The sequence below is a fragment of the Streptomyces sp. MUSC 14 genome, from assembly GCF_001866675.1.
Classification (GTDB): domain Bacteria; phylum Actinomycetota; class Actinomycetes; order Streptomycetales; family Streptomycetaceae; genus Streptomyces.
In genome coordinates this window covers 108,899-160,477 of sequence record NZ_MLYN01000027.1, presented here as the reverse complement: position 1 = coordinate 160,477, position 51,579 = coordinate 108,899, and the positions used below count along the sequence as shown (strand labels likewise).

General features: G+C 70.8%; 47 protein-coding genes, 1 pseudogene and 1 riboswitch (1 of these 49 running past the window's edge). Of the genes and pseudogenes, 29 read left to right on the top strand and 19 right to left on the bottom strand.

The genetic code is table 11. The features are described 5' to 3' along the window. The 4 genes and pseudogenes from BIV25_RS18635 to BIV25_RS18625 form a co-directional block, all read left to right on the top strand. Window positions 1-280, top strand: a pseudogene (locus BIV25_RS18635) (dehypoxanthine futalosine cyclase); the annotation flags it as partial. Between the two features lie 7 nt (window positions 281-287). Then, window positions 288-950, top strand: coding sequence for a hypothetical protein (locus BIV25_RS18630; protein ID WP_071373457.1), 663 nt, complete (start codon window positions 288-290; stop codon window positions 948-950). Window positions 951-1,012: 62 nt separating this feature from the next. After that, window positions 1,013-1,138, top strand: coding sequence for a hypothetical protein (locus tag BIV25_RS52835; RefSeq protein ID WP_256255910.1), 126 nt, complete (start codon window positions 1,013-1,015; stop codon window positions 1,136-1,138). Next, window positions 1,135-1,830: a demethylmenaquinone methyltransferase gene (locus BIV25_RS18625; protein WP_071373456.1), complete on the top strand. Its 696-nt coding sequence runs from the start codon at window positions 1,135-1,137 to the stop codon at window positions 1,828-1,830. The genes BIV25_RS52835 and BIV25_RS18625 overlap by 4 nt, the downstream gene beginning before the upstream one ends. Window positions 1,831-1,845: 15 nt before the next feature. Here BIV25_RS18625 and BIV25_RS18620 read toward each other — a convergent pair whose 3' ends face one another. After that, a complete protein-coding gene (locus BIV25_RS18620) occupies window positions 1,846-2,154 on the bottom strand; it encodes a PASTA domain-containing protein (RefSeq protein ID WP_079176711.1) in 309 nt (102 codons plus the stop codon). 109 nt (window positions 2,155-2,263) lie between these two features. After that, window positions 2,264-2,821 carry a GNAT family N-acetyltransferase gene (locus BIV25_RS18615; protein WP_071373455.1) on the bottom strand — a complete coding sequence of 186 codons (558 nt, stop codon included), beginning with the start codon at window positions 2,819-2,821 and terminating at the stop codon, window positions 2,264-2,266. Window positions 2,822-2,918: 97 nt separating this feature from the next. Here BIV25_RS18615 and BIV25_RS18610 point away from each other — a divergent pair, with 97 nt between their 5' ends. Further along, complete coding sequence (locus BIV25_RS18610) at window positions 2,919-4,211, top strand: geranylgeranyl reductase family protein (RefSeq protein WP_071373454.1); 1,293 nt, start codon at window positions 2,919-2,921, stop codon at window positions 4,209-4,211. Here BIV25_RS18610 and def read toward each other — a convergent pair. Continuing rightward, window positions 4,177-4,845: a peptide deformylase gene (def, locus tag BIV25_RS18605; protein WP_071373453.1), complete on the bottom strand. Its 669-nt coding sequence runs from the start codon at window positions 4,843-4,845 to the stop codon at window positions 4,177-4,179. The genes BIV25_RS18610 and def overlap by 35 nt on opposite strands. A gap of 149 nt (window positions 4,846-4,994) precedes the next feature. Further along, entirely contained in the window at window positions 4,995-5,807 is an 813-nt protein-coding gene (locus BIV25_RS18600) for a C40 family peptidase (protein WP_107486177.1), read from the bottom strand. A gap of 743 nt (window positions 5,808-6,550) precedes the next feature. On the opposite strand from BIV25_RS18600, the gene BIV25_RS18595 reads away from it, so the two are divergent. From BIV25_RS18595 to recQ, 15 genes are all read left to right on the top strand, one after another. Next, window positions 6,551-6,910 (top strand): NADH-quinone oxidoreductase subunit A, encoded by a 360-nt coding sequence (locus BIV25_RS18595; RefSeq protein ID WP_003992243.1) that lies wholly within the window; start codon window positions 6,551-6,553, stop codon window positions 6,908-6,910. 15 nt (window positions 6,911-6,925) lie between these two features. After that, window positions 6,926-7,480, top strand: a complete 555-nt coding sequence (locus tag BIV25_RS18590; protein WP_053654534.1) for an NADH-quinone oxidoreductase subunit B family protein — start codon at window positions 6,926-6,928, stop codon at window positions 7,478-7,480. Beyond that, entirely contained in the window at window positions 7,477-8,241 is a 765-nt protein-coding gene (locus tag BIV25_RS18585) for an NADH-quinone oxidoreductase subunit C (protein WP_071373452.1), read from the top strand. The genes BIV25_RS18590 and BIV25_RS18585 overlap by 4 nt, the downstream gene beginning before the upstream one ends. After that, complete coding sequence (locus tag BIV25_RS18580; protein ID WP_071373451.1) at window positions 8,238-9,578, top strand: NADH-quinone oxidoreductase subunit D; 1,341 nt, start codon at window positions 8,238-8,240, stop codon at window positions 9,576-9,578. The genes BIV25_RS18585 and BIV25_RS18580 overlap by 4 nt, the downstream gene beginning before the upstream one ends. Continuing rightward, window positions 9,575-10,366 (top strand): NADH-quinone oxidoreductase subunit NuoE, encoded by a 792-nt coding sequence (nuoE, locus tag BIV25_RS18575; protein WP_071373450.1) that lies wholly within the window; start codon window positions 9,575-9,577, stop codon window positions 10,364-10,366. The genes BIV25_RS18580 and nuoE overlap by 4 nt, the downstream gene beginning before the upstream one ends. Beyond that, window positions 10,363-11,712, top strand: a complete 1,350-nt coding sequence (gene nuoF / locus BIV25_RS18570) for an NADH-quinone oxidoreductase subunit NuoF (protein WP_177235325.1) — start codon at window positions 10,363-10,365, stop codon at window positions 11,710-11,712. Before nuoE ends, nuoF begins: the two co-directional genes overlap by 4 nt. Next, entirely contained in the window at window positions 11,709-14,213 is a 2,505-nt protein-coding gene (locus BIV25_RS18565) for an NADH-quinone oxidoreductase subunit G (RefSeq protein WP_071373448.1), read from the top strand. The genes nuoF and BIV25_RS18565 overlap by 4 nt, the downstream gene beginning before the upstream one ends. Beyond that, window positions 14,210-15,574, top strand: coding sequence for an NADH-quinone oxidoreductase subunit NuoH (gene nuoH / locus BIV25_RS18560; protein WP_071373447.1), 1,365 nt, complete (start codon window positions 14,210-14,212; stop codon window positions 15,572-15,574). The genes BIV25_RS18565 and nuoH overlap by 4 nt, the downstream gene beginning before the upstream one ends. Then, complete coding sequence (gene nuoI, locus BIV25_RS18555) at window positions 15,567-16,193, top strand: NADH-quinone oxidoreductase subunit NuoI (protein ID WP_071373446.1); 627 nt, start codon at window positions 15,567-15,569, stop codon at window positions 16,191-16,193. The genes nuoH and nuoI overlap by 8 nt, the downstream gene beginning before the upstream one ends. Continuing rightward, window positions 16,190-17,032: an NADH-quinone oxidoreductase subunit J gene (locus BIV25_RS18550; protein WP_071373445.1), complete on the top strand. Its 843-nt coding sequence runs from the start codon at window positions 16,190-16,192 to the stop codon at window positions 17,030-17,032. The genes nuoI and BIV25_RS18550 overlap by 4 nt, the downstream gene beginning before the upstream one ends. Beyond that, window positions 17,029-17,328 carry an NADH-quinone oxidoreductase subunit NuoK gene (gene nuoK / locus BIV25_RS18545; RefSeq protein ID WP_071373444.1) on the top strand — a complete coding sequence of 100 codons (300 nt, stop codon included), beginning with the start codon at window positions 17,029-17,031 and terminating at the stop codon, window positions 17,326-17,328. The genes BIV25_RS18550 and nuoK overlap by 4 nt, the downstream gene beginning before the upstream one ends. Window positions 17,329-17,343: 15 nt before the next feature. Further along, window positions 17,344-19,239 (top strand): NADH-quinone oxidoreductase subunit L, encoded by a 1,896-nt coding sequence (gene nuoL / locus BIV25_RS18540; protein ID WP_071373443.1) that lies wholly within the window; start codon window positions 17,344-17,346, stop codon window positions 19,237-19,239. A gap of 5 nt (window positions 19,240-19,244) precedes the next feature. Further along, entirely contained in the window at window positions 19,245-20,816 is a 1,572-nt protein-coding gene (locus BIV25_RS18535) for an NADH-quinone oxidoreductase subunit M (RefSeq protein WP_071373442.1), read from the top strand. Further along, window positions 20,813-22,462: an NADH-quinone oxidoreductase subunit NuoN gene (nuoN, locus tag BIV25_RS18530; RefSeq protein ID WP_071373441.1), complete on the top strand. Its 1,650-nt coding sequence runs from the start codon at window positions 20,813-20,815 to the stop codon at window positions 22,460-22,462. Before BIV25_RS18535 ends, nuoN begins: the two co-directional genes overlap by 4 nt. Before the next feature lie 179 nt (window positions 22,463-22,641). Then, on the top strand, window positions 22,642-24,660 hold the full coding sequence (recQ, locus tag BIV25_RS18525) for a DNA helicase RecQ (RefSeq protein WP_071373440.1): 2,019 nt from the start codon (window positions 22,642-22,644) through the stop codon (window positions 24,658-24,660). A 48-nt stretch (window positions 24,661-24,708) separates the two neighbouring features. Here recQ and BIV25_RS18520 read toward each other — a convergent pair whose 3' ends face one another. The 8 genes from BIV25_RS18520 to fahA form a co-directional block, all read right to left on the bottom strand. Continuing rightward, a complete protein-coding gene (locus BIV25_RS18520; RefSeq protein ID WP_071373439.1) occupies window positions 24,709-27,480 on the bottom strand; it encodes a fumarate reductase/succinate dehydrogenase flavoprotein subunit in 2,772 nt (923 codons plus the stop codon). Between the two features lie 11 nt (window positions 27,481-27,491). After that, window positions 27,492-28,283, bottom strand: a complete 792-nt coding sequence (locus tag BIV25_RS18515) for an ABC transporter ATP-binding protein (RefSeq protein ID WP_071373438.1) — start codon at window positions 28,281-28,283, stop codon at window positions 27,492-27,494. After that, window positions 28,267-29,181: an ABC transporter permease gene (locus tag BIV25_RS18510; RefSeq protein ID WP_071373437.1), complete on the bottom strand. Its 915-nt coding sequence runs from the start codon at window positions 29,179-29,181 to the stop codon at window positions 28,267-28,269. The genes BIV25_RS18515 and BIV25_RS18510 overlap by 17 nt, the downstream gene beginning before the upstream one ends. After that, window positions 29,178-30,521: an ABC transporter substrate-binding protein gene (locus BIV25_RS18505; RefSeq protein WP_071373436.1), complete on the bottom strand. Its 1,344-nt coding sequence runs from the start codon at window positions 30,519-30,521 to the stop codon at window positions 29,178-29,180. Before BIV25_RS18505 ends, BIV25_RS18510 begins: the two co-directional genes overlap by 4 nt. 14 nt (window positions 30,522-30,535) lie before the next feature. Continuing rightward, entirely contained in the window at window positions 30,536-30,763 is a 228-nt protein-coding gene (locus BIV25_RS18500) for a ferredoxin family protein (RefSeq protein ID WP_066995505.1), read from the bottom strand. Window positions 30,764-30,812: 49 nt separating this feature from the next. After that, window positions 30,813-31,601, bottom strand: a complete 789-nt coding sequence (locus tag BIV25_RS18495; protein WP_071373435.1) for a GntR family transcriptional regulator — start codon at window positions 31,599-31,601, stop codon at window positions 30,813-30,815. A 132-nt stretch (window positions 31,602-31,733) separates the two neighbouring features. Continuing rightward, the gene (locus BIV25_RS18490) at window positions 31,734-32,672 is read right to left on the bottom strand and encodes a M56 family metallopeptidase (RefSeq protein WP_071373434.1); all 939 of its coding nucleotides are present in this window, start codon (window positions 32,670-32,672) and stop codon (window positions 31,734-31,736) included. Between the two features lie 402 nt (window positions 32,673-33,074). Then, a complete protein-coding gene (gene fahA / locus BIV25_RS18485) occupies window positions 33,075-34,292 on the bottom strand; it encodes a fumarylacetoacetase (protein ID WP_071373433.1) in 1,218 nt (405 codons plus the stop codon). 293 nt (window positions 34,293-34,585) lie between these two features. Here fahA and BIV25_RS18480 point away from each other — a divergent pair, with 293 nt between their 5' ends. The 3 genes from BIV25_RS18480 (at window position 34,586) to BIV25_RS18470 (ending at window position 38,076) form a co-directional block, all read left to right on the top strand. Then, window positions 34,586-35,830, top strand: a complete 1,245-nt coding sequence (locus BIV25_RS18480) for an ATP-grasp domain-containing protein (protein ID WP_071373473.1) — start codon at window positions 34,586-34,588, stop codon at window positions 35,828-35,830. A gap of 50 nt (window positions 35,831-35,880) precedes the next feature. After that, window positions 35,881-37,119, top strand: coding sequence for an FAD-dependent oxidoreductase (locus BIV25_RS18475; protein ID WP_071373472.1), 1,239 nt, complete (start codon window positions 35,881-35,883; stop codon window positions 37,117-37,119). A gap of 150 nt (window positions 37,120-37,269) precedes the next feature. Beyond that, window positions 37,270-38,076 (top strand): HAD family hydrolase, encoded by an 807-nt coding sequence (locus tag BIV25_RS18470; protein WP_071373432.1) that lies wholly within the window; start codon window positions 37,270-37,272, stop codon window positions 38,074-38,076. A gap of 74 nt (window positions 38,077-38,150) precedes the next feature. On the opposite strand, the gene BIV25_RS18465 is transcribed toward BIV25_RS18470, so the two are convergent. Further along, window positions 38,151-38,654: a transglycosylase SLT domain-containing protein gene (locus BIV25_RS18465; RefSeq protein WP_071373431.1), complete on the bottom strand. Its 504-nt coding sequence runs from the start codon at window positions 38,652-38,654 to the stop codon at window positions 38,151-38,153. Between the two features lie 4 nt (window positions 38,655-38,658). Further along, a riboswitch (cyclic di-AMP (ydaO/yuaA leader) is annotated at window positions 38,659-38,839 on the bottom strand. A gap of 579 nt (window positions 38,840-39,418) precedes the next feature. On the opposite strand from BIV25_RS18465, the gene BIV25_RS18460 reads away from it, so the two are divergent. The 4 genes from BIV25_RS18460 (at window position 39,419) to BIV25_RS18445 (ending at window position 43,954) form a co-directional block, all read left to right on the top strand. Next, complete coding sequence (locus tag BIV25_RS18460; protein ID WP_071373430.1) at window positions 39,419-40,429, top strand: polyprenyl synthetase family protein; 1,011 nt, start codon at window positions 39,419-39,421, stop codon at window positions 40,427-40,429. 327 nt (window positions 40,430-40,756) lie between these two features. Next, window positions 40,757-41,965: an outer membrane lipoprotein carrier protein LolA gene (locus BIV25_RS18455; RefSeq protein WP_071373429.1), complete on the top strand. Its 1,209-nt coding sequence runs from the start codon at window positions 40,757-40,759 to the stop codon at window positions 41,963-41,965. Between the two features lie 68 nt (window positions 41,966-42,033). Beyond that, a complete protein-coding gene (locus BIV25_RS18450; RefSeq protein ID WP_071373428.1) occupies window positions 42,034-43,032 on the top strand; it encodes an ABC transporter ATP-binding protein in 999 nt (332 codons plus the stop codon). Then, window positions 43,019-43,954: an ABC transporter permease gene (locus tag BIV25_RS18445; RefSeq protein ID WP_071373427.1), complete on the top strand. Its 936-nt coding sequence runs from the start codon at window positions 43,019-43,021 to the stop codon at window positions 43,952-43,954. The genes BIV25_RS18450 and BIV25_RS18445 overlap by 14 nt, the downstream gene beginning before the upstream one ends. Window positions 43,955-43,969: 15 nt before the next feature. Here BIV25_RS18445 and BIV25_RS18440 read toward each other — a convergent pair whose 3' ends face one another. After that, the gene (locus tag BIV25_RS18440) at window positions 43,970-44,566 is read right to left on the bottom strand and encodes a flavodoxin family protein (protein ID WP_071373426.1); all 597 of its coding nucleotides are present in this window, start codon (window positions 44,564-44,566) and stop codon (window positions 43,970-43,972) included. A 204-nt stretch (window positions 44,567-44,770) separates the two neighbouring features. Between BIV25_RS18440 and BIV25_RS18435 the strand changes: the two genes are divergently transcribed. Next, entirely contained in the window at window positions 44,771-45,940 is a 1,170-nt protein-coding gene (locus tag BIV25_RS18435) for a hypothetical protein (protein WP_071373425.1), read from the top strand. A gap of 51 nt (window positions 45,941-45,991) precedes the next feature. Here BIV25_RS18435 and BIV25_RS18430 read toward each other — a convergent pair whose 3' ends face one another. The 3 genes from BIV25_RS18430 to BIV25_RS18420 form a co-directional block, all read right to left on the bottom strand. Then, window positions 45,992-46,459 (bottom strand): VOC family protein, encoded by a 468-nt coding sequence (locus BIV25_RS18430; protein WP_071373424.1) that lies wholly within the window; start codon window positions 46,457-46,459, stop codon window positions 45,992-45,994. Between the two features lie 91 nt (window positions 46,460-46,550). Next, window positions 46,551-47,537, bottom strand: coding sequence for an EamA family transporter RarD (rarD, locus tag BIV25_RS18425; RefSeq protein ID WP_071373423.1), 987 nt, complete (start codon window positions 47,535-47,537; stop codon window positions 46,551-46,553). Between the two features lie 133 nt (window positions 47,538-47,670). Then, on the bottom strand, window positions 47,671-48,525 hold the full coding sequence (locus tag BIV25_RS18420) for an SDR family oxidoreductase (protein WP_071373422.1): 855 nt from the start codon (window positions 48,523-48,525) through the stop codon (window positions 47,671-47,673). Window positions 48,526-48,618: 93 nt separating this feature from the next. On the opposite strand from BIV25_RS18420, the gene BIV25_RS18415 reads away from it, so the two are divergent. Continuing rightward, window positions 48,619-49,050 carry a helix-turn-helix domain-containing protein gene (locus BIV25_RS18415; protein ID WP_071373421.1) on the top strand — a complete coding sequence of 144 codons (432 nt, stop codon included), beginning with the start codon at window positions 48,619-48,621 and terminating at the stop codon, window positions 49,048-49,050. Here BIV25_RS18415 and BIV25_RS18410 read toward each other — a convergent pair. Further along, window positions 49,047-50,120 (bottom strand): 2-oxoacid:ferredoxin oxidoreductase subunit beta, encoded by a 1,074-nt coding sequence (locus BIV25_RS18410; protein ID WP_071373420.1) that lies wholly within the window; start codon window positions 50,118-50,120, stop codon window positions 49,047-49,049. The genes BIV25_RS18415 and BIV25_RS18410 overlap by 4 nt on opposite strands. Continuing rightward, window positions 50,113-51,579, bottom strand: the 3' portion of a protein-coding gene (locus BIV25_RS18405) for a 2-oxoacid:acceptor oxidoreductase subunit alpha (RefSeq protein WP_071373419.1). The gene runs 462 nt beyond the window's last position; 1,467 of the gene's 1,929 nt are visible here — the last part of the coding sequence; its start codon lies off the right edge, out of view; the stop codon is at window positions 50,113-50,115. Before BIV25_RS18405 ends, BIV25_RS18410 begins: the two co-directional genes overlap by 8 nt.

Here is a 51,579-nt window from a genome sequence, read left to right as displayed (position 1 = left end):
GCTCCACTACGGCGCCGACGACCTCGGCTCGATCATGCTGGAGGAGAACGTCGTCTCCTCGGCCGGTGCCAGGCACCGCTCGAACCGGCTGGAGATCATCGAGCTGATCCGCAAGGCGGGCCGCGTCCCGGCGCAGCGCGCGACGACGTACGAGCACCTCGTCGTGCACGACGACCCGGCGAACGACCCGGTCGACGACCGCGTGGTCTCGCACATCTCGTCCACGGCGATCGAGGGCGGCACGGCCCACCCCGAGCTGAAGCTGCTGACCTCCAACTGACGCCGCCGTGCTGACGATCCACGCCGCCCCGCTGGTCCTGCCGGTGGGCGCGGCACCCGTCGCGGACGGAGCCGTCGTGGTGGACGGCGACCGGATCACGGCCGTCGGGCCGTACGAGGAGGCCGTCGCCGCGGCCCCGGGTGCGCGGGTGCGGCGCTGGCCGGGCGTGCTCACCCCGGGGCTGCGCCAGTGGCACCCGCTGTGGCTGCTGCGCCGCTGCTACCACCCCGACCCGCGCGAAGCCGGCGAGCTGGGCGAACTGCCGCTGTGGGGCGAGCGGTTGGCCGCCCTGGGCGATCTCACCGAGAACCGCTGGTCGGGCAGTGTCCGGCGTGGTGTGCAGCGGATGCTGCGGTACGGCACGACGGCGGTCGCGTCCCCGGGGGCACGCTTCGCCGATCCGCTGGTGGCCACGGCCGTCGCCCGGTCCGGGCTGACGGTCGTGGGCGTCCAGGGCGCCCCCGGGATGCTGCTGGGCGAGTGTCCCGACCTCGACCCGTTCGCCGAGGGGTACGACCTCGCCGGCACGGTCCACGGCCCCCTGGCCGTCGGCGGCCGGGCCGACCTCGCCGTGTTCGACGTGCCCGACGAGCCGGCCCTGAGCGAGCGCGGCGCGGTGACCTGTGTGGCGACCGTGCTGGGCGGCCGGCTGGTGTACCGGGGCCGCTGACCGGGCCCAGCCTCAGCACGGCCGGTCCCGGAAGGCCGGCCGCACCGACACCCAGGTGTCTCGTGCTGCCGATGCAGGCGAAGGCGTACGTCGCGATCGACTACCGGACGGTCACGGTCCTCGACGCGCGCGTACGCAAGAAGCCCGCCCTCGTCCCGGGAGACCGGGCTGCAACAATGGGCGGGTGACCCGCGCCTCCCTGAACAAGCAGCCGCACGAAGTCGCCTCGATGTTCGACGACGTGGCGGAACGGTACGACCTGACCAACGACGTGCTGTCGCTCGGCCAGGACCGGCGCTGGCGCAAGGAGGTGTCGAAGGCGGTCGACGCGCGCCCCGCGCAGAAGATCCTCGACCTCGCGGCGGGCACGGCCACCTCCTCGCTGCCCTTCGCGCGCACGGGCGCGTACGTCGTCCCCTGCGACTTCTCGGTCGGGATGCTCCGGGTCGGCAAGCGGAACCACACCTGGCTGCCGTTCACGGCCGGGGACGCGACGAGGCTGCCGTTCAAGGACGACACCTTCGACGCGGTGACGATCTCCTTCGGGCTGCGCAACGTCCAGGACTTCGACGCGGCACTGCGGGAGATGTACCGGGTGACCCGCCCCGGCGGCCGCGTGGTGATCTGCGAGTTCTCGACCCCGACCTGGGCGCCCTTCCGCACCGTCTACACCGAGTACCTGATGCGGGCGCTGCCGCCGGTCGCGCGCGCGGTCTCCTCGAACCCGGACGCGTACGTGTACCTCGCCGAGTCCATCCGGGCCTGGCCCGACCAGCCCGCCCTCGCCGAACGGCTGCGCAAGGCGGGCTGGACGAAGGTGGCGTGGCGCAACCTCACCGGCGGTGTGGTCGCGCTGCACCGGGGCTTCAAGGAGAGCTGAGCCCCCACCGCTGTCTCACCGGTTGATCATCTCGAAGGCGTCGCCGGGCTCGCCGAGTTCGCGTTGCATCCCGCCGCTCGGCGGGCGCGGGATGCGCGGCTCGCGCACGCCTCCGCCGCCCTCGCCCTCCCAGAAGTCGAACCACACGTACACCATCGAGTCCGGCGGCACCTCGGCACCGGGCTGCGGATACTGGCGTACGACGTAGTCGACGACGGTGTGGTGGAAGTCCGGGCGGTCCGGCGCGTTGAGGAACAGGCCCCGCGCACGGGCCGTTTCGCGCGCGTCCACGGCCATCAGCCCGACCAGCCGTGGCACACGCACTTCGGGTGTTTTGGGTGTTATACGCACAGATGTCACCCCCAGCGGTACTGGCAGGGTAACTCCCGTGTGCCCCGGCCGGAAGAAGCCGGTGTCTTTCTGTAACAGACGACTACACTGTGTTATTGATGTCGTCGCCGTTGCCACCAGAGGCGGCGGGGGAGTCGAGCGCGAGCCGGAAGCAGAGGGCCCGCTCGTCCAGCGTCGGGTGCGGATACGTCTCCGCCGGCCGCATGCCGAGCCGCCGGGCCACCGAGATCGACCGCTCGTTGCCGGGCCGGACCATCGCCACGACCTCCTTCACCCCGGCCGCCCGCACCCGCCGCAGCGTCTCGCGCGCGGCCGCCGTGACGTACCCCTTGCCCCAGTGCGCGCGACCGAGCCGCCAGCCGATCTCCGTCTCGCCGACCGGACCCCAGCCCGGCCGCCAGGGCTGGGCGCCGGTGAACCCGATGACCTCGCCGGTCTCGTCCAGTATCGTCCACAGGCAGAAGCCGAGTTCCGCGTCGTGCCGTCGCTGGCGCGCGGTGAGTTCCTCGTAGACGGACAGGGCCGTCGGCCTGCCGCCGTAGAACTCCATGACCTCGGGATCGCCGAAGACCCGGTGCCAGGCGACGGCGTCCTCGTGCGTCGGGACGCGCAGCCGTACCGCGGGGAGGGGTCGGTTCACAGGGCAGCCCTTCATCCGGGTGATCAATTCTGCTGAATAGACTGCCCATGTCCAGTGCCGGTCGGCACGCAGATTTCGAACTTGGGGAGATCCCGCCGTGACCGTCGTGAAGGAGCCCCTCTCCGAGAACACCGCCGACGTGATCGTCGTCGGCGCGGGGCCGGCCGGCTCCACGACCGCCTACCACCTCGCCAAGGCCGGTCTCGACGTCCTGCTCCTGGAGAAGACCGCGTTCCCGCGCGAGAAGGTGTGCGGCGACGGCCTCACCCCGCGCGCGGTGAAGCAGCTCGTCGCCATGGGCATCGACATCTCCGAGGAGGCCGGCTGGCTGCGCAACAAGGGCCTGCGCATCATCGGGGGCGGCTCCCGCCTCCAGCTGGACTGGCCGGATCTCGCCTCCTACCCGAACTACGGACTCGTCCGCAAGCGCGACGACTTCGACGAGCAGCTCGCCCGCAATGCCCAGAAGGCGGGCGCGCGGCTGTACGAGCGCTGCACCGTGGGCGCCCCGGTCATCGACGACCGCACCGGCCGCATCACCGGCGTGCGGGCCAAGCTCGGCGAGGAGAAGCGCGAGGTCACCTTCCACGCGCCGCTGGTCGTCGCCGCCGACGGCAACTCCACCCGGCTGTCCCTCGCGATGGGCCTGCACCGCCGCGAGGACCGTCCGATGGGTGTCGCGGTCCGCACGTACTTCACCTCGCCCCGCCACGACGACGACTACCTGGAGTCCTGGCTGGAACTGTGGGACCGCCGCGGCCCCCAGGACCGCCTGCTGCCCGGCTACGGCTGGATCTTCGGCATGGGCGACGGCACGTCGAACGTGGGCCTCGGCGTGTTGAACACCTCCGCCTCCTTCAAGGAGCTGGACTGGCGCGAGGTCCTCAAGGCCTGGTGCGCCTCCATGCCCGAGGACTGGGGCTACACCCCCGAGAACATGACGGGCCCGATCCGCGGCGCCGCCCTGCCCATGGCCTTCAACCGCCAGCCGCACTACACGCGCGGCCTGCTGCTCGTCGGTGACGCCGGCGGTCTGGTGAACCCCTTCAACGGCGAGGGCATCGCCTACGCCATGGAGTCCGGCCAGATCGCCGCCGACGTCGTCGTCCAGGCCCACGCGCGGGCCACGCCCGCCCAGCGCGAGATCGCCCTCCAGCGCTACCCGCGCGTCCTCAAGGACACCTACGGCGGCTACTACACGCTCGGCCGCGCCTTCGTGAAGCTCATCGGCAACCCGAAGGTCATGCAGATCGCCACCCAGCGCGGCCTCACGCACCCGATGCTGATGAAGTTCACCCTCAAGCTCCTCGCGAACCTCACCGACCCCACGGGCGGCGACGCGATGGACCGCGTGATCAACGGCCTGAGCCGGGTGGCCCCGAAGGCGTGAACCTCCTCTGGGGCCGGCTCAGTTCCCCGGTGCGGGCGGCCCGGCGGGCGAAGACGTCGTCCCGCCGGTCCGCCATCTGCCGCAGCGCGTCCTTCTTCTCGCGTGTGGAGAGCCGGTCCAGATAGATGCGCCCGTAGGTGTGGTCGGTCTCGTGGGCCAGGCAACGGGCGAAATATCCCGTTCCTTCGATGACGAGCGGGTTGCCGTCCTTGTCCTGCCCGCGCACGATGGCGCGCTCCGGCCGCGGTACGGCCATCACGGCACCCGGCACCGACAGACAGCCCTCACCCTCGTCGATCAGCCGGCGCCCGGCCGGGGCGGCCTCCAGCACAGGATTGACGATGTGCCCGACATGTCGGACACCGTCGTCGTCGGGACAGTCGTACACGAACAGGCGCAGATCGACGCCCACTTGGTTGGCCGCGAGGCCGGCCCCTTCGGCGACGTACATGGTGAGGAACATGTCGTCGATGAGCGCGGCGAGGTCGGGCCCGAACTCCGTGACGTCCCGGCACGGCTTGTGCAGGACCTCCTCGCCGACCTCGGTGACCCGGCGCACCGCGCCACGCCCGGACTCGGGGGCGTAGCGCGGGTAGTAGTCGGCGGCACTTCCCTGTACGAACACGCGTGGCATCGCGCGGTCTCCTTCACTCGTGACCGGACCGCCGTACGACGGCCCGGACCGAGCATGTCAGGAAAGACCGGCCCGTACGCCGGTACGGCGCAAGGGCCGCTGCCCCCGAGCGGCTGCGGCCCTACGCGCGTTGAGTGGTGCCGGTGCTCTCAGAGCACCCGCACGGCGCCGGTCGGCGGGTCGTACGACAGCGGCTTCTCGACGATCCCGGTGGACGGGTTCTGCGCGCCGACGAACATACCGTCGCCGACGTACACCGCCACGTGGTACGCGCTGCCCGCGCTGCCCCAGTAGAGGATGTCGCCCGGCTGGAGGTTGCTCAGCGACACCTGGGTGCCCTGGGTCGACTGGTCCTGGGAGACGCGCGGCAGGTCGACGCCGATCTGCTTGAAGGCGGACTGCACGAGACCGGAGCAGTCGTAGGCGCTCGGGCCGGAGGCGCCCAGCACGTAGGACTTGCCGATCTGCGCCTTCACGAAGGCGATGACCGTGGCGGCCGAACCGGTCGCGGAACCGGTGTCGGTGGCGGAGGTGTCGGTGCTCGACGAGGCGGACAGCGTGGTGCGCTCCGCGTTGCGCGAGGCACGGGCGGCGGCCTCGATGCGGGCCTGCTGCTCGGCCTTCTTCTTGGCCTCCGCGGCCTTCTGCTGGGCGTCGGCGAGGTCCGCCTTGGCCTGCTTCGCGGCATTCGCGGCGGCCGCGTCGCGCTCCGCCTGGAGCTGGTAGTTCGCGGCGGCCTGCTGCGTGGCGTCCGCGGACTGAGCGGCCTGGGCGGCCAGGTCGGCCGTCAGGGTGGGCAGTTCGAGGGTCTGCGTCACCGGCTCGGCCGCGTTCGCCGAGCCGGACGCTCCGGCGACTGCCAGGGTGCCGAGGACGCCACCGGCAACTCCGGCCCGCATCGCGAAGGTCGACGCGCTGCGGCGGGGCTTCCGGTGGCTGCGTATGTGAGCGGTGTGGGACATGAGGACAACGGGTACCAGGGGCTCCTTCATATCTTCAAGAAACGTGTGCTGCGCCACAGTTGCTCAATCGAGACCCTGAATCCCGGGCGTGTCGCTCTTTATTGACGCCGTAACGGACATAGCGGGCGTTGGCGATCAAGCCCTTGATCACGGTCTTTGATCATTACGCCCGAATTGCCCCGCGCTTACCACCGGTTGGGATGATTGGCCAACCCCGGTTCTCAGGAGTCTCTCATCGATGTGGCAGAGGTCACGGAACGGTTACCGGAAGGGTGGCGTCCCGTGTGCACGGAGCTCGTGAATGCGCGCACGCGTTCGCACCCGCGTCCACATCGCACCCCGCACTCCCCCTGATGTGTGAACGCGGCCCTTTATCAGGCAGCCGCGTCCAGCGTCAATTTGCATGCAAGTGAAGTCTCTTGATATTGAGACGCCCCCTCCGGCCTGCGATGACTGGCCGGAATGTCACTTCTGGTGATCAACTGAACGCTTCGCGTATGAAGATCACCCATCATCCGACTTCATGATCCTTCGTCAGGTGGTGGAGATCACAAAGCTTGTGGAATACCCCGTGTCGCAGATCACAGAGCGGCGGGCATAAGATGCGAGGCAGTTGGGCTTGTGACCTGCTTCACATGTTCTCGATCTTCGCCCGGGACGAGCGGGGCGCGTGGGACCGGTGAGGCGGGTGTGGGCCCTGTGAACCGCCAGCAGTCAGCGCCGACTGAGAGGAGCGAGGAGCGGTGAACGCGTATGCGCCCATCCTCGTACTGGGAGCCCTCGGGGCAGGCTTTGCGATCTTCTCCGTGGTCATGGCCACGCTGATCGGGCCGAAGCGGTACAACCGCGCCAAGCTCGAGGCCTATGAATGCGGTATCGAGCCGACCCCCACGCCGGCCGGCGGCGGGCGCTTCCCCATCAAGTACTACCTGACGGCGATGCTCTTCATCGTCTTCGACATCGAGATCGTCTTCCTCTACCCCTGGGCCGTCACGTTCGACGCCCTGGGGATCTTCGGGCTCGTGGAGATGCTGCTCTTCGTGCTCACCGTCTTCGTCGCGTACGCGTACGTATGGCGGCGCGGCGGCCTGGAATGGGACTGAGGGGCCTTTAACGACATGGGACTCGAAGAAAAGCTGCCGAGCGGCTTCCTGCTCACCACCGTCGAGCAGGCCGCGGGCTGGGTGCGCAAGGCGTCCGTCTTCCCGGCCACCTTCGGCCTCGCCTGCTGCGCCATCGAGATGATGACCACCGGTGCCGGCCGTTACGACCTGGCGCGCTTCGGCATGGAGGTCTTCCGCGGCTCGCCGCGCCAGGCCGACCTGATGATCGTCGCCGGCCGGGTCAGCCAGAAGATGGCGCCGGTGCTCCGGCAGGTCTACGACCAGATGCCCAACCCCAAGTGGGTGATCTCCATGGGCGTCTGCGCCTCCTCGGGCGGCATGTTCAACAACTACGCGATCGTCCAGGGCGTCGACCACATCGTCCCGGTCGACATCTACCTGCCGGGCTGCCCGCCCCGCCCCGAGATGCTGATGGACGCGATCCTCAAGCTCCACCAGAAGATCCAGACCTCCAAGCTCGGTGTGAACGCCAAGGAGGCCGCCCGCGAGGCGGAGGAGGCGGCGCTCAAGGCCCTGCCCACGATCGAGATGAAGGGGCTGCTGCGGTGAGCGACGCGAACGGCACCAACGGCGCCGGCGGATCCGCGAACGGGGTGAACCCCGAGAAGGACCTCTCCGCCTCCAACCTCCCCGGCCAGCGCGGCCAGGGCGGCGAGGAGATCCGCGTCCAGCGCGGGATGTTCGGCGCCAACAACGGCGGCGACACCTCCGGCTACGGCGGACTGGTCCGCTCGGTCCGCCTCCCGGGACCCGCGAGCAGGCCCTACGGCGGCTGGTTCGACGAGGTCGCCGACGAACTCGAAGGCGCACTGGAGGAACAGGGACTCCTCCCGGAGACCGCCATCGAGAAGACGGTCGTCGACCGCGCCGAGCTGACCTTCCACATCGAACGCGAGCACCTGGTCCGCGTCGCCCGCACCCTGCGCGACGACCCGGCTCTGCGCTTCGAGCTGTGCACCGGCGTCAGCGGCGTCCACTACCCGAACGACAAGGGCCGCGAGCTGCACGCCGTCTACCACCTGCGCTCGATCACCCACAACCGGCTGATCCGTCTCGAAGTCAGCGCACCCGACAGCGACCCGCGCATCCCGTCCCTGGTCCCCGTCTATCCGACGAACGACTGGCACGAGCGTGAGACCTACGACTTCTTCGGGATCGTCTTCGACGGTCACCCGGCCCTGACGCGGATCATGATGCCGGACGACTGGCAGGGCCACCCGCAGCGCAAGGACTACCCCCTCGGCGGCATCCCCGTCGAGTACAAGGGCGCCCAGATCCCGGCTCCGGACCAGCGGAGGTCGTACTCGTGAGCACGCAGTCAGCATCCGCGGCCGACGCCGCATCGGCGCGCGAGACCACCGAGGGCACCGTATACACGGTCACCGGTGGCGACTGGGACGAGATCGTCCAGTCCGCGACCCGCGCCGACGACGAACGCATCGTCGTCAACATGGGTCCGCAGCACCCGTCCACCCATGGAGTGCTTCGCCTGATCCTGGAGATCGACGGCGAGACCGTCACCGAGGCCCGCTGCGGCATCGGCTATCTGCACACCGGCATCGAGAAGAACCTCGAATTCCGCACGTGGACGCAGGGCACCACCTTCGTCACGCGCATGGACTACCTCACGTCCTTCTTCAACGAGACCGCCTACTGCCTCGCCGTCGAGAAACTCCTCGGCATCGAGGACGAGATCACCGAGCGCGCCAAGATCATCCGAGTCCTCCTGATGGAGCTGAACCGGCTCTCCTCCCACCTGGTGTGCATCGCCACCGGCGGCATGGAACTGGGCGCCACCACGATCATGATCTACGGATTCCGCGATCGTGAAATGATTCTCGACCTCTACGAGCTCATCACGGGCCTGCGCATGAACCACGCGTACATCCGGCCCGGCGGACTCGCCCAGGACCTGCCGCCCGGCGCGGTGGACCAGATCCGCGCGTTCGTGAAGAAGATGCAGAAGAACCTCCCGGAGTACGACAAGCTCGCCACCGGGAACCCCATCTTCAAGGCCCGCATGCAGGACATCGGCTATCTCGACCTGGCCGGCTGCATGGCCCTCGGTGCCACCGGCCCGATCCTGCGCTCCGCGGGCCTGCCGCACGACCTGCGCAAGGCGCAGCCGTACTGCGGCTACGAGACGTACGACTTCGAGATCCCGACCGCCGGCACCTGCGACGCCTACGGCCGGTTCCTGGTCCGCCTGGAGGAGATGCGCCAGTCGCTCGGGATCGTCGAGCAGTGCCTGGACCGGCTCCAGCCCGGACCGGTCATGGTCGCCGACAAGAAGATCGCCTGGCCCGCCCAGCTCGCCCTGGGACCGGACGGACTCGGCAACTCCCTCGACCACATCAAGAAGATCATGGGCACCTCCATGGAGGCCCTGATCCACCACTTCAAGCTCGTCACCGAGGGCTTCCGCGTCCCGCCGGGACAGGCGTACGCGGCCGTCGAGTCCCCCAAGGGCGAGCTCGGCGTGCACGCCGTCTCCGACGGCGGCACCCGCCCCTACCGGGTCCACTTCCGCGACCCGTCCTTCACCAACCTGCAAGCCATGGCGGCGATGTGCGAAGGCGGCCAGGTCGCCGACGTGATCGTCGCCGTCGCGTCCATCGACCCCGTGATGGGAGGCGTCGACCGGTGACCACCTCTTCTTCGGAGCGGGGCGTCAGCCTGGGCATGCCCGAACTGCCCGCGCCCGCGTACCCGGACGACGTCCGGGCCCGGCTGGAGGCGGACGCGCGCGACGTCATCGCGCGCTACCCGGACTCCCGCTCCGCCCTGCTGCCGCTGCTCCACCTCGTGCAGTCGGAGGAGGGCCACGTCACGCGCACCGGAATGCGGTTCTGCGCGGACATGCTGGACCTGACCACGGCCGAGGTCAGCGCCGTCGCCACCTTCTACACCATGTACCGGCGCAAGGCGTCCGGCGACTACCAGGTCGGCGTGTGCACCAACACGCTGTGCGCGGTGATGGGCGGCGACGAGATCTTCGAGACCCTCCAGGAGCACCTGGGCGTCGGCAACGGCGAGACCACCGGCGACGGCAAGGTCACCCTGGAGCACATCGAGTGCAACGCGGCCTGCGACTTCGCGCCGGTCGTGATGGTCAACTGGGAGTTCTTCGACAACCAGACACCCGGCAGCGCCAAGCGTCTGGTCGACGATCTGCGCGCGGGGCGGCCCGTGCAGCCAACGCGCGGGGCGCGGATGTGCACCTTCAAGGAGACCGCGCGGATGCTGGCCGGCTTCCCCGACGAGCGGCCCGGGGCCGTCGAGGAGGGCGGCAGTGCGGGACCCGCGTCGCTGGTGGGCCTTCGCCTGGCAAGGGGAGAGGCCGCACCCGCGCGCGTGGTCCATCCGCGCGGAGGTCCGCACGAGGAACCCCAGGACACGCCGTCCGCCGACCAGGACGCAGAGGAGGGGGAGTGATGACCGTGGCAGCCGAGCTGAAGGACACCAGCCCCGAGAAGCTGCTCGCACCCGTGTTGTCGGCCTTCTGGGACGAGGACCGGTCCTGGACGCTGGACGTCTACCGGAGGCACGAGGGGTACGAGGGGCTGCGCAAGGCACTCGCCATGTCGCCGGACGACCTGATCGCGTACGTCAAGGACTCCGGTCTGCGCGGCCGCGGTGGCGCGGGGTTCCCGACCGGAATGAAGTGGCAGTTCATTCCGCAGGGTGATGGAAAACCGCACTATCTAGTTGTCAACGCCGACGAGTCGGAGCCCGGGACCTGCAAGGACATCCCGCTCCTCTTCGCGAACCCGCACAGCCTCATCGAGGGCATTGTGATCGCGTGTTACGCCATCAGGTCGTCGCATGCCTTCATCTATCTGCGTGGTGAAGTCGTCCCCGTTCTGCGGCGGTTGCACGAGGCCGTGCGCGAGGCCCGTGCGGCGGGATACCTCGGCGAGAACATCCTGGGCAGCGGGCTCGACCTCCAGCTCACCGTGCACGCGGGCGCGGGCGCGTACATCTGCGGTGAGGAGACCGCACTGCTGGACTCACTCGAAGGCCGCCGTGGTCAACCGCGGCTGCGTCCCCCCTTCCCTGCTGTCGAAGGGCTCTATGCCTGCCCGACTGTTGTGAACAACGTCGAGTCGATCGCGTCGGTTCCCGCAATCCTGAAAAACGGGAAAGACTGGTTCAGGTCGATGGGCAGCGAGAAGTCCCCGGGCTTCACGCTCTACTCGCTCAGCGGCCACGTCGCGAGCCCCGGCCAGTACGAGGCCCCGCTCGGCATCACGCTCCGGCAGCTCCTCGACATGAGCGGCGGGATGCGGCCCGGCCACCGCCTCAAGTTCTGGACGCCCGGCGGCTCCTCGACCCCGATGTTCACCGACGAGCACCTCGACGTCCCTCTCGACTACGAAGGAGTGGGCGCAGCCGGTTCGATGCTCGGCACCAAGGCGCTCCAGTGCTTCGACGAGACGACCTGCGTGGTGCGTGCGGTGACCCGCTGGACCGAGTTCTACGCGCACGAGTCCTGCGGCAAGTGCACGCCCTGCCGCGAAGGGACGTACTGGCTGGTGCAGTTGCTGCGGGACATCGAGGCGGGCAAGGGCGTCATGGTCGACCTCGACAAGCTCGCCGACATCGCCGACAACATCAACGGCAAGTCGTTCTGCGCCCTCGGCGACGGCGCCGCGTCCCCGATCTTCTCCTCGCTGAAGTACTTCCGCGAGGAGTACGAGCAGCACATCACGGGCCGGGGCTGCCCCTTCGACCCGGCCAAGTCGACGGCCTGGGCGGACCGCCCGGAGGTGAACGCATGACCGTGACCACCAGTGCCCCCACCGGAGGGGGGCAGGCGGCGGTCCCGCCGGAGGACCTCGTCACGCTGACGATCGACGGCATCGAGATCAGCGTGCCCAAGGGCACCCTGGTCATCCGGGCTGCCGAGCAGGTCGGCGTCGAGATCCCCCGGTTCTGCGACCACCCCCTCCTCGCCCCCGTCGGCGCCTGCCGCCAGTGCATCGTCGAGGTCGAGGGCCAGCGCAAGCCGATGGCGTCCTGCACCATCACGTGCACCGACGGCATGGTGGTGAAGACCCAGCTCACCTCGCCGGTCGCCGAGAAGGCCCAGCACGGCGTGATGGAGCTGCTGCTCATCAACCACCCGCTGGACTGCCCGGTCTGCGACAAGGGCGGCGAGTGCCCGCTGCAGAACCAGGCCATGTCGCACGGCAACGCCGAGTCCCGCTTCGACGGCAAGAAGCGCACCTACGAGAAGCCCGTACCGATCTCCACCCAGGTCCTGCTCGACCGCGAACGGTGCGTGCTGTGCGCCCGCTGCACCCGGTTCTCCCAACAGATCGCGGGCGACCCGATGATCGAGCTGCTGGAGCGGGGCGCGCTGCAGCAGGTCGGCACCGGCGAGGGCGACCCGTTCGAGTCGTACTTCTCCGGCAACACCATCCAGATCTGCCCGGTCGGCGCGCTGACCTCGGCCGCCTACCGCTTCCGCTCCCGCCCCTTCGACCTCATCTCCTCGCCCTCGGTGTGCGAGCACTGCTCCGGCGGCTGCGCCACCCGCACCGACCACCGGCGCGGCAAGGTCATGCGGCGGCTCGCCGAGAACGACCCCGAGGTCAACGAGGAGTGGATCTGCGACAAGGGACGCTTCGCGTTCCGGTACGCGCGGGCGAAGGACCGCCTCGACACCCCGCTGGTGCGGGGCGCCGACGGAGTCCTGGAGCCCGCCTCCTGGCCGCAGGCGCTGGACGCGGCCGCGCGCGGGCTGAGCGCAGCCCGCTCCCGGGCCGGCGTCCTCATCGGCGGCCGGCTCACCGTCGAGGACGCCTACGCGTACAGCAAGTTCGCGCGCGTGGCGCTCGACACCAACGACATCGACTTCCGCGCGCGCGTGCACAGCGGCGAGGAGGCCGACTTCCTGGCGTCGCAGGTGGCCGGCCGCGGCCGTGACCTCGACGGTACGGGTGTCACGTACACCTCCCTGGAGAAGGCGCCCGCCGTCCTGCTGGTCGGCTTCGAGTCCGAGGAGGAGGCGCCCGGCGTCTTCCTGCGGCTGCGCAAGGCCTGGCGCAGGCACAAGCAGCAGGTCTTCGCGGTGGCCACGCACGCGACCCGGGGCCTGGAGAAGGCGGGCGGCACGCTGCTGCCGGCCGCGCCGGGCACCGAGACCGAGTGGCTGGACGCCCTCGCGAGCGGCGTCGGGCTGGAGGAGCCCGGCACGCGCGCGGCGGAGGCCTTGCGCGGTGAGGGCGCGGTCATCGTCGTCGGCGAGCGGCTCGCCTCGGTCGCGGGCGGGCTCACCGCAGCCGTCCGCGCCGCCACCGCGACCGGCGCCCGGCTGGTGTGGATCCCGCGCCGGGCCGGTGAACGCGGCGCCGTCGAGGTCGGTGCGCTGCCGTCGCTGCTGCCGGGCGGCCGCCCGGCGACCCACCCGCGCGCGCGGGAGGAGGTCGCCGCTGCCTGGGGGCTGGCCGAACTCCCGCTGCGCTACGGCCGCGACACGCACCACATCGTCGAAGCCGCCGCCACAGGCGAACTGTCCGCCCTCGTGGTCGCCGGTGTCGAGGTCGCCGACCTGCCCGACCCGGCACGCGCGCGTGAGGCACTGGGCAGCGTCGGCTTCCTGGTCTCGCTGGAGCTGCGGCCCGGCGAGGTCACGGAGCACGCCGACGTCGTCCTGCCGGTCGCCGCGGCGGCCGAGAAGGCGGGCACCTTCCTCAACTGGGAAGGCAGGGTGCGGCTCTTCGAGGCCGCCCTCAAGCCCGACCAGATGACCCGCCGTCTCGCGCCGACCGACGCGCGCGTGCTGCAGATGCTCGCCGACGCCATGGACGTCCACCTCGGTCTGCCGGATCTGCGCACCACGCGCGCGGAGATCGACCGGCTCGGCTCCTGGGACGGCCCGCACGCCACCGAGCCCCAGGAGTCCCCGGGCGTGCTGCCACGTCCGGCCGTCGGCGAGGCCGTGCTCGCCGGGCACCGGCTGCTGCTCGACCAGGGCGTCCTCCAGCAGGGCGACGAAGCGCTCGCCGGCACCCGGCACGCCGCACGCGCGCGCGTGTCGGCGGCGACGGCCGCCGAGGCGGGCGTGCGGGACGGCGAACTCCTCGCCGTCACCGGCCCGGCCGGCACCACCGAACTCCCGCTCCAGGTCACCGAGATGCCCGACCGCGTGGTCTGGCTCCCGATGAACTCCGCCGGGGCCGGCGTCGCCTCCGACACCGGGGCACAGCCCGGCTCCCTCGTCCGCATCGGCCCGGCGGCAGCCGTCGAAGAGGCCCCCAAGGAGGTGGAGGCATGAGCCCGTTCCTCGCCGCTGAAGACCTCTCGATGTTCGGCCGCGACCCCTGGTGGCTGGTCGTCGTCAAGGCGGTGTTCTGCTTCGCCTTCCTGATGGTGACCGTGCTGTTCTCCATCGTCTGGGAGCGCAAGGTCGTCGCCTGGATGCAGCTGCGCATCGGCCCCAACCGGCACGGCCCCTGGGGCATGCTCCAGTCGCTCGCCGACGGCGTGAAGCTGATGCTCAAGGAAGACGTCATCGTCAAACGCGCGGACAAGGTGGTCTACGTCCTCGCGCCGATCGTCGCGGCCATCCCGGCCTTCATGGCGATCGCGGTGATCCCCTTCGGCCCGGCCGGCAACGAGATCTCGATCTTCGGCCACCGCACCGCGATGCAGCTCACCGACCTGCCGATCGCGATGCTCTACATCCTCGCGGTCGCCTCCGTCGGCATCTACGGCATCGTCCTCGCGGGTTGGAGTTCTGGATCCACCTATCCGCTCCTGGGTGGCCTGCGCTCCTGCGCGCAGATGATCTCCTACGAGATCGCCATGGGCGCCGCGTTCGCCTCCGTGTTCCTCTACTCGGGGTCGATGTCGACGTCCACGATCGTGGAACAGCAGCACGACCGCTGGTACATCCTGCTGCTGCCGGTCTCCTTCATCCTCTACATCGTCACGATGGTCGGCGAGACCAACCGCGCCCCCTTCGACATGCCAGAGTCCGAGGGCGACCTGGTCGGCGGCTTCAACACCGAGTACTCGTCCATCAAGTTCGCGATGTTCATGCTCGCCGAGTACGTGAACATGGTGACGGTCTCGGCCGTGTCGACCACGCTCTTCCTCGGCGGCTGGCGCGCCCCCTGGCCGATCAGCACCTTCTGGGCGGGCGCCAACCACGGCTGGTGGCCGCTGCTCTGGTTCGTCATCAAGGTCCAGTTGCTGCTGTTCTTCTTCATCTGGCTGCGCGGCACGCTCCCGCGCGTGCGCTACGACCAGCTGATGAAGCTCGGCTGGAAGGTCCTCATCCCGGTCTCGGTGACCTGGCTGATGCTGGTGGCGACGGTACGGGCCCTGCGTAACGCGCACTACGACTTCGCCGACATCGCCCTCTACGTCGGCGGCGGAGTCCTCGCCCTGCTGCTGCTCTCCTTCGTCGCCGACATGTTCCGCGAGAAGGCGAAGGAGACCGAGCAGCCCGCCGTGCAGGACGCCGGGTTCGACCCGATGGCGGGAGGATTCCCGGTCCCGCCCCTGCCCGGACAGGAGCTCCCGCCGGTGCCGAGGCGCCGCCCCCGCCGCGAGCGGGAGCTGATTGTCAGTGGTGGGTCGGACACTGTCAGTGACGGATCTTCGGATGGAAAGGAGGCGTCCGATGGCTGAGGAGCCCAAGGAGACCAAGCCCGGTTTCCTGAACCCCGTGGCCGGCTTCGGCGTGACCTTCAAGGCCATGTTCAAGAAGCGGCTGACCGAGCAGTACCCCGAACAGAAGAAGACCACGGCCCCGCGGTTCCACGGACGGCACCAGCTCAACCGCCATCCGGACGGCCTGGAGAAGTGCGTCGGCTGCGAGCTGTGCGCCTGGGCCTGCCCTGCCGACGCGATCTACGTCGAGGGCGCCGACAACACCGACGAGGAGCGCTACTCGCCGGGCGAGCGGTACGGCCGCGTCTACCAGATCAACTACGCCCGCTGCATCCTGTGCGGCCTGTGCATCGAAGCGTGCCCCACGCGCGCGCTCACGATGACCAACGAGTTCGAGCTGGCCGACTCCAGCCGCGCCAACCTCATCTACACCAAGGAACAGCTGCTCGCCGGTCTCGAGGACGGCATGGTCGACACGCCCCACGCGATCTTCCCGGGCACCGACGAACAGGACTACTACCGCGGCCTGGTGACCCAGGCAGCGCCCGGCACCGTACGGCAGGTCGCCGTCTCCAAGGGCGAGTCCCCCGAGGACCGGCAGCAGGACCACGGCCAGGAGCAGGAGGTGGACGCATGAGCCCGCAGCTCGCCGCCTACACCACCTCCACCGGCGAGGCCTTCCAGTTCTGGGTGCTCGCCACCGTCGCGGTGATCGGCGCCCTGTGCACCGTCTTCATGAAGAAGTCCGTGCACAGCGCCCTCTCCCTCGCCGGGACCATGATCGTCCTGGCGGTGTTCTACCTCGCCAACGGCGCCTACTTCCTCGGGATCGTGCAGATCGTCGTCTACACCGGCGCGATCATGATGTTGTTCCTGTTCGTGGTGATGCTCGTCGGCGTGACGGCCGCGGACTCGCTGAAGGAGACCATCAAGGGCCAGCGCTGGCTGGCCCTTCTGTGCGGGGTCGGCTTCGGCGTCCTGCTGTTCGCCGGCATCGGCAACGCCTCGCTGAAGGAGTTCGACGGCACCGGCCGGGCGAACGCGAACGGCAACGTGGAGGGCCTCGCCTCCCTCATCTTCACCAAGTACGTCTTCGCCTTCGAAATCACCGGCGCCCTGCTGATCACGGCCGCCGTCGGCGCCATGGTGCTCACGCACCGGGAGCGCACCGAGCGCGCCAAGACCCAGCGCGAGCTGTCCGAGCAGCGCATCCGCGAGGGCAAGCACGTCCCGCCGCTGCCCGCCCCCGGTGTCTACGCCCGGCACAACGCCGTGGACATCGCCGGCCTGCTGCCCGACGGCACCCCGTCCGAGCTGACCGTCAGCAAGACGCTGCGCGAACGCGGCCAGATCCGTGACGTCTCGGCGGAGGCCCTCGGCGACCTCAAGGCGCTGGAGCAGCGCTCGAAGGAGCGCCTGGAGCGCACGGCGATCGAACCGACGACGTTCAAGCGGTCCGAGGAGGCGTCGAAGTGAACCCGGTCAACTACCTGTACCTCTCGGCCCTGTTGTTCACGATCGGCGCGACGGGGGTCCTGATCCGTCGCAACGCCATCGTGGTCTTCATGTGCATCGAGCTGATGCTGAACGCCTGCAACCTCGCGTTCGTCACCTTCTCCCGGATGCACGGCAACCTCGACGGCCAGGTCATCGCGTTCTTCACGATGGTCGTCGCCGCCGCGGAGGTCGTGGTGGGCCTCGCGATCATCGTGTCGCTGTTCCGTACCCGCCACTCGGCCTCGGTCGACGACGCCAGCCTGATGAAGCTGTAAGGGGTCGGAAGAATCGTGGAGAACCTGATCGCGCTGCTCATCGCGGCGCCCCTGCTCGGAGCGGCCGTCCTGCTGACCGGCGGCCGGCGCCTGGACCGCGTCGGCCACTGGATCGGCACGCTCCTGTCGGCCGCCTCCTTCGTGTTCGGCCTGATCCTCTTCGCCGACCTGCTCGGCAAGAACGCCGAACACCGCACCCTGATCAAGCACCTGTTCAGCTGGGTCCCGGTGGCCGGCTTCCAGGCGGACGCCACCCTCCGCCTCGACCAGCTGTCGATGACGTTCGTCCTGCTCATCACGGGCGTCGGCTCGCTGATCCACCTGTACTCGGTCGGGTACATGGAGCACGACGAGCGGCGCCGCCGCTTCTTCGGCTATCTCAACCTGTTCCTCGCGGCCATGCTGCTGCTCGTCCTCGCCGACAACTACCTGCTGCTGTACGTCGGCTGGGAGGGCGTCGGCCTGGCCTCGTACCTGCTGATCGGTTTCTGGCAGCACAAACCCAGCGCCGCGACGGCCGCGAAGAAGGCCTTCCTGGTCAACCGCGTCGGCGACATGGGCCTGTCGATCGCGATCATGCTGATGTTCGCGACGTACGGGACGTTCGCCTTCGGTCCGGTCCTCGGCCACGCGACCGACGCCTCCCAGGGCAAGCTCACCGCGATCGGCCTGATGCTGCTGCTCGCGGCCTGCGGCAAGTCCGCCCAGGTGCCGCTGCAGTCCTGGCTCGGGGACGCCATGGAGGGCCCGACCCCGGTCTCGGCCCTGATCCACGCGGCGACGATGGTGACCGCGGGCGTGTACCTGATCGTCCGCTCCGGAGCGGTCTTCAACGCCGCTCCCGACGCACAGCTGGCGGTCACCGTCGTCGGCGCGGTCACGCTCCTGTTCGGTGCGATCGTCGGTTGCGCCAAGGACGACATCAAGAAGGCGCTGGCCGGCTCGACCATGTCGCAGATCGGCTACATGATCCTCGCCGCGGGCCTCGGCCCCGTCGGCTACGTCTTCGCGATCATGCACCTGGTGACGCACGGCTTCTTCAAGGCCGGGCTGTTCCTCGGTGCCGGTTCGGTCATGCACGGCATGAACGACGAGGTCGACATGCGCAGGTACGGCGGCCTCAGGACGTACATGCCGGTCACCTTCATCACCTTCGGCCTCGGCTACCTCGCCATCATCGGCTTCCCGGGCCTGTCCGGCTTCTTCTCCAAGGACAAGATCATCGAGGCGGCCTTCGCGAAGGGCGGCACCGAGGGCTGGATCCTCGGCGGCGCGGCCCTGCTGGGCGCCGCCATCACCGCCTTTTACATGACGCGCGTGATGCTGATGACGTTCTTCGGCGAGAAGCGCTGGCAGCCCGACGAGAACGGCAACGAGCCGCACCCGCACGAGTCCCCGAGGGTCATGACGATCCCGATGGTCGTGCTCGCCGTCGGCTCGGTCTTCGGCGGTGCCTTCTTCAGCATCGGCGACCGCTTCCTGCACTGGCTGGAGCCGGTCACCGGACACAGCGAGGGCCACTCCCCGGTCGGCGCCTGGACGGTCACCGGGGCGACCATGGTCTGCCTGGTCATCGGCGTCGGCATCGCCTGGGCGCAGTACGGCCGCAGGCCCGTCCCGGCCGTCGCCCCGCGCGGTTCGCTGCTCACCCGCGCGGCCCGCCGCGACCTGCTCCAGGACGACTTCAACCACGTGGTCCTGGTCCGCGGCGGCGAGCATTTGACGCGCTCGCTGGTGTACGTCGACCACACCCTGGTGGACGGTGTCGTCAACGGCACGGCGGCCGGCTTCGGCGGTCTGTCCGGGCGGCTGCGCCGGCTCCAGAACGGCTTCGCCCGTTCCTACGCGGTCTCGATGTTCGGCGGCGCGGCACTCCTCGTCGCCGCGACCCTGCTGATGAGGGCGGTCTGATACCGATGTCCTTTCCTCTGCTGACAGCGACGGCGGCGCTCCCGGCCGTGGGAGCCGTCGCCACGGCCGCCGTACCGGCCGCGCGGCGAACCGCCGCCAAATGGCTGGCGCTGCTCGTCTCGCTCGCCACACTCGCCCTGGCGATCACGATCCTGGTCCGCTTCGACCCGGGCGGCGCCCGCTACCAGCTCACCGAGTCCCACGCCTGGATCGCGGACTTCGGGGTGCGGTACGAGCTGGGCGTGGACGGCATCGCGGTGGCGCTGGTCGCGCTGACCGCCCTGCTGATCCCGTTCATCGTCCTCGCCGGCTGGAACGACGCCGACCCGCTGGAGACGGGCAGCAGGCGCTGGCGGCCCACACAGGGCTTCTTCGCGCTGATCCTGGCCGTCGAGGCGACGGTGATCATCTCCTTCGAGGCCACCGACGTCTTCGTCTTCTACATCTTCTTCGAAGCCATGCTCATCCCGATGTACTTCCTCATCGGCGGCTTCGGCGACCGCGCCCACGCACAGGGTGAGGCGGCGGCTTCGACGCAACGGTCGTACGCGGCCGTGAAGTTCCTCCTCTACAACCTCGTCGGCGGCCTGATCATGCTCGCCGCGGTGATCGGCCTCTACGTCGTCGCCGGGAGCTTCAGCCTCGCGGACATCGCGCACGCGCGCGCGACGGGCTCGCTGCACATGGCGACCAGCACGGAACGCTGGCTGTTCCTCGGCTTCTTCTTCGCCTTCGCGGTGAAGGCGCCGCTGTGGCCGCTGCACACCTGGCTGCCCAACGCCATGCAGGAGGCCACCGCCCCGGTCGCCGTCCTGATCACCGCGGTCGTCGACAAGGTGGGCACCTTCGCGATGCTCCGCTTCTGCCTCCAGCTGTTCCCGGAGGCCTCGAAGTGGGCGACGCCCGCCATCCTCGTCCTGGCACTGATCAGCATCGTCTACGGCGCACTGCTCGCCGTCGGCCAGCGCGACATCAAGCGCCTGGTGGCGTACGCGTCGATCTCGCACTTCGGCTTCATCATCATGGGCATCTTCGCGATGACCAGCCAGGGCCAGTCCGGCGCCACGCTCTACATGGTCAACCACGGAATCTCCACGGCCGCGTTGATGCTGGTCGCCGGGTTCCTCATCTCCCGGCGCGGCTCGCGGCTCATCGCCGACTACGGCGGGGTGCAGAAGGTCGCCCCGGTGCTCGCCGGCACGTTCCTGATCGGCAGCCTGGCCACCCTCTCCCTGCCCGGCCTCGCACCGTTCGTGAGTGAATTCCTCGTCCTGGTCGGCACGTTCACGCGCTACCCGGCGATCGGCATCATCGCCACCATCGGCATCGTCCTCGCCGCGCTCTACACCCTCGTGCTGTACCAGCGGACGATGACGGGCCCGGTGAAGCCCGCGGTCTCGGCGATGCCCGACCTCCGCGCGCGCGAGCTGGTGGTGGTCGCCCCGCTGATCGTGCTGCTGATCTTCCTGGGCGTCTACCCGAAGCCCGTCACGGACATCGTCAACCCGGCGGTCAAGCAGACCATGTCCGACGTACACAAGACCGACCCCAAGCCCTCGGTGGAGGCGGCCAAGTGAGCACAGCAGCCGTCCACAGCCTGTGGACAACCGCGGCCGACCCGATCGCGAAGATCCCGACTCCGCATATCGAATACGGACAATTGTCGCCGACACTGATCGTCGTCGGCGCCGCGCTGGTCGGCGTGCTGATCGAGGCGTTCGTCCCGCGCAAGTCCCGCTACTACGCGCAGGTGTTCGTGTCCGTCGTCGCCCTGTGCGCCGCGTTCGCCGCGGTGGTCGGGCTCGCGGCCGACGGCTACGGCACCACCAAGGCGCACATCGCGGCCATGGGCGCGATCGCCGTCGACGGCCCGGCCCTGTTCCTCCAGGGCACGATCCTGCTGGCCGGACTGGTCGCCCTGTTCACCTTCGCCGAGCGCCGCCTGGACCCGGCCGCGCACGGCAGCCGCGTCGACTCCTTCGCCGCACAGGCGGCGTCGGTGCCCGGCAGCGACGGCGAGAAGGCGGCGGTGAAGGCGGGCTTCACCACGACAGAGGTCTTTCCGCTGCTGTTGTTCGCCATCGCGGGCATGCTGGTCTTCCCCTCGGCCAACGACCTGCTGACGCTGTTCGTGGCCCTGGAGGTCTTCTCCCTGCCGCTGTACCTGCTGTGCGCACTGGCCCGCCGCAAGCGGCTCATGTCGCAGGAGGCCGCGGTCAAGTACTTCCTGCTCGGTGCGTTCGCCTCGGCGTTCACCCTGTTCGGCATCGCCCTGCTCTACGGCTACGCGGGCTCGGTGTCGTACGCGCGCATCGCGCAGGTCGTCGACGGCACGGTCACCAACGTCGACCCGGCGCTCGCGGGCACCATGGGCAACGACGCGCTGCTGCTCATCGGCGGCGCCATGATCGTTATGGGCCTGCTGTTCAAGGTGGGCGCGGTGCCGTTCCACATGTGGACGCCCGACGTCTACCAGGGCGCGCCGACCCCGGTGACCGGCTTCATGGCGGCGGCGACGAAGGTGGCCGCGTTCGGCGCGCTGCTGCGTCTGCTGTACGTCGTCCTGCCGGGCATGCGCTGGGACTGGCGGCCGGTCATGTGGGCGGTCGCGATCATCACCATGCTGGGCGGTGCGATCGTCGCCATCACCCAGACCGACATCAAGCGCCTCCTGGCGTACTCCTCGATCGCACACGCCGGATTCATCCTCGCGGGTGTCATCGCCACGTCGAAGGACGGCGTCTCGTCCGTCCTCTTCTACCTGGCCGGCTACTCCTTCGTGACGATCGGCGCCTTCGCGGTGGTCACGCTGGTGCGCGACGCGGGCGGCGAGGCGACCCACCTGTCCAAGTGGGCAGGACTGGGCCGCCGCTCCCCTCTGGTGGCAGCCGTCTTCGCGGTCTTCCTCCTGGCCTTCGCCGGCATCCCGCTGACCTCCGGCTTCGCCGGAAAGTTCGCCGTGTTCAAGGCGGCCGCGGCCGGCGGCGCGGCCCCGCTGGTCGTCATCGGTGTGATCTCCTCGGCGATCGCCGCGTTCTTCTACATCCGCGTGATCGTCCTGATGTTCTTCAGCGAACCGCGCCCGGACGGCCCGACGGTGGCCGTTCCGTCCCCGCTGACCATGGCCGCGATCGGCCTGGGCGTGGCGGTGACCCTGGTGCTCGGCGTGGCTCCGCAGTACTTCCTGAACCTGGCGAGCCAGGCGGGAGTCTTCGTGCGCTGACGCTCCGGCTCCGCTGTGTACGGGCCGCTGCCCGGCACCCTCTCTCGGAGGGGCGCCGGGCAGCGGCGTGTTTCCGGGACTACAGCCTGTGGATAACTCCGTGGCTGTCGGTGCGGCCCCCTATCGTGGAGGCAGCGGTCGGGATACGACACACGGGGGACCGGCGGGGGACCAGGACCATGAAAGCGACGGGCGGGATCAGCGAGATGCCACAGGTGACCGAGGGGCCGGGCGCGGCCGACAGCGAGGCGCTGGCCACGTTGCACCGGATCTTCGGATACGAGGCTTTCCGGGGCGAGCAGGAAGCGATCATCGAGCATGTGGTGGCCGGCGGCGACGCCCTCGTCCTCATGCCGACCGGCGGCGGCAAGTCGCTCTGCTACCAGATCCCTGCCCTGGTCAGACCCGGTACAGGCGTGGTGATCTCCCCACTGATCGCCCTGATGCAGGACCAGGTCGACGCCCTGCGCGCCCTCGGCGTGCGCGCCGGCTTCATGAACTCCACGCAGGACTTCGACGAGCGTCGTCTGGTCGAGGCCGAGTTCCTCTCCGGCGAGCTGGACCTGCTCTACCTGGCCCCGGAGAGGCTGCGGCTGGACACCACGCTCGACCTGCTCTCACGCGGCAAGATCTCCGTCTTCGCGATCGACGAGGCGCACTGCGTGTCCCAGTGGGGTCACGACTTCCGTCCCGACTACCTCGCGCTGTCCCTCCTCGGCGAGCGCTGGCCGGACGTCCCGCGGATCGCTCTCACGGCGACGGCGACCCGTGCCACCCACCAGGAGATCACCCAGCGGTTGAACCTGCCGACGGCCCGCCACTTCGTCGCCAGCTTCGACCGGCCCAACATCCAGTACCGGATCGTGCCCAAGGCCGACCCCAAGAAACAGCTGCTCGCGTTCCTGCGGCAGGAGCACGCGGGCGACGCGGGCATCGTGTACTGCCTGTCGCGCAACTCGGTGGAGCGGACGGCGGAGTTCCTGGCCGCCAACGGCATCGAGGCGGTGCCCTACCACGCGGGCCTGGACGCGGGCGTGCGCGCCGCTCACCAGTCCCGGTTCCTGCGCGAGGACGGCCTGGTCGTCGTGGCGACCATCGCCTTCGGCATGGGCATCGACAAGCCGGACGTACGGTTCGTCGCCCACTTGGATCTGCCCAAGTCGATCGAGGGCTACTACCAGGAGACCGGCCGCGCGGGCCGCGACGGACAGCCGTCCACGGCGTGGATGGCGTACGGCCTGAACGACGTCATACAGCAGCGCAAGCTGATCCAGTCCGGCGAGGGCGACGAGGCCTTCCGCCGCCGCGCCTCCGCCCACCTCGACGCGATGCTCGCGCTGTGCGAGACGGCCCGGTGCCGCCGCGGCCAGCTCCTCGCCTACTTCGGCCAGGACCCCGATCCGGCCGGCTGCGGTAACTGCGACACCTGCCTGACTCCGCCGGAGACCTGGGACGGCACGATCGCCGCACAGAAGGTGCTGTCGACCGTGGTACGGCTGCAGCGCGAGCGCGGGCAGAAGTTCGGCGCCGTGCAGATCGTCGACATCCTGCTCGGCAAGCGCACCGGCAAGGTCATCCAGTTCGACCACGACCAGCTGTCCGTCTTCGGTATCGGTACGGACCTCACCGAGGCCGAGTGGCGGGGCGCCATCCGGCAGCTGCTGGCCCAGGGACTGCTCGCGGTCGAGGGGGAGTACGGCACGCTGGTGCTCACCGAGGAGAGCGGTACGGTGCTGCGGCAGGAGCGGGAGGTGCCGCTGCGCAAGGAGCCGAAGAAGCCGGCCGTGGCCCGGTCGCGGTCGGCGAGTGCGTCCGGCGGCGGCAGCAAGGCCAAGGTCGCCGCGGCCGAGCTGCCCGACGAACTGCTGCCCGCCTTCGAGGCCCTGCGTGCCTGGCGCACCGAACAGGCCCGTGAGCAGGGTGTCCCGCCGTACATCGTCTTCAACGACGCCACCCTGCGCGCGATCGTCACCCTGAACCCCACCTCGGTGCACGAGCTGGGCACGGTGAGCGGCGTCGGCGAGAAGAAGCTGGCCACGTACGGGGAGGCCGTACTGGCGGTGCTGGCTTCCCGGGACGATCCGGCGGGGTCGGCGGGTCCGGCTGATCCGGCGGGGTCGGCTCCGGCCGCCGGTGCCACGCAGGACGCCGACTGGCCGGAGCAGGACGAGGAGCCGGAGCCGGACGACTGGATATAGCGGGCGGAGCGGGTCGGGCGCGTCGGGACGAGGAGACGCGGGGGATCGTCACAGCCCCCGCGCCGCATAGGCCCTGACGTCCGCGTCCGAGTCGGTCGCGGCCGTGGTGAGAGCCGCGCGGGCCTGTGCCGTGCCCCGATGCCGCGTCAGGGCCAGGACGGCCGCCTTGCGCACGTCGGCGTTGGCGTCGGCCAGGGCCTTGGCCAGCGCGGGTACGGCAGTGCCGGCGGCCGCGGCCGACAGCGCGGTGGCGGCGCCGGAGCGGACCTGCCAGGCCGGGTCGGACAGGGCGGCCACGGCCCGGGCGGCGAGCGGCGCCGGGCAGCCGGTGCCGGCCAGCGCGCCGAGCGCGGCGCCGCGGACCAGGGCATCGGTGTCCTCGGTCAGCCGGTCCAGAGCGGCGCTGACCAGTTGCTGGTCGGCTTCTGCCGACGCGGCCGGGGCGACGGCGGCCAGCGCCCTGGCCACCGTGACCCGGACCTCCCGGGAGGGATCGTCCGCGGCACCGGCCAGCGGGCGGACGGCGTCGACGGAGACCAGCGCGCGTACGGCCTCGGTACGGACGGCGATGTCGGGGTCGTCCAGCGCCGCGGCGAACACACCGGCCCCGCCGAGCCGCAGGGCGCGCAGCACATCGAGGGCTGCGGCCCGGACCACGGGGTCGGCCTGGTCGAGCGCACCGGTGAGGGCGTCGCCCAGGGCGGGGTCGGGCGGCAGGGTCTCGACGAGCTCGCGCAGCGAGGCCGCGGCGGCCGCGCGGACCTCGGCGTCGGGGTCGGCGAGCGCACCGGCCAGGGCCAGCCCGCCGCCGGGCGGCACGGTCTCGGTGAGCACCGCGACGGCCGTACGGCGCACGGCGGGGTCGGAGTCCGTCAAGTAGGGCTCCAGAGCGACGAGTTTTGGCTCCGCCTCGGCCAGTTCCAGCAGCTGGAGGAGCCGGGGCGAGGCGGCGCCGTGGGCGCCGGCCCGCACGCCGGGGGCGGAGGCGGCGGCGCGTGCGGGCGCCGGGCCTGCGGCGACCGGTGCCGCCTCGCGCGGGCCGGCCGTCGCCACGTGCTCGGGGTGGACCTCGCCGATCCGCCGGGAGGGACCGCCTGCGGGCGCGAACTCCTCGACGGGGACCAGATAGGGAGCCACGGGACGGGCCGTGAACTCCATCGCACCAGAGGGGGACTTGTGCAGATCGAGATGGTGGAACCAGGAGGCGTCGTCCCGCCCGGGATGGTCGAGACGGTCGTGGTAGAGGCCCCAGCGGGACTCGGTGCGGGCGAGAGAGGCGCGGGCGGCCATCTCGGCGCAGTCGCGGATGAAGGTGACCTCGGCGCAGCGCATCAGCTCGTGCGGGGTACGGGCGCCCATGGCGGCGATGTCGGCACGCATCCGCTCGAAGGCCTCCAGGGCGAGGGAGAGTCGCGCGCCGGACTTCGGCGGTGCCACGTAGTCGTTCACGAAGCGGCGCAGCTTGTACTCGACCTGGGGCTGCGGCGGGCCGTCCGGGTGGCGCAGCGGACGGTAGATCAGCTCGTGCGCCTCGCGGACCTGGTCCGCGGGAAGTTCACCGGAGTACGCCGTGTGCCGGGCGGCGTCCGCGCCCGCGAGGTCGCCGAAGACGAAGGCCCCGATCATGTAGTTGTGCGGGACACACGCGAGGTCACCGGCGGCGTACAGGCCGGGGACAGTCGTACGGGCGTGGTCGTCGACACGGACGCCGGAGGCGGAGTGGCCGCCGCACAGGCCGATCTCGGAGATGTGCATCTCGACGTCGTGGGTGCGGTAGTCGTGCCCGCGCCCGGCGTGGAAGGTGCCCCGGGTGGGGCGCTCGGTGGAGTGCAGGATCGACTCCAGCGCGGACACCGACTCGTCGGGGAGATGGCTGAGCTTGAGGTAGACCGGGCCGCGGTCACCGGCGACCTCGGCGGCGAACTCGGCCATCATCTGCCCGGACCAGTAGTCCGAGTCGACGAACCGCTCGCCGTGCCGGTTGACCTGGTAGCCGCCGAAGGGGTTGGCGACGTAGGCGCAGGCGGGCCCGTTGTAGTCCTTGATGAGCGGGTTGATCTGGAAGCACTCGATACCGGTCAGCTCGGCGCCCGCGTGGTAGGCCATGGCGTATCCGTCACCGGCGTTGGTGGGGTTCTCGTAGGTGCCGTACAGGTAGCCGGAGGCGGGCAGCCCGAGCCGGCCACAGGCACCGGTCGCGAGGATGACCGCCCCCGCGCGGACGGTGACGAAGGCGCCGGTGCGGGTGTGGAAGCCCGCGGCGCCCACGGCCCGCCCACCCGCCGTGAGCACCCGGACCGGCATCACACGGTTCTCGATGCGGATCCGCTCCCGCATCTCGCGCCGCCGCAACTGTCGGTAGAGGACCTTTTTGACGTCCTTGCCCTCTGGCATCGGCAGTACGTACGAGCCGGAGCGATGCACCTGGCGCACCGCGTACTCACCGTGCTCGTCCTTCTCGAACTTGACGCCGTACGACTCCAGCCGCTGCACCATCGCGAAACCCCGGGTGGCGGTCTGCCGGACGGTGGACTGGTCGACGATGCCGTCGTTGGCGCGGGTGATCTCGGCGACGTAGTCGTCGGGTTCGGCGCGGCCCGGGACGACCGCGTTGTTGACGCCGTCCATGCCCATGGCGAGCGCGCCGGAGTGACGGACGTGGGCCTTCTCCAGCAGCAGGACGCCGGCGCCGTGCTCGGCGGCGGTCAGCGCGGCCATGGTGCCGGCGGTGCCACCGCCGATGACGAGGACGTCGCAGGTCAGCTCCTCGGCGTCGGTGACGGCGGGAATCTCCGGGAGGGTGGGCGCGGGGGTGGTCACCTGGGTGCCTTTCAGGAGCCGAGCGAGGTCAGGATGTCGCGGCGCAGGGCCACGCGGGCGGGAGCGTCGACGGCCCCTCGGTCGCGGGGGCCGGGGACGTCGCGCACGGCGGCCACCCGGCCGGAACCGAGGAGGGCCACACGATCGCCGAGGAAGAGTGCCTCGTCCACGTCGTGCGTGACGAAGACGACGGTCGCGCCCGTGCCGCGCAGCACGTCCACCAGCAGGTCCTGCATGCCGGAGCGGGTCTGGGCGTCCAGGGCACCGAAAGGCTCGTCCATGAGGACCGCGCGCGGACTGTCGGCCAGCGCGCGGGCCAACTGGGCGCGCTGGCGCTGCCCGCCGGACACGCGGTGCGGCAACTGCCCCGCCTGCGCGCTGAGTCCGACGCGTTCGAGCCAGGACTCGGCCCGGGCGCGGCGTTCTCCGCGCGGTACGCCGCTGATGGCGAGCGGCAGTTCGACGTTCCCCCGCAAGGTGCGCCAGGGGAGCAGCGCGTCCTCCTGGAAGACCAGCGCACGGTCGGCCGACGGCCCGGTCAGCAGGGTGCCGTCCGCCTCGGCCGTGCCGCCCAGCACGGGCAGCAGTCCGGCGAGCGTGCGCAGCAGCGTGGACTTGCCGCAGCCCGAGGGGCCGACGACAGTGAGGATCTCGCCGGGAGCGACGTCCAGGTCGACGCCGGACAGCACCGGCGCGCCCGGCCGCCCGAGCACGGTGGAACGGAACGCGAGCCGGGTACCGCGCGCGCTCCCCGGTGCCGGCGTGGTTGCGGGAGCGGTGACGGTCTCAGACGAGGTGCTCATCGCGGGACTCCTCGGTGTCCTGGTGGCCCTGCTGCTCGGGCTGGGCGTGCTGCTCGGGATCGCGGCCGTGGCGAACGGGAGTGACGGCGGGCCGGGCCGCGCGGGTACGGCCGCCGGGGACGTACGAGGTGCGGGGCAGCCAGCGGGTCAGACGCCGGCCGAGGACCTCCACGGCCGTGGAGGTCACCCAGCCGAGAACGCCGATGGTGACCATGCCGACGAAGACGCCCGGGTAGTTCACCACCGTGTAGTCCTGCCAGGTGCGGTAACCGACCCCGTACTGGCCGGAGATCATTTCGGCGGAGATCACGCAGATCCAGGACACGCCGATACCGACCGACAGTCCGCCGAAGATCCCGGGCAGCGCGCCCGGCAGCACCACCGCCCCGAGGATCCGCAGCCGGCCACCGCCCATGGTGCGCACCGCCTCCTCCCAGACGGGGGTGAGCGCACGGACCGCGTGCCGGGTGGAGACCAGCACGGGGAAGTAGGCGGCGGTGCAGGTGATGAAGACGATGCCCTGCTCGTTGGAGGGGAAGAGGAGGATCGCCACAGGGACGAGCGCGATGGCCGGGATCGGGCGGATCACCTCCAGGACCGGGCCGAGCAGATCCTCGGCGAGCCGTGAGCGGGCCACGAGCACGCCCGTCGCCACGCCGAGGACGGCGGCCAGAGCGAAGCCGGTGAGGATCCGGGTGAGGCTGTCGGTGAGGTCGGTCCAGTAGTCGTCACCGGCGAGCCGGCCGGCGAAGGCGCGGGCCACGTCGGTGACGGTCGGGAACTGTGAGAAGCGCAGCCACAGGTCGACCTTCAGGCTGGTCAGCAGCTGCCACAGACCGAGGAAGGCCGCCAGGGAGGCGGTGCGCAGCGCGTACCGGACAAGGGATGAGCGGGTCATGCGGCCCGCTCCAGAGCCTCGCGGTACGACACGGTGCGAGCGCCTCCGTGGGCGGTGACGTAGGCCTGCGCGGTGGCCGGGGTGACGAAGGGCAGCAATCGGTCGCCGTCGGCCACCCAGACCGCCTTGTCGGCGAACCAGAGCGTGCCGGTGGTGGCATCGGGCACATAGGCGGCGCGGATGCCGTTCTGGTGCGCGGCCACGTAGGTCAGCAGCGCTTTCGCAGACGTGAAGGTGAGGGTCTTGTCGCTGTTCCTGGCCCACACCTCGCTCGCGGCCGGCGCGGGTGCGGCGGTGAGCCGCTGGGTGTAGGAGGTGCCGAGGGCCTTCTTCACGTACTGGTCGCCGACAAAGGAGTCCACGTCGATGTCGCCGGTCAGCTTGGCGGCCTTCAGCACGGACACGTCCTGCTTCAGCGCGAAGACGAGCTGGGGTTTGACGGCCGGGTCGAAGGTGGCGATGCCGTGGGCGCCGTTGTAGAGGTACACCACCTCGGCGGGCAGGCCCGTGGCTTGTGCGACTCTTTCGGCGGCGGTGACGGGGTGGGCGTTGAGGTAGTCCGTCGCCTCGGTTTGGGCCTTGAGGAAGGCCTCCAGGACGGCCGGGTGCTGCCGGGCGAAGTCTTCGCGGGCGGTCACACCGTGGAAGGTGGGCAGGTTCAGCTGGGCGCCGTCGTACAAGGCCTTTGCCTTGCCCTGGTAGGCGAGCAGCCCGGGCCAGGCGACGAACTGCGACAGGGCGTCCACGCTGCCGGAGGCCAGCGCCGAGGCGCCCACGGCAGGCTGCTGGTTGAGTTTGGAGATGCCCTCGTCCGGGTCGATGCCGGCGCGCTGAAGGGCGCGTACGAGCGTGCCGTCGGCGGCGGAGCCGATGCTTGTGGAGACCTTCTTGCCCTCCAGGTCCGTCAGCGCGACGAGTTTCGAATCAGGGGCGGTGACCACGGTGTTGAGGCCGCCGCGCAGGTTGTAGCCGGTGACCGAGACCAGGCGCGTGGGGCGGCCGAGCTGCTTGCCGCGAGCCGCGTTGAGCAGGAGCGGGAAGTCGCCCATCGAGCCGATGTCGATCTTCCCGGCGGTCATCTGGGCGGTGATCGGGGCGCCTGTGGCGTAGTCCTGCCAGTCGATCTTGTAGGTGTGGCCGTCGTGCAGGGAGCCGAGCTGCTGCTCGAAGTAGCCGAGAGAGCGCAGCAGGGTTCCCGCGGTGACGGTGTTGATGGTCTTGGACTGGTAGCCGACGGTCACGGTGATCGTGGAGCCGCCGCCCGCCTCTGCGTTGCTGCCGCAGGCGGACAGGGAGAGCAGGAGTGCGGTGGCGGACAGGGCAACTGCCGTGCGCTTCATGGGGGTTTTACCTCTCACCGGAGCAGGTAGGGCATGTTGACCGTGACGGCTCCGGTGGGACAGCGGGCCGCACACGGGCCGCAGTACCAGCACTCGTCGACGTGCATGTACGCCGTGCCGCTGCTCTCGTCGATGGCGAGGGAGTCCAGCGGGCACATGTCCACGCAGAGGGTGCAGCCGTCGATGCACTTCGACTCGTCGATGGTGACGGGCACGTCGGCCCGCTGGGGCGCCAAGGGCATGGCTGTCTCCAGGAAATGTGCAGGCAGGGTGGGGTGCGGCGGCCGTTTGCTACGACCGGTGGAGCAGGCCGCGCATGGTGATGCGGTCGCCGCGGAAGCGGATGAACTCCAGATCGACGGGGCGTCCGTCGGCGAGGTGGGTGAGGCGTTCCAGCATCAGTACGGCGCCGCCGCGCGGAGCCTGGAGCACGGCGGCGGAGTGGGCGTCCGCGTTCACCGCCTCCAGGGTGATCTCGGCGTGGCCGAGGCGCTGGCCGGTGATGGCTTCCAGGAGGCGGAAGACATCGGTGTTCTCCAGGTCGGCGCCGAGCAGGGCGGTGCCGATGTCGAGCGGGATGTAGGTGAGGTCGAGGGAAAGGGGGAGGCCGTTCAGGCGGCGCAGGCGCTCGATGTAGAGCACGTCGGCGCCGGCCGGTACGCCGAGGCGGTCGGCGACCGGGGCGGGTGCGGGGGCGGGGCCCATGGTGCGGACCTCGTTGGTGACGCGGCCGTGTTCGCGGAGGGTTTCCGCGAGACCCAGCAGATGGTCGAGCCCGTGCGGGTACTTCTGGGCGACGACCACCGTGCCGACCCCGGGCTGCCGCTCCACCAGTCCTTCGGCCCGGAGCAGGTCCAGGGCTTGGCGGACAGTGTTGCGGGAGGCGCGGTAGTCGGCGGCGAGGATCGTCTCGTGGGGGAGGGCGCCGTCCTGGAAGGCGCCGGTGAGGAGCTGGTGGCGCAGCAGGTCGGCGAGCTGCCTGGCCCGGTCCGCACGCAGCCGGCGACGTGCGCGGTGGGCGGCGACGGTGGTCGCGGCGCCCTGACCGGCGTGGTCGCGGGGGCGGTCGGTGGGTGGCATGGCTGGAACCATACCGATGTGGTGGGGAAAGGCGTGTTGCCGCAGTGTTGCGCCAGGTGAGGGGGCGTCGGATACGCCGCTGAGCTGCGGTTATCGCTCAGCGGGCGGGAAGATCTGCCACCGGCGGGCAGGTCAGGACAGGGCCGTCAGCCCCGGGGCGAACGTGATCAGCAGGGGCAGCAGCGGCACCAGGGCGGCCACCGTCGTCGTCAGGGCCCGGTGGCGGCGCAGCAGCCGCGGTGGGGGCTCCAGGAGGCGGTCCACGCGCTCGCCCAGCAGGCGGCGGCTGGAGTCGCAGGAGAGGACACCCCGGTGCTGGTTCAGCTCGATCAGTGCGAGGGCCGTGGTGAGGTGCCCGCAGCGGCGGGACGCCGTGTCGTCGGCGGCCAGCTCGACCAGGCGGTGCGTCTGGTCGCAGAAGTGGGCGAAGAGCGGCACGCGCGGGAAACCCGTGGCGAGCGCGGTGGACAGGTGCAGCAGCCAGTCGTGGTGGGCACGCGCGTGCCCGCGTTCGTGGGTGAGGACGGCGTCCAGTTGGTGGTCGGTGAGGCGTTGCAGCGCGCCCGTGGTGACGACCAGCTGTGACGGGTGGCCCGGCATCCACCAGGCGTCCGGGTACTCGTCCTCCAGCACGAGCATCGGGCCGCGCGCCGCCGGCAGCCCGGCCGGCAGGTCGGGGGCCCGCTCGCGCAGTTGCGCGCGGGCCTGGCCGCGGCTGCGGCGGGCCTCGACGATCTCCCGGGCCAGCATCGCCGTCGTCCACGCGGCCCCACAGGCCAGCAGCAGGGTGAGGGCGGTGGCCCACACCGGTGTGGCGGACAGGTCGTACGCGGCGGTGACGGAGGGCGGCGCGGGGGCGAACACGCGGTCGCGGACGGTGTGGAAGACGGCCGCCGTGCCGAGGATCAGCGCGGCCAGGCAGCACAGCAGGACGGTGGCGACCAGGCACTGCCACACCCACAGCGCGACCACGGGTTCCCGCTCGGGCCAGGCGGCACGGGTCAGCGCGCGCGGTGCCGGCAGCGCGGACGTCAGGGCGACGACGCTCAGCAGGAGCAGGCAGACGGTCATGCCGGGGCTCCGGTTCCTGGTCGGAGAGGGGCGCGGGTGCGCGTGGTGCGGGGGCGATGTGCCGGGGGCGCGTCGCATGGTGCGTTGTCCGCCCAGTATGCCGGGGAGGAGCGGCGAGAGGCAGGCCTCGGCAGTGATCCGTCCCGCACCCCCGGCCGCCTCGTTCCGTCACGTCCGGCGCGGCCGGCCTCCGTGAGCGGAAGCCCTGCGTCTTCCGGTCCCGCGAGGCCTGCCGCACCGCCTCCGGCACGCCGTCCGGCCCGAATCCCGGCGCCCAGGTCACGAACTCCCTCGTGCCGTGGGTGGGTTCCGTCGCCCGGCTCAGGCCGTCCGGCGAGGCCGCCGTGTCGGACGTCGCCAGTACCTGCCGCTACGCACGCACGCGCGTGGCGATTGCGCGGCTCATGCCGGGACGACCCGGCCGCTGACCTCCCCCAGGCCGACCCGGTGTCCGTCCGGGCCGGGGGCCCACGCGGACAGTGTCACCACGTCGCCGTCCTCCAGGAAGGCCCGCTTGCCGTCGGGGAGTTCGAGGGGCTCGCGGCCGTTCCAGGTCAGCTCCAGGAGGGAGCCGCGCTGGTCCTCCTCGGGGCCGCTCACCGTGCCCGAGCCGTAAAGGTCGCCGGTGCGCAGCGAGGCGCCGTTCACCGTCATGTGGGCGAGCTGCTGGGCGGCGGTCCAGTACATGGTCGAGAACGGCGGCTCGGAGACCACATGGCCGTTGATCGCCACGGAGATCCGCAGGTCGTAGCCGCCCGGCTCGATGCCCGGCGCCGCGTCGTCCAGATAGGGCAGCAGGGGGTGCGTGCGCTCCGGTGCGGCCACGCGCGCGTGCGCCAGCGCGTCCAGCGGGGTGATCCATGCGGACACGGAGGTGGCGAAGGACTTGCCGAGGAACGGGCCGAGGGGGACGTACTCCCAGGCCTGGATGTCCCGCGCGGACCAGTCGTTCAGCAGGCAGAGGCCGAAGACGTGCTCCCGGAAGTCGCCGAGTGCGACCGGGCTGCCCAGTGCGGACGGGACGCCCACGACGAAGCCGACCTCGGCCTCGATGTCCAGCCGGATCGACGGGCCGAACACGGGTGCCGGGTCGGCCGGGCCCTTGCGCTGCCCGGACGGGCGTACGACGTCCGTGCCCGAGACGACGACCGTGCCGGAACGGCCGTGGTATCCGATCGGCAGATGCTTCCAGTTGGGGGTGAGGGAGTCCGCGGCGTCCGGGCGGAAGATCTGGCCGACGTTCCGCGCGTGGTTCTCCGAGGCGTAGAAGTCGACGTAGTCCGCGACCTCGAAGGGCAGGTGCAGGGTCACCTCGGACAAGGGGCGGAACAGCGGCTCCACGGCCTCGCGGTGTGCGGGGTCCGTGACCCAGGCCGTGACGGCGTCCCGTACCTGCGACCACGTCGCGCGGCCCGCGGCCAGCAGGGCGTTGAGGGTGGGGCGGGCGAGCAGCGCCTGGTGCGGCGAGCCGAGGGCGGCGGCCGCTGCGCCCGCGTCGAGGACGTGGTCCCCGAGCCGGACGCCGACCCTTCGCTCCGTGCTGCCGGAGGGCGAGAACACGCCATAGGGAAGGTTGTGCGGGCCGAAGGGGTCGCCCTCGGGGACGTCGAAGGGGGGCATGGGGTGCTGCCTCACTCTCATCCGGGCCATGCATGGCGATGCGTTCCATGTGGTCGCGCCACACGTTACGGCCGAGACGCGTGTCTTGGGCAGTGCCCCGAGGTGTGCCCCGGTGCATGTCCCGCCAGGTGCCGCGAAGGTTGCCCGCGCGATGCCTAAAGGGTTCGCAATGTCCGAATAGGCCTTGTCGGAGTGGGCAATTCCGGCTTAGCGTCCTTTGGGGACACGGACGGGCTGGATCCGTTCCGTTGGGGGGACACGTGGGGGGACCCGTGGCCGGAGACGCCGTCAGTGTGCCGTTCGAGGCCGACCGTGACGTGCCGGGGCTGATCGTCAAGTTCGGCGATTATCCGCTGCACCACGGCGGTGTAGGCGCCATTCGCAGTCTGGGCCGCCTCGGCGTGCCCATGTACGCCATCACCGAGGACCCGTACACGCCGGCGGCTTCCTCGCGCTATCTGAAGAAGGCGTTCGTGTGGCCGACGACCGGCGCGGAGGAACCGGGCCACCTGGTCGAGGGGCTGCTGCGCGTCGGCCGCCGCATCGGCCGCCCGACCGTCCTGATACCGACCGACGAAGAGGCTGCCGTCCTGATCGCCGAGCACCAGGACGAGCTGGCCGGACCTTTTCTCTTCCCGAGGGTCGAGCCGGGGCTCCCGCGCCGGCTCGCGAGCAAACAGGGGCTGCACGAACTGTGCGTCGAGCACGGCATCGCCAGCCCGTCGGCCGCGTTCCCGGAGTCGTACGGCGACATCGTCGCCTTCGCGGACACGGCCCGCTTCCCGGTGGTGGCCAAGAACCGCGAGGCGTTCGTACGGCGGAGCCGGCCTGCCGTGAACGGCACCACGCGGATCGCCACCCGGGAGGGTCTGCTCGCCCTGGCTCGCGACTGGGGCGACGAGCCGGGCGTCATCCTCCAGGAGTACCTCCCGCGCGAGGAGGCCGAGGACTGGATCGTGCACGCCTGCTTCGGCCCGGACTCCACCCCGCTCGCGCTGTTCACCGGCGTCAAGGTCCGCTCGTGGCCGCCGCACGCCGGGATGACGGCGAACGCCTACGTCGTCGACAACCCGGAACTCGCCGACGTCGCCGCACGTTTCATCAAACAGATCGGCTTCAGCGGCATCATCGACCTCGACCTGCGCTTCGACCGGCGCGACGGACAGTACAAACTCCTGGACTTCAACCCCCGCATGGGCGCCCAGTTCCGGCTCTTCGAGAACGAGTCGGGGGTGGACGTGGTCCGCGCCCTGCACCTGCACCTGACCGGCCGCGCCGTACCGGAGGGGGAACAGCGCGCCGGCCACCGCTACGTCGTGGAGAACATCGACCTGCCCGCCCTCCTCGCCTACCGCCGCAGCGGCTACACGACGCCGCACGCGCCGGCGAAGGCGAGCGGGACGGAGCTGGCCTGGTTCGCGGGTGACGACCCGCTGCCGTTCCTCACGATGCTCGCCCGGTTCGTGCGCCCGGGCGCGAAGCACCTCTATCAGCTGTGGCGGACCAACCGCCGCGGCGGCAGCACCTCCACGAAGTAGGCAAAGCCACCGAGACAAGAGTGGCGCACCGTGTCCTGGGGAGGGACTTCGTGACTCGACCGGTTGCAGTCATCGGGGCCGGGCCGTTCGGCCTGTCCACCTCCGCCCATCTCCGCGCGCGCGGCATCCCCGTCCGCGTCTTCGGCGACCCCATGGTCAGCTGGCGCGCCCACATGCCCGAGGGCATGCTCCTGAAGTCGACACCCGCCGCGTCGAATCTGGACTGCCCGCAGCCCGGCCACACGCTCGCCGACTACTGCGCCGCGGCCGGGATCCGCCGTCTGGTGACCGACGAGGACATCATCCCCGTGGAGACCTTCGTCGCCTACGGCGAGTGGTTCCAGCAGAAGCTGCTGCCCGGCCTGGAGCGGGTACGGGTCGTGTCCGTCGACCGGGACCCGCGCGGTGGCTTCGAAATCAAGCTGGACTCGGGAGAGTTGTTCCCCGCGCGTGCGGTCGTCGTCGCCACCGGCCTGTCCGGCCTCGCCCACCTTCCGCCGGAACTCGCGGGCGCGGCGTCCGACGGGCCTTCCGCGTCCGGCCCGCTCTCGCACAGCTCCCAGCACCACGACCTCGGCCGGTTCACCGGCCGGGAGCTGATCGTCGTCGGGGCCGGCCAGTCCGCGCTGGAGACGGCCGCGCTCGCCGCCGAAGCCGGCGCACGCGTGCGCGTGGTCGCGCGCGGACGCGGCCGGGTCGCCTTCGGCGCGCCGCCCTGGGAGCAGCCGAGGCTGCGTCCCGCATCCCCCTTCGGCCGCGCCTGGTCGCTGTGGGCGCTGAGCTACTACCCGCACCCCTACCGCCACCTGCCCGAGCCGACCCGTCACTACCTGGCCCGCCGGGTCCTCGGACCGCTCGGCGCCTGGTGGCTGCGCGAGCGGTTCGACAGCGCCGTACAGGTGCAGGAAGTCGAGCGGATCGTCCGCGCGGAGGCATCGGACGGCAGTCCTGTCCTCACGGTCCGCACGTTCTCCCGCCCTGGCACCTCCCCGCGCGCGGGGAACCCTGCCGACGGTACGGAACGGCTCACCGCCGACCACCTCATCGCGGCCACCGGCTACCGCGTCGACATCGCGGCGATGGACTTCCTCGGCCACGGCCTGCGCACCCGGCTCGCCGTGAGCCGCGGCGCGCCGAGGCTCGGCCCCGGCTTCGTCTCCTCCGTCCCCGGCCTGTACTTCACCGGCCTGCCGGCGGCGTCGTCGTACGGCCCGGTGATGCGCTTCGTGTGCGGCACGGAGTTCGCCTCGCCGCGCCTGGCAGGGCACCTGGCGGCGGCCCACGGCTGACGAAGCGGCCGTATCCGGGGGCGGCGGCGTATTCCGGGTCTGCGGCAGCGTCATCAGGCGGTTTGCGGGCTCCACTTGGGGGTGATGAGCACGTAAGTACGCAGTACGGCAAGGTGAGTCGGACCGGCCCCGCGTCCGTATTCTCTGATCATGGCAGCCGCATACGCACTGATCGCCACTGACCTGGACGGAACGCTGCTGCGGGGCGACGACACGGTCTCCGACCGGTCGCTCGCCGCGCTCGCACGGGCGGCGCGGGCCGGTGCCCGGCATCTGGTGGTGACGGGCCGCCCGGCCCCTCGGGTACGGCCGCTGCTCGCGCGTCTCGGCTGCACGGGGCTCGCGGTGTGCGGGCAGGGCGCGCAGGTCTACGACGCCGGAAGCGGGCGCCTGCTGTGGTCGGTCCGGCTGCACCGGGAGCTGGCCGAGGAGGCGCTCGGCAAGATCGAGGCCGAGGTGGGGCAGGTCTACGCGGCCGTCGACCAGGACGGCGTCGACGGGCTCACGCTGATCGAGCCCGGCTACCGGATGCCGCACCCGACCCTTCCCTCGGTACGGGTCGGCCGGCGCGACGAGCTGTGGCGCAGGCCCATCAGCAAGGTGCTGCTGCGCCATGCCGCCCTGTCCGACGACGAGTTGGCGGCTGTCGCGCGCGCGGTGGTGGGCTCGCTCGCGACGGTCACCATGTCGGGGCCGGGGACCGTGGAGCTCCAGCCGTCCGGGGTGACCAAGGCGACCGGGCTGGCACTCGCCGCCGAGCGGCTCGGCGTCGGCGCCCGACAGGCGCTGGCGTTCGGGGACATGCCCAACGACATCCCGATGTTCGACTGGGCCGGGCACGGGGTCGCCATGGCCGGCGCGCATCCCGAACTGAAGGCGTTGGCCGATGAGATCACCATGTCGAACGAGGACGACGGCGTCGCCGTCGTCCTCGAAAGACTGTTTCCGACCGGCTGACCGGTGCATCGGTGCGCGCAGGTCAGCCGGGTCTCGGACGGTCCCCCACCGGGCCGCGTCAGGGCCGCGGTGTCTCAGTACGCGCTGTGGACGTTGTCGATCGAGCCGTAGCGCGCGGCGGCGTAGTTGCAGGCCGCGGTGATGTTCGCGACCGGGTCGTACGGGTCGAGCGCGGTGCCGGTCACGTGGTAGGCCCGGAAGGTCGGGTCGATGACCTGGAGCAGGCCCTTGGACGGGATGCCGGCGGCGGCGTTGGAGTCCCAGTTGTTGATGGCCGTCGGGTTGCCGGAGGACTCCCGCATGACGTTGCGGTAGATGCCGTTGTAGGAGCCCGGGATGCCCTTCTGGGCCATGATCGAGAGGGACTCGCGGATCCAGCCGTCGAGGGTGTTCGTGTACCCGGAGGCGTTCACGAGGGACGTGGTCGTGGCGGTCGGCGAGGGCGTGCTGGTGGCGGCGGAGGCGCTGGTGGCACCGATGAGCGGCATCGCGAGGACGGCGGCACCGGTGCCGGCGACGGCGAGGGTGCGCAGGAGACGGCTGGTGCGGGTACGACGATGCTGAGCGGCAGCGGACATGGGGAGTTCCTCTCCGTCGCCTGCGAGGTGAGCTGTCGGGTTCGGGCGGGGAGGTGCCCGGCCGTGCCTTCGCGGGAAGGCGCGGCTTCACCCCTAGCCGTTCCGGTGCGGCGTGTGCCGACCGGTCCGGCGACTTACCTGGGTCCCCCGCTCCTGCCGTACGAATGAGTTCGCGGATGGTGGTGCGGGCGGCGGCAGGATTCGGCGTCCGCCCGGCGAGCCGGAACGTATGCGAGAGCACATGTCGGGAACAAGTGCTGGAATCACACAACGTCCCGTTTGACCTTGAAGTGCGCCCTATGAGGCACTTGATCCTTTGCGGTTGCCAATCCTCAACTCCCCCGCGAGGCAAGGGGAACGGATGGACCGGCCATCGATGGGTGGACGTCGGCCCCCGTGACTCAAGTCACGAAGGAGCAAATCGCCATAGAGTGTGCATAAGGGATTTAACAGACTCGCGCTCCGAGTGGCGCAGGTCGTAGAGGGGGACGTGAAGGGGAGGTGAGGGGGCGGGCCGGGGTGGAGGTGTTACTCCGCTCGCTCCTCGGTGTGCGACAAAGTGCGTAGCATCCTATAAGTCAATAAATGTCCGCTCTTATCGTCTGATCGAAAACAAGCCGGTCATGATCCAATACCGCCTGTGCTGGACCGGTGGGCGCTATCGGTGATCGAAACAGGACCGGATACGCTGACTTGAGTGATGGCAGCGACCTATCGACAAACCGTGTAATCGCCAGCAGACACCAGCAGACAGGAGACCCCTCGTGACCGTCGTCGGGCCGTTCGGGCTGAGCGTGCGGGACCAGGCTCTCGAAGCCGATGTCCAGGCCGGATTGGCGGCTGTCGAGGAAGGCTTGCTCGAGGCCACCAAGAGCGAGGTCCCGTTCATCACGGAGGCCGCGCAGCACCTCGTACGGGCCGGCGGGAAGCGGTTCCGGCCGCTGCTCGTGATGCTCGCGGCGCAGTTCGGCGACCGCCACGCGCCGGGCATCGTGCCGTCGGCCGTCGTCGTGGAGCTGACCCACCTCGCCACGCTGTACCACGACGACGTCATGGACGAGGCGGCCGTGCGGCGCGGTGTGGACAGCGCCAACACCCGCTGGGGCAACTCCGTCGCGGTCCTCACCGGTGACTTCCTCTTCGCCCGCGCCTCCCAGATCCTCGCCGACCTCGGGCCCGAGGCGGTCCGGGTGCAGGCCCTCGCGTTCGAGCGGCTGGTCACGGGCCAGATCCTGGAGACGGCGGGCCCCTCGGACGGCCGTGACCCGGTCGAGCACTACCTGGACGTACTCGGTGGCAAGACCGGCTCGCTGGTGGCAGTCTCGTGCCGGTTCGGCGCGATGATGTCGGGCGCCGACGAGACGGTCGTCGACGTCCTCACCCAGTACGGCGAGCGGCTCGGTGTCGCCTTCCAGCTCGCCGACGACGTCCTGGACATCGCCTCCGACTCGCACGAGTCCGGCAAGACCCCGGGCACCGACCTGCGTGAGGGCATCCCGACGCTGCCCGTGCTCCGGCTGCGCGAGCGCGCGGCCCGGCTGGGGCTGCCCGAGGACCTCGCGCTGTGCGAGCTGCTGGACTCCGACCTCACCGACGACGCCCGGCACGCCGAGGCCCTGACCGCCCTGCGCGCGCACCCCGCGCTGGAGCAGGCCCGCCGCGACACCGTGCGCTACGCCGAGGAGGCCCGGGCCGCGCTGTCGCCGCTGCAGGACTGCGACGCCAAGGCGGCTCTGCTGGAGCTGTGCGACGCCGTGGTGCACCGCGCGGGCTGAGTCCCTGGACACGACGGCGGGCCGGTCCAGGACGGTGTTCCGGTCCCACGGCAGCGTGCCGGACCGTCCCCGCGGCACAGCGGCTGACGTGTCCACGACCTGGCGTACAGCCGGGCACGCCCCCTAGGGGTCGCGGCAGCCGTCACCCCTGGGTGTCATACCGCAGTCGTACACGGAGTTGGCTCCGTGGTCTGACGCTTCCTCATGGCCGATTTGGTGAGATGGGGAACACGGACATCACCACTCCTCACCGATTCGGGTGAGAATGGCGGCTCAGGGTGGACCAGCGTGAGGACAGCCGCCGCCGACGACGGAGGTAAGGCACACATGGCACCGTACGAATCCGACGACGCGGTGGACGCCGCGCGGGACGAGAACCCGCACGCCGGACGCCGCAAGGCCGCGCGTTACGCGGTTCCGGTCGCGGTGGTGGGCGTGGCGGCGGCCACGATCGGGCTGGTCCCGGCGCTCGCCGCCTCGGGCGACCCCGACCTGCCCAAGATCACCGCGAAGCAGCTCATCGACAAGATCGCCAAGTCGGACGTGCAGCAGCTGTCCGGCACGGTGAAGATCAGCACCGACCTCGGCCTGCCGAACCTCGGCGGCCTGGAGAGCAGCCTGGCCTCCGGCGCCGGCAAGGGATCCGGCGACGGTTCCTCCGCCGACCCGCAGGCCAAGCTCACCGAGCTGGTCTCCGGCACGCACACGCTGCGCGTCGCCGCCGACGGCCCGGACAAGCAGAAGATCTCGCTGCTGGAGAGCGGCTCCGAGTACAGCCTCATCCACGACGGTGCGAACGTGTGGGGCTACGACAGCAAGACCAACTCGGTCTCCCACAGCACCTCCGCCGCGACCGGCAAGGACCGCGGTGCCGAGCAGCCGCCGGCCACGCCGAAGGACTTCGCCGACCAGGCGCTGAAGGCGGTGGACGGCACCACGTCCGTCACCGTCGACGGCACCGAGCAGGTCGCCGGCCGCGCCGCCTACAAGCTGCTGATCAAGCCCCGCCAGCCGGGCACCACGGTCGGCGCGATCAGCATCGCGGTCGACTCGAAGACCGGCATGCCGCTGAAGTTCACGCTGACCCCGAAGAGCGGCGGCGCCGCCGTCGTCGACGCGGGCTTCACCGAGGTCTCCTTCGCCAGGCCGGCCGCTTCCACGTTCACCTTCACCCCGCCCAAGGGCGCGAAGGTGACGGAGCAGAAGAAGGGCGCCACGGCCCGGGAGCACGACGGGTTCAAGCCCGGCGAGGGCTTCGCCCAGGGCCACGACAAGGGCACTGTCATCGGCAAGGGCTGGACGTCCGTCGCCACGTTCGACACGGGCGCCAAGGGCGGCCTGCCGAGCGGCGGTTCCAAGGCCGGCGACGTCAGCGGTTTCCTCGGCTCGCTCGGCGACAAGGTCTCCGGCACGTTCGGCAAGGGCACGGTCTTCTCCACCCGCCTGGTCAACGTCCTGATGACCGACGACGGCAAGGTCTACGCCGGCGCGGTGACGAAGGACGCCCTGGTGAAGGCGGCGAACGAAGGAAAGTGACCCCGTCCGGGCACTACGGACCGTGATCGCGCGTTGACCTCTACGGAGCACGAATCGAGGGGGAGCCGATGGACGGACCGTCCGCCACGGAGCGGGAGGCGGGGGACGCCGAGCAGCATGTCCCGGGGCAGGCCGAGGCGAGCGTCATCGCCACGCGCGGCCTCACCAAGCGCTACCGCGGCGGACAGCTCGCCGTGGACGGTCTGGATCTGACCGTCCCGGCGGGCAGCGTCTTCGGCTTCCTCGGTCCGAACGGCTCGGGCAAGACTACGACCATCCGCATGCTGATGGGCCTGATCGAGCCGACCGCCGGCACGGCCCGTGTGCTGGGCCGCCCGATGCCCCGGGCGGCCCGCTCCGTGCTGCCCGAGGTCGGCGCGCTCATCGAGGGCCCCGCGCTGTACGGCTTCCTCTGCGGCCGGGACAACCTGCTGCGCTACGACGCCGCCGACCCGACCGCCGACCCCCGCACCCGGCGCGCCCGCGTCGCCGCCGCCCTGGACCGGGTGGGCCTCGCGGCGGCCGCCGGAAAGAAGGCGCGAGCGTACTCGCTGGGCATGAAGCAGCGCCTGGGGCTCGCGGCCGCCCTGCTCCGGCCGCGCCGGCTGCTCGTCCTGGACGAGCCCACCAACGGTCTCGACCCGCAGGGCATGCGGGAGATCCGCGCCCTGATCAGAGAGCTGGCCGCCGACGGCACGACGGTCTTCCTCTCCTCTCACCTGCTCGACGAGATCGAGCAGGTGTGCACGCACGCGGCGGTCATGACGCAGGGCCGGCTCGTCACCCAGGGCGCGGTGGCCGACCTGGCGGCCGGGGCGCGCGGCCGGCTGGTGGTCATCACCCCGGATCCGGCCGAGGCCGCCCGGGTGCTGAAGGAACAGGGCGTCGGGGACGTCACCGCCGACGGCGACCGGGTCACCGGCGAACCGCCCGCGCGGGACCTCGCCGAGGTGAACGCCGCGCTGGTCACGGCGGGCGTGCGGGTGCGCGGCCTCGCGCTCGAACGGGCCTCGCTGGAGGACGCGTTCGTGGCGCTGACAGGGGAGGGTTTCGATGTCGCGGGCTGAGACGGATCCCCCGTCCGAGAAGGATCCCGGGACCAGGGCGGTTCCCGTGTCCGGGGCGGCCCTCGCCTCCGCCGTGCGGCGACCGAGCCCGCTGTGGACGTTCGGGCTGCTGCGCAGCGAGCTGGTCACGACCGTCCGGCGCTGGCGCACGCTCGCCTTGCTCGCAGTGCTGGCCGCGGTGCCGGTGCTGGTCGGGATCGCGGTGAAGATCGAGACGCGCGGCGGCGGGTCGGCGGACCATGGCGGCCAGGGCCCGGCGTTCATCTCGCAGATCACCAACAACGGCCTGTTCCTGGTGTTCACGGCGCTCGCCGCGACCCTGCCGTTCTTCCTGCCGATGGCCGTCGGCGTCGTCGCGGGCGACGCGATAGCGGGCGAGGCGGGCGCGGGCACCCTGCGCTATCTGCTGGTGGCCCCGGCCGGCCGCACCCGGCTGCTGCTCACCAAGTACGCGACGGTGATGGCCTTCTGTCTGCTGGCCACCCTGGTCGTCGCCGTCTCGGCGCTGATCGTCGGTGTGCTGCTCTTCCCGCTGGGCGACCTCACGACGATATCCGGCACGCGGATCAGCTTCGTCGAAGGTCTCGGCCGGGCCCTGCTGATCGCTCTGGTCGTCGCCCTCTCGCTGATCGGCGTGGCCGCGCTCGGCCTGTTCGTCTCGACGCTCACCAACAGCGGCATCGCGGCGATGGCGACCACCGTAGGCCTGCTCATCACCGTCCAGATCCTCGACCAGATACCCCAGTTGCACGCCCTCCAGCCGTACTTCTTCTCGCACTACTGGCTGTCCTTCGCCGACCTGATACGCGACCCGGTCTACTGGGACGACCTGCAGAAGAACCTCGGCCTCCAGACGCTGTACGCGGCGGTGTTCGGCACGGCGGCCTGGGCGAGGTTCACGGTGAAGGACATCAGCGCCTGACCTGTTCGGACCGGCTCAGCCTTCTCGTGCCGCCTCGTACGGGAAACGGGCGAGGGGCGCGTCCTGGGCGAAGAACGTCTTCGCGCGGGTGAGGGCGTCGGTGTCCTGCAGCACGTCGCCCGGTCCGCTGCCGTTGCCCAGCAGGACCCCGCCGAAGCGCATGCCCATGTACGCGGCCGAGTTGTTGAGCGTGCCGACGTAGGGAGCGGCGACCGACGACTCACGGTGGGCCAGTGCGGCGACGCCCCACAGGGTGCGGCCGGCCAGGGTGGCCCTGAAGTCCAGACCGGGCGTGCGCAGCCAGCCCGACCAGTGGTCGAGATAGCGCTTGGTGAGGCCGGACACCGAGTACCAGTACAGCGGCGAGGCGATGACGATGTCCGTGGCCGCGAGGGTGGCGTCCAGCAGCAGGCCGGCGGTGCTGTCCGGCGACGGTGCCGTGTGGTCGGCGTCGTGCCGCAGGTCCGCGAAGTCGGGCAGTGGGTGGTCGGCGAGGCGGATCCAGCGCTGTTCGACGTCAGCGGGCAACTGCGCGGCCGCCTCGCGGGCCAGCAGCTCGGTGTTGCCCTCGGTGCGGGCGCTGCCGAGCAGGAACAGGAAACGGCGACTCATGAGTCCCCCAGGAGAGTGCTGTCGTGGCCCAAATAAAGGCGTATGCATTTTATGCATACGCAATTAACTTTGGCCAGGGCTGCCGGGCGCGGCTGGTGCGAGGCTGTGACGGTGCGGTGACGCGGAAGCCGAGGGGAGCCGACACACTGGTGGGCAGGAGACGTGCGACCGGGATCGCGATGCCGGGGGAGTGAGGGAAGACCGATGTCTCGACTGAGCTTCGAGAAGAAGCGGGCGCAGCAGCCCGCGGAGCACCCGGCGGTGGTGCCGGTCCGGGTGTTCGGCGCGGGTGGCGCGTCGGTGGGCGGGACGTCGTTGGCGGCCGTGCCGGGCGAGGAGATCCAGCAGACGGTCCTGAACCGCCTCCAGCGCCTCGCCATCAGCCTGGGCGCGCCGATACGTGCCACGATCCAGGACGACCGGGTGGGCCTCGTGGTTCCCCTGGAGGTCTCGGCGGACGGCTCCAGCCGCGTCATGGGGGAGCCGGTGCGGACGGCTCCGCCGTGGGAGGCGCGGGAGGCACAGCCGACGCGGAAGGCCGGGGCCGACGCGTGCCAGGAGCCGGAGGGTGTGGCGGCCGGGACGGCGCGGGTGCCGACGGGGCGGTTCGGCCCTCCGCCGGTCATGGACGCGCTGGCGACGGCCGCCGCCACCGCGACCACCACCACGGCCGCCGCTCCCTCCGTCCCTTCTCCCGTCACCCCCGCGCCCGAAGCGGCACCCCTCCCCGCCTCCGGCCGCGCTCCCGCTCCCGCCTCCTCCGCCACCGCTCTCGCGGCCTCTCTTTCGGCCTCCCTCCCGCTGTACGCCGAGCCGGAGGCACCGGACGCCGGCCACACGCCGGCCCGTGGGTTCGACGCCGTCGCCGAGGAGGTGCTCGGGGACGGGCCGCTGACGGAGACGGCGGAGGGCGCCGAGCTGCTGACCGAGCCGATGACGCGGATCAACGAGGCCGTGCGCGCGGGCCGGATCGAGGCGGCCGCGGAGCTCACCGACCGCACGGTCACCGAGGCCTCCACCGTGCTGGGCCCCGGCCACGCCGAGGTGCTGCACCTGCGGGAACTGTCCGCCTACATCGCCTACTTGGGCGGCGAACCGGTCCGCGCCTTCGAGCAGTCCCTTGACCTCGCCCGGCTGCGCCGGCAGGCGCGGGACGCGGAGGCCGCCTACGGCAACGTGCGGAGCGCGGCGACCGCCTGGCGCGCGGTGCGCGACCCCGAGGAGGGCCTGCGGCTGGGCCGCGACCTGATCGAGCTGTGGACGGACCTCAGCGCCGAGCCGGGTCCCGCCGCCGACGACCCGCACCCCTTGGAGTCCGCCCGCGCCCGCATGGGCCGCCTGACCGACCGGGCGGCCCGCGCCGCACAGGCGTGAGCCCGGCCGCCGTACAGCCGTGAGCGGGGTCGCACAGGGCTCCCGCGCGGCTCACTGCACGCAGAACTCGTTGCCCTCGGGGTCCGTCAGCACCACCCACCGCCCGGCGGGCTCCGTCACCTCGCGCACCACGCGCGCGCCCAGCGCCTCCAGTCGGGCCACCTCCTGAGCGCGCCGCTCCGGGCCGGCGTGCAGATCGAGGTGGAGCCGGTTCTTGGCCGTCTTCGGTTCCGGGACGCGCTGGAAGAGCAGGCGCCGGCCCAGCCCGGTGCCGGTCTCGCGGTCGTACGGGTCGTCGGGGTGTCGTACGGCGATCAGGTCACGGAAGGCGGGGCGGCCGTGGTACTCGACCGTGGCCTCGCCGGGCAGCGCGCCGGCGGACAGCAGCCGTTCGACCAGGGCGCTGTTGTCCTCGGCCGTGTAGTGCAGCGCCGCGGCCCAGAAGTCGGCCTGGGCGTGCGGGTCGGCCGCGTCGATGACGAGCTTCCAGTGCAGGGGTGCGGGGGTCTGTGTCGACATGGCCGTCACTTATAGCGCGCGCCACTGACAACGGCCGCCGGACACGACAGCGTGATACCGCAGCCCGCCACGACGGCCGTGACCGTGGAACTCAGGCGTCGACCGCGGCGGACTCGGCCTGGCCGCCGCGCGCCACCACCAGCGACCGCCGCGTGCGGCGTGCCGAGCGCAGCGCGTCGCCCGTGAGCAGGGTCAGCGCCAGCCAGACCAGCGCGAAGCCGGCCCACCGCTCCATCGGCATGGCCTCGTGGAAGTACAGGATGCCGAGCAGGAACTGGAAGACGGGGGCGAGGTACTGGAGCAGGCCCAGCGTGGACAGCGGCACGCGGATCGCCGCCGCGCCGAAGCAGACCAGCGGCAGCGCGGTGACCAGGCCGGTGGAGGCGAGCAGGACGGCGTGCCCGGAGCCGTCGTTCACGAAGCTGGACTCGCCGTGGCCGACGAGCCAGAGCAGATAGCCGAGCGCGGGCAGGAACTGGATCGCGGTCTCGGCGGCCAGTGACTCGACGCCGCCGAGGTCGACCTTCTTCTTCACCAGGCCGTACGTGGCGAAGGAGAAGGCGAGGACGAGCGAGATCCACGGCGGGCGGCCGTAGCCGACGGTCAGGACGACGACGGCGGCGAAGCCGGTCGCGACCGCCACCCACTGCACGGGCCGCAGTCGCTCCTTCAGCAGCAGCACGCCCATCGCGATGGTCACCAGCGGATTGATGAAGTACCCGAGCGAGGCCTCGACCACATGGCCGGAGTTCACGGCCCAGATGTAGACGCCCCAGTTCACACTGATGACGGTCGCGGCCACGGCGACGAGGGCGAGTCGGCGCGGCTGGCGCAGCAGCTGTCCGGCCCAGGCCCAGCGCCGTACGAAGAGCAGCACGACGCCGACGACGACCAGGGACCAGGCCATGCGGTGGGCGAGGATCTCCACCGCGCCGGCGGGTTTCAGCAGCGGCCAGAAGAGGGGGACCAGCCCCCACATGCCATAGGCGGCGAAGCCGTTCAGCAGGCCTATCCGGTCCTCGCTCGCTGAGCCCCCGGAGCCTTCCGGGCTCCCGGGGTTCTTGGACGTCCCGCTCACGGCCCCTCCTTCCCGTGGCGCATCGGCACACGCGCGCGCGAGAACGAAGGTAGCGCCGAGTGCCCCCGGCTGTCATGCCCGTATCGCCATACGGTCATGACAGCCGGGAGGGGGCAGGTGAGGGGGCGGAGGGTCAGCCCTTGACCGCCGCCGTGACCGCCTCCGTCAGCGACTGCGCCGGGCGGCCGGTCAGACGGGTGAGGTCGCCGGTGGTGACGACGAGCTCACCCTTCTCGATGGAGGCGTCCACGCCGGCCAGGATCTCGGCGAACACCGCGGGCAGCCCGGCGCCGGTCAGGATCCCGGTCAGGGCCTCGGGGGTGACCGGGGTGTAGGCGATCTCCTTGCCGGTCTGCCGGCTCAGTTCGGCCGCGTACTCGGCGAAGCCGAAGGGCTCGTCGCCGCCCAGCTCGTAGGTCTTGTTCTCGTGGCCCTCACCGGTCAGCACCGCGACCGCGGCGGCGGCGTAGTCGGCGCGGGAGGCGGCGGAGATCCGGCCGGCGCCGGCGGCCTGGACGACGGCGCCGTGCTCCAGCACCGGGGCGAGGTTCTCGGTGTAGTTCTCGAAGTACCAGCCGTTGCGCAGCAGCGTGTACGGCAGGCCGGAGGCGAGCAGCACCTCCTCGGTCGCCCGGTGGTCGTCCGCGAGGGCGGCCTTCAGGGTGCCCGGGGCGCTGGTGTAGGCGAGGAGCGCGACGCCCGCGGCCCTGGCGGCGTCGATGACGACCTGGTGCTGCCGCACCCGGCCCTTGTCGAACTCGTTGCCCGAGATCAGCAGGACCTTGTCACCGGCGGCGAAGAGGCTGTCGAAGGTCTCGGGCGCGTTGTAGTCGGCGACGGCGAGCCGTACGCCACGGGCCGCGAGGTCGGCGGCCTTCTGCTCGTCGCGCACGACGGCGGTGATCTGCTCCGCCGGAACCTTCTCCAGCAGCTGCTCCACGACGTGGCGGCCGAGGTGTCCGGTGGCTCCGGTGACGACGATGCCCATGATGTGCCCTCTCCTTCTGGGATGCGTTCTGCCGCTAACCCTAGGAGGTGCGCTAACTTCTGGAAAGTACCCACTTCAAAGTAAGGTACAGACATGTTGGTAAGTGAGTGGAAGGGCGACGGCGAGGCCATGTGCCCCCAGCGCCTGGTTCTGGAGCATGTCACCAGCCGTTGGGGCGTGCTGGTGCTGATCCAGCTCCTCGACCGCCCGTATCGCTTCAGCGAACTGCGCCGGGCGATCGGCCGCGTCAGCGAGAAGATGCTCACCCAGACCCTCCAGACCCTGGAGCGCGACGGTCTCGTGCACCGGGACGCCAAGCCGGTCATCCCGCCGCGCGTCGACTACTCCCTGACCGAGCTGGGGCGCGAGGCGGCGGAGCAGGTACGGGCGCTGGCGCAGTGGACCGCGCGACGCATGGACGACGTGATCGGCGCCCGGCAGGCATACGACGAGGCCCGGGAAATCCAGTCCCGGGCCTCGTGGCAGAGCGAAGAGCGGCAGCGGCAGCGAGGGCGAACGGCCTAGCCGACGACCGTCCAGGTGTCGCCCCCGGCCAGCAGGGCGGCGAGGTCGCCCTTGCCCTTCTGCTCGACGGCGGTGTCCAGCTGGTCGGCCATCGCGGTGTCGTAGACCGGGCGTTCGACGTTGCGGAAGACGCCGATGGGGGTGTGGTGCAGGGTGTCGGGGTCGGCGAGGCGGGAGAGCGCGAAGGCGGTGGTCGGAGACGCGGAGCGCGCGTCGTGGACCAGGATGTCCGCCTCGTTCTCCGCGGTCACGGTGACGACCTCCAGGTCGCCGGTGGTCTGGTTGCGTACGACGCCGCGTGTGCCGTCGGCGCCGAAGCGGATCGGCTGTCCGTGCTCCAGCCGGATCAGTGCCTCCTGGGCCTGCTGTTTGTCCTTCAGGGCGTCGAAGGCGCCGTCGTTGAAGATGTTGCAGTTCTGGTAGATCTCGATGAGTGCGGTGCCGGGGTGGTCGGCGGCCTGGCGCAGGACGTCGGTGAGGTGTTTGCGGTCGGAGTCGATGGTGCGGGCGACGAAGGAGGCTTCGGCGCCGATGGCCAGGGAGACCGGGTTGAAGGGGGCGTCCAGGGAGCCCATCGGGGTGGATTTGGTGATCTTGCCGAGTTCGGAGGTCGGGCTGTACTGGCCCTTGGTGAGGCCGTAGATCCGGTTGTTGAAGAGGAGGATCTTGAGGTTGACGTTGCGGCGCAGGGCGTGGATGAGGTGGTTGCCGCCGATGGACAGTGCGTCGCCGTCGCCGGTGACGACCCATACGGACAGGTCGCGCCTGCTGGTGGCGAGGCCGGTGGCGATGGCGGGGGCGCGGCCGTGGATGGAGTGCATCCCGTAGGTGTTCATGTAGTACGGGAAGCGGGAGGAGCAGCCGATGCCGGAGACGAAGACGATGTTCTCCTTGGCCAGGCCCAGCTCGGGCATGAAGCCCTGGACGGCGGCCAGGATCGCGTAGTCACCGCAGCCCGGGCACCAGCGCACCTCCTGGTCCGACTTGAAGTCCTTCATCGACTGCTTGGCCTCGGCCTTGGGGACCAGCTGGAGCAGTCCGTTGCCGGCGTCCGTCACGGCGTCAGTCATGGATGGCCTCCTTCAGCGCCGTGGCGAGCTGTTCCGCCTTGAACGGCATGCCGTTGACCTGGTTGTAGGAGTGGGCGTCGACCAGGTACTTCGCCCGGATGAGCGTGGCGAGCTGCCCGAGGTTCATCTCGGGGATCACCACCTTGTCGTAGCGCCGCAGCACCTCACCGAGGTTGTGCGGGAAGGGGTTGAGGTGGCGCAGGTGTGCCTGGGCGATGGACTCGCCGGAGCGGCGCAGGCGGCGTACCGCCGCGGTGATCGGTCCGTACGTCGAGCCCCAGCCGAGCACCAGGGTCCGGGCGGTGTCCGGGTCGTCGACCTCGATGTCCGGGACGGTGATGCCGTCGATCTTGGCCTGGCGGGTGCGGACCATGAAGTCGTGGTTGGCGGGGTCGTAGGAGATGTTGCCCGTGCCGTCCTGCTTCTCGATGCCGCCGATGCGGTGCTCCAGCCCCGGTGTGCCCGGGATGGCCCACGGCCGGGCCAGGGTGTGCGGGTCCCGCTTGTACGGCCAGAAGACCTCGGTGCCGTCGGCCAGGGTGTGGTTGGGGCCCTGCGCGAACTGGACGGTGAGGTCCGGCAGTTCGTCCAGGTCCGGGATCCGCCAGGGCTCCGAGCCGTTGGCCAGGTAGCCGTCGGAGAGCAGCATCACCGGCGTGCGGTAGGTCAGCGCGATCCGGGCTGCCTCCAGGGCGGCGTCGAAGCAGTCCGCCGGGGTTCTCGGGGCGACGATCGGTACCGGTGCCTCGCCGTTGCGGCCGTACATAGCCTGCAGCAGGTCCGCCTGCTCGGTCTTGGTCGGCAGGCCCGTCGAGGGGCCGCCGCGCTGGATGTCGACGACCAGCAGCGGCAGTTCCAGGGAGACGGCCAGGCCGATCGTCTCGCTCTTGAGCGCGACGCCCGGGCCGGAGGTCGTGGTCACCGCGAGCGAGCCGCCGAACGCCGCGCCGAGTGCCGCGCCGATGCCGGCGATCTCGTCCTCGGCCTGGAAGGTGCGGACGCCGAAGTTCTTGTGCCGGGACAGCTCGTGCAGGATGTCGGAGGCCGGGGTGATCGGGTACGAGCCCAGGAACAGCGGCAGGTCCGCCTGGCGCGAGGCCGTGATCAGGCCGTAGGCGAGGGCGAGGTTGCCGGAGATGTTGCGGTAGGTGCCCGTGGGGAAGGCCTTGGCGGCCGGGGCGACCTCGTAGGAGACCGCGAAGTCCTCCGTCGTCTCGCCGAAGTTCCAGCCCGCGCGGAACGCCGCGATGTTCGCCGCCATGATCTCGGGCTTCTTCGCGAACTTCGACTTCAGGAACTTCTCGGTGCCCTCGGTCGGCCGGTGGTACATCCACGACAGCAGGCCCAGCGCGAACATGTTCTTGCTGCGCTCGGCCTCCTTGCGGGACAGGTCGAACTCCTTCAGCGCCTCCACCGTGAGCGTGGTCAGCGGCACCGGGTGCAGGCCGTAGCCGTCCAG

Bases quoted from the DNA above. Each gene is read 5' to 3' on its own strand.
- BIV25_RS18510 (WP_071373437.1), bottom strand. From the start codon at position 29,181: ATGACCCGCTCATCCCTTGTCCGGTACGCGCTGCGCACCGCCTCCCTG.
- BIV25_RS18600 (WP_107486177.1), bottom strand. From the start codon at position 5,807: ATGTCCCACACCGCTCACATACGCAGCCACCGGAAGCCCCGCCGCAGC.
- fahA (WP_071373433.1), bottom strand. From the start codon at position 34,292: ATGCCCCCCTTCGACGTCCCCGAGGGCGACCCCTTCGGCCCGCACAAC.
- BIV25_RS18590 (WP_053654534.1), top strand. From the start codon at position 6,926: ATGGGACTCGAAGAAAAGCTGCCGAGCGGCTTCCTGCTCACCACCGTC.
- BIV25_RS18550 (WP_071373445.1), top strand. From the start codon at position 16,190: ATGAGCCCGCAGCTCGCCGCCTACACCACCTCCACCGGCGAGGCCTTC.
- BIV25_RS18470 (WP_071373432.1), top strand. From the start codon at position 37,270: ATGGCAGCCGCATACGCACTGATCGCCACTGACCTGGACGGAACGCTG.
- BIV25_RS18505 (WP_071373436.1), bottom strand. From the start codon at position 30,521: ATGAAGCGCACGGCAGTTGCCCTGTCCGCCACCGCACTCCTGCTCTCC.
- BIV25_RS18430 (WP_071373424.1), bottom strand. From the start codon at position 46,459: ATGTCGACACAGACCCCCGCACCCCTGCACTGGAAGCTCGTCATCGAC.
- BIV25_RS18500 (WP_066995505.1), bottom strand. From the start codon at position 30,763: ATGCCCTTGGCGCCCCAGCGGGCCGACGTGCCCGTCACCATCGACGAG.
- BIV25_RS18515 (WP_071373438.1), bottom strand. From the start codon at position 28,283: ATGAGCACCTCGTCTGAGACCGTCACCGCTCCCGCAACCACGCCGGCA.
- BIV25_RS18455 (WP_071373429.1), top strand. From the start codon at position 40,757: ATGGCACCGTACGAATCCGACGACGCGGTGGACGCCGCGCGGGACGAG.
- BIV25_RS18565 (WP_071373448.1), top strand. From the start codon at position 11,709: ATGACCGTGACCACCAGTGCCCCCACCGGAGGGGGGCAGGCGGCGGTC.
- BIV25_RS18465 (WP_071373431.1), bottom strand. From the start codon at position 38,654: ATGTCCGCTGCCGCTCAGCATCGTCGTACCCGCACCAGCCGTCTCCTG.
- BIV25_RS18445 (WP_071373427.1), top strand. From the start codon at position 43,019: ATGTCGCGGGCTGAGACGGATCCCCCGTCCGAGAAGGATCCCGGGACC.
- BIV25_RS18435 (WP_071373425.1), top strand. From the start codon at position 44,771: ATGTCTCGACTGAGCTTCGAGAAGAAGCGGGCGCAGCAGCCCGCGGAG.
- BIV25_RS18495 (WP_071373435.1), bottom strand. From the start codon at position 31,601: ATGCCACCCACCGACCGCCCCCGCGACCACGCCGGTCAGGGCGCCGCG.
- BIV25_RS18450 (WP_071373428.1), top strand. From the start codon at position 42,034: ATGGACGGACCGTCCGCCACGGAGCGGGAGGCGGGGGACGCCGAGCAG.
- nuoI (WP_071373446.1), top strand. From the start codon at position 15,567: ATGGCTGAGGAGCCCAAGGAGACCAAGCCCGGTTTCCTGAACCCCGTG.
- BIV25_RS18410 (WP_071373420.1), bottom strand. From the start codon at position 50,120: ATGACTGACGCCGTGACGGACGCCGGCAACGGACTGCTCCAGCTGGTC.
- BIV25_RS18535 (WP_071373442.1), top strand. From the start codon at position 19,245: ATGTCCTTTCCTCTGCTGACAGCGACGGCGGCGCTCCCGGCCGTGGGA.
- def (WP_071373453.1), bottom strand. From the start codon at position 4,845: ATGCCACGCGTGTTCGTACAGGGAAGTGCCGCCGACTACTACCCGCGC.
- recQ (WP_071373440.1), top strand. From the start codon at position 22,642: ATGAAAGCGACGGGCGGGATCAGCGAGATGCCACAGGTGACCGAGGGG.
- BIV25_RS18415 (WP_071373421.1), top strand. From the start codon at position 48,619: ATGTTGGTAAGTGAGTGGAAGGGCGACGGCGAGGCCATGTGCCCCCAG.
- BIV25_RS18420 (WP_071373422.1), bottom strand. From the start codon at position 48,525: ATGGGCATCGTCGTCACCGGAGCCACCGGACACCTCGGCCGCCACGTC.
- BIV25_RS18440 (WP_071373426.1), bottom strand. From the start codon at position 44,566: ATGAGTCGCCGTTTCCTGTTCCTGCTCGGCAGCGCCCGCACCGAGGGC.
- BIV25_RS18490 (WP_071373434.1), bottom strand. From the start codon at position 32,672: ATGACCGTCTGCCTGCTCCTGCTGAGCGTCGTCGCCCTGACGTCCGCG.
- nuoH (WP_071373447.1), top strand. From the start codon at position 14,210: ATGAGCCCGTTCCTCGCCGCTGAAGACCTCTCGATGTTCGGCCGCGAC.